The sequence below is a fragment of the Nitrospira sp. genome, assembly GCA_037045225.1.
GTDB lineage: Bacteria > Nitrospirota > Nitrospiria > Nitrospirales > Nitrospiraceae > Nitrospira_A.
This window is the reverse complement of sequence record JBAOHZ010000009.1, coordinates 1,954,684-2,010,595: the sequence shown is the minus strand read 5'-3', so window position 1 is coordinate 2,010,595 and position 55,912 is coordinate 1,954,684. Positions and strand designations below refer to the sequence as shown.

At 59.1% G+C, this 55,912-nt stretch carries 62 protein-coding genes (1 of these 62 cut by a window edge); 13 read left to right on the top strand and 49 right to left on the bottom strand.

Going from position 1 to position 55,912, the window contains the following annotated elements; genetic code table 11:
- Positions 1-674: the 5' portion of a glucose 1-dehydrogenase gene (locus tag V9G17_10170; protein MEI2752961.1), read on the bottom strand. Its footprint begins 58 nt before the window's first position; only the first 674 of its 732 coding nucleotides appear in the window; its start codon is at positions 672-674; its stop codon lies off the left edge, out of view.
- A gap of 108 nt (positions 675-782) precedes the next feature.
- Here V9G17_10170 and V9G17_10165 point away from each other — a divergent pair, with 108 nt between their 5' ends.
- Complete coding sequence (locus tag V9G17_10165) at positions 783-1,487, top strand: class I SAM-dependent methyltransferase (GenBank protein MEI2752960.1); 705 nt, start codon at positions 783-785, stop codon at positions 1,485-1,487.
- On the opposite strand, the gene V9G17_10160 is transcribed toward V9G17_10165, so the two are convergent.
- The 13 genes from V9G17_10160 to V9G17_10100 all read right to left on the bottom strand — a co-directional run bounded on the left by V9G17_10160 (position 1,477) and on the right by V9G17_10100 (position 10,567).
- Complete coding sequence (locus V9G17_10160) at positions 1,477-2,082, bottom strand: nitroreductase family protein (protein MEI2752959.1); 606 nt, start codon at positions 2,080-2,082, stop codon at positions 1,477-1,479. The genes V9G17_10165 and V9G17_10160 overlap by 11 nt on opposite strands.
- Before the next feature lie 35 nt (positions 2,083-2,117).
- Positions 2,118-2,681: a sugar O-acetyltransferase gene (locus V9G17_10155; protein ID MEI2752958.1), complete on the bottom strand. Its 564-nt coding sequence runs from the start codon at positions 2,679-2,681 to the stop codon at positions 2,118-2,120.
- A 19-nt stretch (positions 2,682-2,700) separates the two neighbouring features.
- The gene (locus V9G17_10150; protein MEI2752957.1) at positions 2,701-3,399 is read right to left on the bottom strand and encodes an HAD family hydrolase; all 699 of its coding nucleotides are present in this window, start codon (positions 3,397-3,399) and stop codon (positions 2,701-2,703) included.
- 5 nt (positions 3,400-3,404) lie between these two features.
- Positions 3,405-3,830, bottom strand: coding sequence for an OsmC family protein (locus V9G17_10145; protein MEI2752956.1), 426 nt, complete (start codon positions 3,828-3,830; stop codon positions 3,405-3,407).
- Positions 3,831-3,984: 154 nt separating this feature from the next.
- Positions 3,985-4,323 carry a hypothetical protein gene (locus tag V9G17_10140; protein ID MEI2752955.1) on the bottom strand — a complete coding sequence of 113 codons (339 nt, stop codon included), beginning with the start codon at positions 4,321-4,323 and terminating at the stop codon, positions 3,985-3,987.
- 106 nt (positions 4,324-4,429) lie between these two features.
- A complete protein-coding gene (locus V9G17_10135; GenBank protein MEI2752954.1) occupies positions 4,430-4,870 on the bottom strand; it encodes a periplasmic heavy metal sensor in 441 nt (146 codons plus the stop codon).
- Positions 4,871-4,933: 63 nt separating this feature from the next.
- On the bottom strand, positions 4,934-5,230 hold the full coding sequence (locus V9G17_10130; protein MEI2752953.1) for an antibiotic biosynthesis monooxygenase: 297 nt from the start codon (positions 5,228-5,230) through the stop codon (positions 4,934-4,936).
- Between the two features lie 127 nt (positions 5,231-5,357).
- Positions 5,358-6,278, bottom strand: a complete 921-nt coding sequence (locus tag V9G17_10125; protein MEI2752952.1) for a hypothetical protein — start codon at positions 6,276-6,278, stop codon at positions 5,358-5,360.
- 76 nt (positions 6,279-6,354) lie between these two features.
- Positions 6,355-6,654 (bottom strand): hypothetical protein, encoded by a 300-nt coding sequence (locus V9G17_10120; protein MEI2752951.1) that lies wholly within the window; start codon positions 6,652-6,654, stop codon positions 6,355-6,357.
- Positions 6,655-6,706: 52 nt separating this feature from the next.
- On the bottom strand, positions 6,707-7,213 hold the full coding sequence (locus tag V9G17_10115) for a DoxX family protein (GenBank protein MEI2752950.1): 507 nt from the start codon (positions 7,211-7,213) through the stop codon (positions 6,707-6,709).
- A 21-nt stretch (positions 7,214-7,234) separates the two neighbouring features.
- Complete coding sequence (locus V9G17_10110) at positions 7,235-7,366, bottom strand: hypothetical protein (protein ID MEI2752949.1); 132 nt, start codon at positions 7,364-7,366, stop codon at positions 7,235-7,237.
- Positions 7,367-7,567: 201 nt separating this feature from the next.
- On the bottom strand, positions 7,568-9,658 hold the full coding sequence (locus tag V9G17_10105; protein MEI2752948.1) for a sigma 54-interacting transcriptional regulator: 2,091 nt from the start codon (positions 9,656-9,658) through the stop codon (positions 7,568-7,570).
- Positions 9,659-9,814: 156 nt separating this feature from the next.
- A complete protein-coding gene (locus V9G17_10100; GenBank protein MEI2752947.1) occupies positions 9,815-10,567 on the bottom strand; it encodes a pirin family protein in 753 nt (250 codons plus the stop codon).
- 148 nt (positions 10,568-10,715) lie between these two features.
- Here V9G17_10100 and V9G17_10095 point away from each other — a divergent pair, with 148 nt between their 5' ends.
- Positions 10,716-11,033: a helix-turn-helix domain-containing protein gene (locus V9G17_10095; protein ID MEI2752946.1), complete on the top strand. Its 318-nt coding sequence runs from the start codon at positions 10,716-10,718 to the stop codon at positions 11,031-11,033.
- Between the two features lie 152 nt (positions 11,034-11,185).
- Here V9G17_10095 and V9G17_10090 read toward each other — a convergent pair whose 3' ends face one another.
- The 19 genes from V9G17_10090 to smpB all read right to left on the bottom strand — a co-directional run bounded on the left by V9G17_10090 (position 11,186) and on the right by smpB (position 24,372).
- Positions 11,186-12,508 carry an NAD(P)/FAD-dependent oxidoreductase gene (locus V9G17_10090; GenBank protein MEI2752945.1) on the bottom strand — a complete coding sequence of 441 codons (1,323 nt, stop codon included), beginning with the start codon at positions 12,506-12,508 and terminating at the stop codon, positions 11,186-11,188.
- Positions 12,509-12,683: 175 nt separating this feature from the next.
- The gene (locus V9G17_10085) at positions 12,684-13,325 is read right to left on the bottom strand and encodes an NAD(P)-dependent oxidoreductase (GenBank protein MEI2752944.1); all 642 of its coding nucleotides are present in this window, start codon (positions 13,323-13,325) and stop codon (positions 12,684-12,686) included.
- A 120-nt stretch (positions 13,326-13,445) separates the two neighbouring features.
- Positions 13,446-14,087 (bottom strand): hydrolase, encoded by a 642-nt coding sequence (locus V9G17_10080; GenBank protein MEI2752943.1) that lies wholly within the window; start codon positions 14,085-14,087, stop codon positions 13,446-13,448.
- Positions 14,088-14,149: 62 nt separating this feature from the next.
- Positions 14,150-14,296: a hypothetical protein gene (locus V9G17_10075; GenBank protein ID MEI2752942.1), complete on the bottom strand. Its 147-nt coding sequence runs from the start codon at positions 14,294-14,296 to the stop codon at positions 14,150-14,152.
- A 60-nt stretch (positions 14,297-14,356) separates the two neighbouring features.
- A complete protein-coding gene (locus tag V9G17_10070; GenBank protein MEI2752941.1) occupies positions 14,357-15,097 on the bottom strand; it encodes an FAD-dependent oxidoreductase in 741 nt (246 codons plus the stop codon).
- 46 nt (positions 15,098-15,143) lie between these two features.
- Positions 15,144-15,380, bottom strand: coding sequence for a CDGSH iron-sulfur domain-containing protein (locus V9G17_10065; GenBank protein ID MEI2752940.1), 237 nt, complete (start codon positions 15,378-15,380; stop codon positions 15,144-15,146).
- A 120-nt stretch (positions 15,381-15,500) separates the two neighbouring features.
- The gene (locus tag V9G17_10060; protein MEI2752939.1) at positions 15,501-16,190 is read right to left on the bottom strand and encodes a type 1 glutamine amidotransferase domain-containing protein; all 690 of its coding nucleotides are present in this window, start codon (positions 16,188-16,190) and stop codon (positions 15,501-15,503) included.
- Positions 16,191-16,210: 20 nt separating this feature from the next.
- Complete coding sequence (locus V9G17_10055) at positions 16,211-16,657, bottom strand: VOC family protein (GenBank protein MEI2752938.1); 447 nt, start codon at positions 16,655-16,657, stop codon at positions 16,211-16,213.
- A complete protein-coding gene (locus tag V9G17_10050; GenBank protein MEI2752937.1) occupies positions 16,654-17,076 on the bottom strand; it encodes a hypothetical protein in 423 nt (140 codons plus the stop codon). The genes V9G17_10055 and V9G17_10050 overlap by 4 nt, the downstream gene beginning before the upstream one ends.
- Before the next feature lie 29 nt (positions 17,077-17,105).
- A complete protein-coding gene (locus V9G17_10045) occupies positions 17,106-18,212 on the bottom strand; it encodes a Rieske 2Fe-2S domain-containing protein (protein ID MEI2752936.1) in 1,107 nt (368 codons plus the stop codon).
- A gap of 178 nt (positions 18,213-18,390) precedes the next feature.
- Positions 18,391-18,765 (bottom strand): SnoaL-like domain-containing protein, encoded by a 375-nt coding sequence (locus tag V9G17_10040; GenBank protein MEI2752935.1) that lies wholly within the window; start codon positions 18,763-18,765, stop codon positions 18,391-18,393.
- Positions 18,762-19,196, bottom strand: coding sequence for a VOC family protein (locus V9G17_10035; GenBank protein ID MEI2752934.1), 435 nt, complete (start codon positions 19,194-19,196; stop codon positions 18,762-18,764). Before V9G17_10035 ends, V9G17_10040 begins: the two co-directional genes overlap by 4 nt.
- Complete coding sequence (locus V9G17_10030) at positions 19,196-19,858, bottom strand: DsbA family oxidoreductase (protein MEI2752933.1); 663 nt, start codon at positions 19,856-19,858, stop codon at positions 19,196-19,198. The genes V9G17_10035 and V9G17_10030 overlap by 1 nt, the downstream gene beginning before the upstream one ends.
- Positions 19,855-20,751: a pirin family protein gene (locus V9G17_10025; protein ID MEI2752932.1), complete on the bottom strand. Its 897-nt coding sequence runs from the start codon at positions 20,749-20,751 to the stop codon at positions 19,855-19,857. Before V9G17_10025 ends, V9G17_10030 begins: the two co-directional genes overlap by 4 nt.
- Positions 20,752-20,797: 46 nt before the next feature.
- Positions 20,798-21,259, bottom strand: a complete 462-nt coding sequence (locus V9G17_10020) for a DUF5069 domain-containing protein (protein ID MEI2752931.1) — start codon at positions 21,257-21,259, stop codon at positions 20,798-20,800.
- Between the two features lie 118 nt (positions 21,260-21,377).
- The gene (locus V9G17_10015) at positions 21,378-22,262 is read right to left on the bottom strand and encodes a pirin family protein (GenBank protein ID MEI2752930.1); all 885 of its coding nucleotides are present in this window, start codon (positions 22,260-22,262) and stop codon (positions 21,378-21,380) included.
- Positions 22,263-22,276: 14 nt separating this feature from the next.
- Positions 22,277-23,134, bottom strand: a complete 858-nt coding sequence (locus V9G17_10010) for an NAD(P)H-binding protein (protein ID MEI2752929.1) — start codon at positions 23,132-23,134, stop codon at positions 22,277-22,279.
- Between the two features lie 20 nt (positions 23,135-23,154).
- Positions 23,155-23,601 carry a DoxX family protein gene (locus tag V9G17_10005; GenBank protein MEI2752928.1) on the bottom strand — a complete coding sequence of 149 codons (447 nt, stop codon included), beginning with the start codon at positions 23,599-23,601 and terminating at the stop codon, positions 23,155-23,157.
- A 291-nt stretch (positions 23,602-23,892) separates the two neighbouring features.
- Positions 23,893-24,372, bottom strand: coding sequence for an SsrA-binding protein SmpB (gene smpB / locus V9G17_10000; GenBank protein MEI2752927.1), 480 nt, complete (start codon positions 24,370-24,372; stop codon positions 23,893-23,895).
- Between the two features lie 52 nt (positions 24,373-24,424).
- On the opposite strand from smpB, the gene V9G17_09995 reads away from it, so the two are divergent.
- Complete coding sequence (locus V9G17_09995; GenBank protein MEI2752926.1) at positions 24,425-24,931, top strand: DUF721 domain-containing protein; 507 nt, start codon at positions 24,425-24,427, stop codon at positions 24,929-24,931.
- Here the strand turns inward: V9G17_09995 and V9G17_09990 are convergent.
- From V9G17_09990 to hisS, 9 genes are all read right to left on the bottom strand, one after another.
- The gene (locus V9G17_09990) at positions 24,870-25,406 is read right to left on the bottom strand and encodes a hypothetical protein (GenBank protein MEI2752925.1); all 537 of its coding nucleotides are present in this window, start codon (positions 25,404-25,406) and stop codon (positions 24,870-24,872) included. The two genes, V9G17_09995 and V9G17_09990, sit on opposite strands and share 62 nt — an antisense overlap.
- 124 nt (positions 25,407-25,530) lie before the next feature.
- The gene (gyrA, locus tag V9G17_09985; protein ID MEI2752924.1) at positions 25,531-27,993 is read right to left on the bottom strand and encodes a DNA gyrase subunit A; all 2,463 of its coding nucleotides are present in this window, start codon (positions 27,991-27,993) and stop codon (positions 25,531-25,533) included.
- Between the two features lie 113 nt (positions 27,994-28,106).
- On the bottom strand, positions 28,107-30,581 hold the full coding sequence (gyrB, locus tag V9G17_09980; protein ID MEI2752923.1) for a DNA topoisomerase (ATP-hydrolyzing) subunit B: 2,475 nt from the start codon (positions 30,579-30,581) through the stop codon (positions 28,107-28,109).
- A 73-nt stretch (positions 30,582-30,654) separates the two neighbouring features.
- Positions 30,655-31,785, bottom strand: coding sequence for a DNA polymerase III subunit beta (gene dnaN / locus V9G17_09975; protein ID MEI2752922.1), 1,131 nt, complete (start codon positions 31,783-31,785; stop codon positions 30,655-30,657).
- A gap of 22 nt (positions 31,786-31,807) precedes the next feature.
- Positions 31,808-33,148, bottom strand: a complete 1,341-nt coding sequence (gene dnaA / locus V9G17_09970) for a chromosomal replication initiator protein DnaA (protein ID MEI2752921.1) — start codon at positions 33,146-33,148, stop codon at positions 31,808-31,810.
- Positions 33,149-33,504: 356 nt separating this feature from the next.
- Positions 33,505-33,765, bottom strand: coding sequence for a hypothetical protein (locus tag V9G17_09965; protein ID MEI2752920.1), 261 nt, complete (start codon positions 33,763-33,765; stop codon positions 33,505-33,507).
- A 15-nt stretch (positions 33,766-33,780) separates the two neighbouring features.
- Complete coding sequence (locus tag V9G17_09960) at positions 33,781-34,131, bottom strand: hypothetical protein (protein MEI2752919.1); 351 nt, start codon at positions 34,129-34,131, stop codon at positions 33,781-33,783.
- Between the two features lie 23 nt (positions 34,132-34,154).
- Entirely contained in the window at positions 34,155-34,475 is a 321-nt protein-coding gene (locus tag V9G17_09955; GenBank protein MEI2752918.1) for a DsrE family protein, read from the bottom strand.
- Positions 34,476-34,596: 121 nt separating this feature from the next.
- Complete coding sequence (hisS, locus tag V9G17_09950) at positions 34,597-35,853, bottom strand: histidine--tRNA ligase (protein ID MEI2752917.1); 1,257 nt, start codon at positions 35,851-35,853, stop codon at positions 34,597-34,599.
- A gap of 252 nt (positions 35,854-36,105) precedes the next feature.
- Between hisS and V9G17_09945 the strand changes: the two genes are divergently transcribed.
- Complete coding sequence (locus V9G17_09945) at positions 36,106-37,587, top strand: FAD-dependent thymidylate synthase (GenBank protein MEI2752916.1); 1,482 nt, start codon at positions 36,106-36,108, stop codon at positions 37,585-37,587.
- A 19-nt stretch (positions 37,588-37,606) separates the two neighbouring features.
- Positions 37,607-38,644 carry a tetratricopeptide repeat protein gene (locus tag V9G17_09940; GenBank protein MEI2752915.1) on the top strand — a complete coding sequence of 346 codons (1,038 nt, stop codon included), beginning with the start codon at positions 37,607-37,609 and terminating at the stop codon, positions 38,642-38,644.
- 54 nt (positions 38,645-38,698) lie between these two features.
- Here V9G17_09940 and V9G17_09935 read toward each other — a convergent pair whose 3' ends face one another.
- The 6 genes from V9G17_09935 to V9G17_09910 all read right to left on the bottom strand — a co-directional run bounded on the left by V9G17_09935 (position 38,699) and on the right by V9G17_09910 (position 47,094).
- Positions 38,699-39,802: a DUF2252 family protein gene (locus V9G17_09935; GenBank protein ID MEI2752914.1), complete on the bottom strand. Its 1,104-nt coding sequence runs from the start codon at positions 39,800-39,802 to the stop codon at positions 38,699-38,701.
- 199 nt (positions 39,803-40,001) lie between these two features.
- Positions 40,002-40,271: a hypothetical protein gene (locus V9G17_09930; protein MEI2752913.1), complete on the bottom strand. Its 270-nt coding sequence runs from the start codon at positions 40,269-40,271 to the stop codon at positions 40,002-40,004.
- 116 nt (positions 40,272-40,387) lie between these two features.
- Entirely contained in the window at positions 40,388-40,729 is a 342-nt protein-coding gene (locus tag V9G17_09925; protein ID MEI2752912.1) for a P-II family nitrogen regulator, read from the bottom strand.
- A 50-nt stretch (positions 40,730-40,779) separates the two neighbouring features.
- A complete protein-coding gene (locus tag V9G17_09920) occupies positions 40,780-44,049 on the bottom strand; it encodes a DUF2309 domain-containing protein (GenBank protein ID MEI2752911.1) in 3,270 nt (1,089 codons plus the stop codon).
- Positions 44,037-45,344, bottom strand: a complete 1,308-nt coding sequence (locus V9G17_09915; protein ID MEI2752910.1) for a hypothetical protein — start codon at positions 45,342-45,344, stop codon at positions 44,037-44,039. Before V9G17_09915 ends, V9G17_09920 begins: the two co-directional genes overlap by 13 nt.
- Before the next feature lie 55 nt (positions 45,345-45,399).
- Entirely contained in the window at positions 45,400-47,094 is a 1,695-nt protein-coding gene (locus V9G17_09910; GenBank protein ID MEI2752909.1) for a proton-conducting transporter membrane subunit, read from the bottom strand.
- A gap of 406 nt (positions 47,095-47,500) precedes the next feature.
- On the opposite strand from V9G17_09910, the gene V9G17_09905 reads away from it, so the two are divergent.
- The 6 genes from V9G17_09905 (at position 47,501) to V9G17_09880 (ending at position 51,959) form a co-directional block, all read left to right on the top strand.
- Entirely contained in the window at positions 47,501-47,863 is a 363-nt protein-coding gene (locus V9G17_09905) for a DUF2294 domain-containing protein (GenBank protein MEI2752908.1), read from the top strand.
- A gap of 19 nt (positions 47,864-47,882) precedes the next feature.
- Positions 47,883-49,358, top strand: coding sequence for a YdiU family protein (locus tag V9G17_09900; GenBank protein ID MEI2752907.1), 1,476 nt, complete (start codon positions 47,883-47,885; stop codon positions 49,356-49,358).
- 51 nt (positions 49,359-49,409) lie between these two features.
- Positions 49,410-50,123: a hypothetical protein gene (locus V9G17_09895; GenBank protein ID MEI2752906.1), complete on the top strand. Its 714-nt coding sequence runs from the start codon at positions 49,410-49,412 to the stop codon at positions 50,121-50,123.
- 7 nt (positions 50,124-50,130) lie between these two features.
- Complete coding sequence (locus V9G17_09890; protein MEI2752905.1) at positions 50,131-50,877, top strand: alpha/beta fold hydrolase; 747 nt, start codon at positions 50,131-50,133, stop codon at positions 50,875-50,877.
- 10 nt (positions 50,878-50,887) lie between these two features.
- On the top strand, positions 50,888-51,055 hold the full coding sequence (locus tag V9G17_09885) for a hypothetical protein (protein ID MEI2752904.1): 168 nt from the start codon (positions 50,888-50,890) through the stop codon (positions 51,053-51,055).
- Positions 51,056-51,152: 97 nt separating this feature from the next.
- Positions 51,153-51,959 (top strand): DUF2470 domain-containing protein, encoded by an 807-nt coding sequence (locus V9G17_09880; protein MEI2752903.1) that lies wholly within the window; start codon positions 51,153-51,155, stop codon positions 51,957-51,959.
- Positions 51,960-52,014: 55 nt separating this feature from the next.
- On the opposite strand, the gene V9G17_09875 is transcribed toward V9G17_09880, so the two are convergent.
- On the bottom strand, positions 52,015-52,737 hold the full coding sequence (locus V9G17_09875) for a lipid-binding SYLF domain-containing protein (GenBank protein ID MEI2752902.1): 723 nt from the start codon (positions 52,735-52,737) through the stop codon (positions 52,015-52,017).
- Between the two features lie 104 nt (positions 52,738-52,841).
- On the opposite strand from V9G17_09875, the gene ettA reads away from it, so the two are divergent.
- Positions 52,842-54,524 carry an energy-dependent translational throttle protein EttA gene (gene ettA / locus V9G17_09870; GenBank protein MEI2752901.1) on the top strand — a complete coding sequence of 561 codons (1,683 nt, stop codon included), beginning with the start codon at positions 52,842-52,844 and terminating at the stop codon, positions 54,522-54,524.
- A 227-nt stretch (positions 54,525-54,751) separates the two neighbouring features.
- Positions 54,752-55,870, top strand: a complete 1,119-nt coding sequence (locus tag V9G17_09865) for a patatin-like phospholipase family protein (GenBank protein MEI2752900.1) — start codon at positions 54,752-54,754, stop codon at positions 55,868-55,870.
- Positions 55,871-55,912 lie beyond the last annotated feature (42 nt).

Here is a 55,912-nt window from a genome sequence, read left to right as displayed (position 1 = left end):
TCACTCACCAAAAACGCCACCACATCGGCCACGTCGGACGGCAGCCCGAGCCGCTTGAACGGCGACAGCTGTTCGCCCATGTTGCGATACGGCTCCGTCAACACACCGGTATCCGTAAAGCCCGGCAACACGGTATTGACGGTAATACCGCGTGGCGCCAGTTCCTGCGCGAGCCCCTTACCGTACTGCTCCAGCGCCGCCTTGCTTCCCAGGTGCGCCGTGGCGCCGGGAAACTTCAGGTGGGTGAGCGCCGACGAAATATTCACAATACGTCCACCGTCGCTGAGCACCTTCGCCGCCGCCTGCATCGCAAAATACGGCCCCTTCGCATTCAGCGCAACAATGGCATCGAACTCCGCTTCCGTCGTCTCCACTAACTTCTTCGGAATGAACCGGCCCGCATTGTTGACGAGAATATCGAGGCGATGGAACTGGTGGAACGTCTCCTGCACCAGGCGTTGCGCTTCCGTTACCCGACTCATGTCCGCCTGGATGACGGCAGCGGCCCCGCCACTGGCCTGAATCCCCGCGGCCACCTCCCGAGCCTTCTCCTCACGCGCATGGTAATTCACCACCACCGTCGCGCCATCCTGCGCCAGGCGTTCGGCGATGGCGCGACCGATGCCGCTGGACGATCCGGTCACAATGGCCACTTTGCCCTTCAACAACCTCATGCCCGCGCCTCCATTCCTGTCCTGCCACTCGCCAGCAGTCGCCTCACCCACAAATCACTCGCGGCAGGCTAATGGTCTCGTGAAGAGTGCCTCTGATACAGTGCGCCCATGAGCCTCCGTCTTGACCAAACCGTGCCGTTCGGACGGTCGCTGCGCGAATATGAGTTGATGTTTTCACTCAGCGAGGCCGATCGCAGGGGCCGCATTCTGGACTGTGCCGCCGGGCCGTCCAGCTTCAACGCCGAGCTCACGGCGGCCGGTGGCAACGTCTGTTCAATCGATCCACTGTATCAATTCAGCGGCGCGGAGATCCAACGGCAATTCTTCTCAACCCTGGATCACGTCATCGCGCAGGTGCGGGCGACGCCGCAGAATTGGATCTGGAGGTATCATCGCGATCCGGAGGACCTGCGACGGAACCGGATCGCGGTAATGGATACCTTTGTGGCCGATTTCAGCAGGGAACGGGAGGCAGGACGGTATGTTTGCGGCGCCTTACCGAACCTCCCGTTCGAATCAGATCGGTTCGACCTCGCACTGTCGTCGCACTTTCTCTTTCTCTACTCGGATCACTTCGATCAGGCGTTTCACCTCAATGCGATTCGGGCCCTGTTGCGAGTGGCGCGTGAAGTGAGGATCTTCCCCCTGCTCGCGCTCCGCGCGGAACGCTCACAGCACTTGGAGCCGGTCTGTGAACAGCTTCGTCGAGAGGGCCATCACCTCTCGATCGAACGGGTGGGGTATGAGCTTCAGCGCGGCGGCAACGAGATGCTACGCCTCCGGCACACATGCGCCGCGACGCCTAGCGGGTGAGCCAATCGGGCGGGCCATTCCACCTTCCGTTGGACACGAACTCGGTCGCGGGCTTCCGCTCGCGCGATGTGACTTCCCGCTCGCGCAGATACTCAGGAAGTGCGGCCGGATCGCCCGGGTATCCGACTGCGATCATGGCCACCGGCTCATAGCCGGACGGAATCTTGAGATCGGCCCGGGCTTTCTCGAGGTCGAAACCCGCCATGGGGTGTGCGGCGAGTCCGAGCGCGGTTGCTTGCAACAGAAGATTCTCCGTCGCTAATCCCACATCGTGGAAGGCATGGCGATTCGGCTTCCCTTCATCCTCAAAATTCATACAGGCGACCGACAGGATCAACACCGGCGCACGAAAGGCCCACTTCCTGTTGCCCTCCACGAGACAAGCCAGGAGTCGATCATAGGCGACCTGATCCTCTTTGGTGGCGACGACAAACCGCCAGGGCTGCTCATTACTGGAAGAGGGGGCCCAACGCACCGCCTCGAACAGGCTGCGAAGCTTGTCTGGTTCGACCGGCCGCTCATCGAATGCGCGCGGACTCCATCGCCGCTGTAACAGAGCATGAATGGGGCAGGCCACATCAGCAGGTTTTTCCATGAATCCATCCTTCCCTAGATTGTCATTTACACCAACTACACCAACGTTCGCACCATGCGAGCGGGATTGCCGACGACGAGACTATCCGGAGGCACGTTGTGCACGACCACACTTCCCGCACCAACAACGCTGCGCGCTCCAATCGTGACCCCGGGCAAGACAACAGACCCGCCGCCGATCCAGACATCATTGCCGATCCGAATGGGAAGGGCAGATTCCAGGCCGGAACGACGCACCTCTGCATCGAGCGGATGCTGCGCCGTATACAGCTGCACGGAGGGGCCGATTTGCACGTCATTCCCGATTTCGATAGAAGCACAGTCAAGAAAGATGCAGTGATAATTGATGAAGACGTTCCGGCCAAGTCGGATGTTGTAACCGTAGTCGCAGGTGAAGTCGGGCATGATGACGGTTCCTTCTCCGACCGAGCCCATGAACTCACGAAGCAGCAAGATCAGAAAAGCGGGCTCTCCATCCGAGATGGCATTGTAGCGAGCGAGCATCCCCTGCGCGCGACGACGCTCCATCATGAGTTCTGCCGCCGACGAACGATACAACTCTCCCGCCAGCATCTTGAGCTTGTCGCTTTGTTCAGTCATCTCTCCACGACGCGCCCCCTCATATCAACGAATCCGGTCGAACCCCACATTCGTCCAGGTGGTGCAAAAGGTCAGCCGGGTCATCATAGGTACGATACGCACCCGCCCGTTCCAACTCTTCTCGGCCGTAGCCTCCTGATAACAGGCCGACGCCGAGCGCGGAGGCGCGTCGGGCCGCTAGCAGGTCCCAGACGCTGTCTCCGACGACGATGCACTTGACAATCGGCACGTTGAGCTGTTCGGCCGCCGCCAGAAATAAATCAGGGTCCGGCTTCGCCCGCTTGACTTGATCGCGAGTCACCACGGGAGTTCCGGAGGGCAGCTGCAGCAGCTTCAGGGCATGCTGCGCACTCTGCAGTCGCCCACTCGTAGCAATGGCGTAGGGCACCCGAGCTGCCGTCAGAGTGTCCAAGAGTTCTTGCGCCCCCGGCAACACCCGGAGCGAAGGGGCTTGTTTGGCATAGACCTCGGCGTGCACCCGCTGAATACGTTCCGCCTCTTCTTTCGAAACCGGCCGTCCGGTTTCCCGCCAGAGCGCCTGCAGCATGAGCCCCCCGCTCATGCCGATTTGTCGATGGATTCTCCAGACCGGCAACTCAATCCCGGCGGCCTGGGTGGCCTCCCGCCAAGCCAGCACATGCTGGTAGACGCTATCCACCAGCGTGCCGTCCAGATCAAAGAGAAAGGCTATGGAATCAAGATCGTGCGAAGCGGTCATGCCTGCTAGTTCTCCAGCGTTGCGTCCATCGTAATCGTGGTATTGAGCAATCGTGAAATGGGGCAGCCGGCCTTGGCAGCCGTGGTTGCCTTCTCCCAGGCGGCTTGGTCCGCCTTGGGAACCTTCCCCTTCACGATCAAATGCACGCCCGTAACGGTCCAGCCTGCCTCTACTTTTTCCATCGTGACGGTAGCAGTGGTCGCCAGGTGCTCGGCGACCAGATTCGCCGCACCCAATTGGCCCGAGAGCGCCATGGTAAAGCAACCGGCGTGGGCCGCCGCGATCAGCTCTTCCGGGTTCGTCCCTTTTCCATTCTCGAATCGGGTACTGAACGAATATTGCGTCTCGCTCAGGACCCCACTCTCCGTCGACACCGTCCCTTTTCCGGTTTTGAGATCTCCCTGCCATTTGGCTGATGCATTCCGTTTCATGTGGCCTCCTTGGTTTCAGTGACAGATGCTGGCCGCAGCGCCATTTGCGTTGGCCCATGCACCACTCAACGAGTCTAGCGGCTGATCCTGCCTATCACAAGCGCTTCATGAAGCGGTTGGTGGAGAGGCCGGTCCCTCTCCACCCGATCTGCGGCTACTGCACGTCGACCGTAATGGCATCAATTGCAGCCAAATGGTCATGATCGTGAGTCGCGGCTTGAACCTTGATCTCATGTTTGCCCTTGCTCAGTCCCTTGAATGTGCCGGGAAATTTCTTCTGCGGTTCGCCGTCCAGGTACACATGCCCATGAGCCGCCTTGGAACCCTTCGTGAGTTCGTAGGTGAGCTCGAACGTCTCTCCCACCGTTGCCCCGTCCTTCGGTGAGGTAATTGTGACGTGAGATCCATCATCGACCTCGGCGAACAGGGAACCGGCCGAAAACATCAGCCCCGCCGCGAACAACATGGCGCAGAATCCTTTCACATATCGCATCGCACCCTCCTTGGTTAGGCTCTGACGGTCCTTCATCGACCGCTCACTGTTCATCACCAACACACGTCATCATTCAATGGCCATCGTGCGTCCGACTTCTCTGTTCTTAGTGGTCTCCGTACCGGTCCATCCACTTGCGCAAATGTTCCACCGCTTCAGCCTTCTGTTCCGGTCGCAGAGTCGCATGCCAGTCCGCCACCTTCGGCAACACGCGCTGCATCAGGCGTTTCTGTTCAGCCTGGTGACGATCCATCAGTTGCGCCAGCTTGGCCTGGTCCAGCCGATCGCTTTGCACCTGGGCAATCACTTCTTCCATGATCACCTTGTGCTCCTGCTGAGACTCGGCACGAGCCGCCACCATTTCATCCCTCACGACCATGAGCTTCGCCTTCTGCTGGTCGTCCAAATCCAAATGTTTGGCAATCTTGTTCGTCATCCAGTCGGCTCGTTCCGCCGGCGTGTGATGCCGATGACAACCGGCCCCGACAAGCGCCCCGGCCAGAACCAGCGTCCCGATCGCAACCCGAACCGTGTTCTGCATCTTCATACTGCCCTCCTTGGTGAACGTGGTGAATGCCATGATGCGCGAGTGCTACTCATGAATATTCACTCAGTATTCAAAGGCGACGTGATAGAGCGCCGGCGTCATTTCCACCCCCAGTTGCCCCAGCTTCGCCTTCATAGGTGTGACACTCTTCTCATAGGCCTTCCAATACACGGTTTCATTGTCCCAGATGGCCACGTTGATGTAGTTAAACTTGCTCTCGGCCTTGATGCTCTTGTGGAATTTGCCGCTGATGAACCCCTCTTGCTTCGTGATGTGCTCCTTGACGTCCTGCCACCACTGCACAAACTCTGCCTCTTTGGCAGCGGGGACCGAAAACACATTGATCAATGTCACCGACATAAGGCACCTCCTTAAATAGGTTCGATTTTGACGTCCACCTTCACCTGCCACTTGTTGAGACGCAGTATTTGATCGCGACCCACCTGCGGTATGACGGGAGCGGGGGCCCCCGCCACACCTGCTCACGTTACTGTGCCATTCTGAGATCGATGACCGAGCCCTGCTCATTCAGCTCCACTACAATATTGGATCCTTCAGCGATCGGCTTGGTCTTCACCTCCATCCGCTCCAGCGGAAACACCTTCTCACCTTCCGGAGTGTGAAGCTTGATCTGCTCCTTAGTCTTGCCGGTATAGACCAACTTTCCGAAAATCAACCGGTGGGTTCCGGCCATCTTCTTATCCTTGCCGTGGACGTCGATCACCATGCCCTCCTCATTGATCCAAAGGGACACCCGATCGCCGACCGCCGCATCGGGAGGGGCATACTTCGACATGAGCGTGTACTCTGCAGTCGGCGTCTTCACATGGGCGAGACCCGACTTAATACTGGTCACCGTGCCATCCACCTGAATGACATAGCCGGGCTTCGTGCGTGGGTGCTCGTCGAAGCTCATCTCGACTGTGAAACGATGGATGTCGATCATCTTTCCCGCTTCGTTCAACTCGATCGTCACCGGGGCTCCTTCCTCCAAAGCAGACAACTTGGACTTTCCGGTTTGCACATCAATGGCCTTCTCTCCCTCCGGCGTCCACACTTTGATTTCTTTCTTATCCGGCGAGGCATAAGCCAGATTGCCGGTCACGAAGCGATGGGCGTGCCCCTTCTCTCCCTTCCGATGGACATCGATCACGGCATTGTTTTCATTGACCTGCATCTCCACGTCCTGGCCTACCTCAAGGCCCTTAGGTGCGAGCGTGGACGCGATCTTCATCGTTCCCCAGGGAGTCTTCACGGTGGTGATGCCTGACGCCACATTCGATACCACTCCGCTGACCTTCATGTGCGTCGCGCTCTTGCCCCCGCTTTCGGCAGCTTGACCATAGGGCACCGCCATCGACAAGCTGAGAACCATGGAACCGAAAATAACCATTGTGCGTGTCATCATCTGACTCCTTTCATAGTGAAGTTGAGAACTGTGAGACCGACTTGGCACACCGAACGTACACATCGACACGCCTTACTCATCGCCTGATCCCTCCGTGATTGCCGCCTCCTTTCCGACCTAAATTCTGCACGATCGCCTTGGTCATACAGCCTGCCGCCTGAATCGTGGCGCCCTCGCGGCACATCTGAGACAGCAGCGTGCTGCCCGCTTCATCGATGAACGTCACTTCCCGGAGATCGAGATGGCACGGGGCCGACTCGTCGAACTCCCGCTTCAACCAACACTCCCGCAGCTCCCGGACCCAGGGACCGGCCAACCGACCGGAAAGAACGAAGATGGTGCCTGGATTCGTATTCGACACCGTAATCTTCAGCATGGTCGTGGCCCCCTTCGTCCCATACGTCCGATGCTCGACCTCACCATGAGGCTCAAAACATACGGAGTGCGAAGCTCGCTTCCTGTGCCTTCGGAGCCGGCGACGCCGCCCGCTCCCCAAGCCAGCGAGCGATCACACCGTCGAGCGCCCACTTCCCTCCGCCGACGACCAGCAACGCCAGACTCATGCCGATCACGAGCAGGTGAAATTCAAACCCTTCACCGGTCTGCTGTCCGAACCAGTTCATGAAGAACCCCTGCGGCAAGTGCACGGTCATGATCGCGCCCAGCATGATCACGATGAAGCTCGCTGCCGTGAAGCGTGTGAACAGACCGGCCAGCAAGCCCACACTGCCGATGGATTCCCCGATGATGACCAGAAACGCGATCAGCCAGGGGAGGCCCATCTTTTGCGTGAAGAATCCCATGGTGCCTTCAAAGCCGGACCCTCCGTACCAACCCAGAAGCTTCTGGGCGCCGTGCGCGAATATCACACCTCCCAGCACCACCCGCAGAATCAAACCCGCCCATGAATCGTCTGTCTTGAAAAAGCTGTACATGGGAAACCTCCTTGTTATGGATTACCGTCGGTGGCTCCGCACCCGTTGCGGAACCGCACTCGTTATTCGATCCTTCAGGAACAGCCCTGCCACGAAAAGCGGCAGGGTCACGAGCATTCCGTACCACCAGCCCCACAGCGTCATGTCTTTCATGGCCTCACCTCCGGTTCGCTTGTGCATTGCTATGCACCGGTAATGGCAAGGCCCGTTCCAGCCGGTGCCAAATCACACAACAGAGGCTAACCGCTTGGAATACTTGGATGATCTGAGATAGATGGAGAAAACAGACGTGATCGCGAACGGAGCGTGACGAAATGAAAACGACGAGAGGTCGTCAGGTGACGAAGAGAGTCGTCACTCCCGGGGACGGGAGATGCCGAGCTTTTTGATTTTCGAGGTGAGTGTCGTACGCTTCAGGCCCAGGCGAGCCGCTGCGCCGTCCGGGCCGCCGATGACCCATCGCGTGTCGCGCAAGGTTCGCAGAATCTGGTCGCGCTCGGCATCGTGAAGGGTGGCTGCGGGAACCGGAGGCTGCGGCGCGTGAATCTTGAGTTCCGGAAGCGGCACCTGCAAATGGGTCCCCTGCGTCAGAATCACGGCACGTTCAATCAGGTTCTCCAATTCGCGGATGTTGCCGGGCCAGTGATAACGGGAGAGGGCCTCCAACGTCGCCGCCGGAATCGATTCGATCGGCTTTTTCATGCGAGCAGCATAGTGCTGGGTGAAATAACGCACCAGCACCGGAATATCCTCTCTCCGCTCGCGCAACGGCGGCAGGGTGATCGGAAACACATTCAGCCGGTAATACAAATCGCTTCGGAACTCCTGCTGCTCCACCAGCTTGGCCAGATCTCGGTTCGTGGCAGCAATCAACCGGATATCCACATGCACCGTACGGGTGCTTCCGAGCCGTTCGAACTCCTGCTCCTGCAGGACTCGAAGGAGTTTGGACTGCAGCTCCAGCGGAATTTCCCCCACCTCGTCCAGAAAGATCGTGCCGCCATGGGCCAATTCGAACCGACCGACTTTCTGGGCGATGGCCCCGGTGAATGCCCCCCGTTCATGCCCGAACAGCTCGCTTTCGAGCAGGCCGGTGGGAATTGCAGCGCAGTTCAGTTTCACGAAGGTCCGCTGCTTCCGATCACTGAGCCGGTGAATCGCGCGGGCAATCAGCTCTTTCCCCGTTCCCGTTTCGCCCTGGATCAATACCGTCGCCTGGGTCGGCGCCACAATTTCGACTTGCGAAAGGACCTGCTTCAACGCCCGGCTGTCGCCGATGATGTCGTCGAACCCGTGTTCGAGGCGAATTTCCTCTTCGAGATATAACTTCTCTTCGGTCAACCGGTCCTTGAGTTCCGTGATCTCTTGATAGGCCAGAGCATTGTCCACCGCAAGCGCGATCTGTCCGGCCACCTGGCTCAGAAACTCGACGGCCTGTTCGCCGAATGCCTGCTCCTGCCGGCTGGCCAGATTGAGACAGCCGAGCACGCGGTCATGCGACAACAAGGGCAAGGAGCACATGGAGTGGAAGCCTTTCATGACCAGGAGCTGAGGCACGGGGTGCGAAAACGCCTTCAGGTCCGGCAGATTGTTGGCGACCGTGGGGCACCTCCGCTCAAACGCCAGGCCGGCCAGAGAACCGGCGGTATCCGACATCACCCCTTCAGTCAACGCGCCTTCGTTGTCGGGGAAATCCAGGGCATGGAGGCGGACGCGGCCGCTCTTGCCATCGCACAGAATCAGACTGGCGTATTCCTGCGGCATCATCTCGCGCAAACAGAGACTCACTGCCCTGAAGACATCCCGCAGATCGAGCTTGGATACCATCGTATTGGTCATGCGCAATAACAGAGCAAAGCGATCGCGCTGACGCTCCACGTCTCGCCTGGCCTGCACCGCCGCTTCGCGGTTGAGCACATTTTCCACCGCGACGGCGACCTGCCGCCCGATGTGTTGCATCAGCTCCAGATCTGAAATTCGGTATGCCTCCTCCTCGATACTTAAAAATTCCAACGCGCCTAACTGTCGCCCTGGAGAAGTCAGGGGAACTAGGCAGCAGGACTGCACCCCATCCTCACGCATGAACGCCAGAACCTTCGGCCAGCGATGTTCCTCGTCCAGATTATTGATCAGCAACGGTTGCTGGGTTTCCCACACCAGACCGGCTGGTGTATCGGCAGGGATGGGTTCATGGCCGCCGATGATGTCGGCCGGAACATTCGCTTGCAACACATGCAGGCGCATCACACCCCGTTGCGCATCGTAGAGGGAGAGACCCACGAAATTGACAGGAACGAGCAACGGCAGACGGCGGGCAAGATCCTGGATCAGGGTCGGCAGGTCGGCATGGCTCGCAATAGCCTCTGCCACCTGCAGCAGAGCGCTATAGCGTGTACTGTCTCCTTGCATCGTCTGTAGGGATGGTAGGGGAGGCTGGTCGTTCATGAGTCGTGACGTAGTATGACCGCGACCGGAACAGTACGCAACGGGATCGACACGTCCTCTCGCCGCCGGTCTTCCGACGTGACGATGCTATCCGACATGAAGAGGACGCTCAGCCAGCAACCCGCCCCTGACTGAGCGTCCCGTGATGGCTCTGCTTCAGAAAGAACCGTCCGCGTCGCTTTCCCATATCAACACTTCCGCGCCGCCGGCCTGATCCGCTGTCAATCGACGAGCACCGGCAGCGGTCAGCCTCACGGCATCGCCGGTTTGCAATTCACCGGCCCCTTCCAATTCCGCCGCCCCTTTTGCAATGAACACATGCACATAGGGCGCATCCGGAACGTGCACCGGTTCACCAGGCTTGAGCCGCCCGCCCCACAGGACTGCACCCTTTTGACGGATGGAAATAGCCGCATGATGTCCTCGTCCGGACGCGATGGGAATGAGCCCGCCCTTGTTCAACTCTCCGTTGATGTCAAGCTGCTCATAGCCGGGATTGATCCGTTCCCTATCGGGCGGCACCCACATCTGGATAAAATGCACCGGCTTCTCTCCCAGCGGGTTCATCTCGCTGTGCCAGATGCCTGTTCCAGCGCTCATGCGTTGGGCCAGTCCCGGAAAAAGAAGGCCCCTATTGCCTTCTGAATCTTTATGCTCCAGCTCCCCATCCAACACCCAGGTCACAATTTCCATGTCCCGATGGGGATGGGTCCGGAAGCCGCTCTGAGGCGCCACGATGTCGTCGTTGCTCACCAACAACAGCCCGTGGTGCGTATTCTCCTGATCATAGTGATTTGAAAAGCTGAAACTGTGCCGTGAATTGAGCCAGCCGATGTGCGAATGAAATCGATCCTCGGCACGACGGATATCGACGGCCTGATGCTCCCTGCTGATCTCTTGCCTGGTCATGGTTGCGCTCCTTCCCTGTTAGCGGCATGGTGAGTTTTCAACTTGGTTCGCCGCTGCAGTTTCGGTATAACGCCGGTGGAGCACAAGGCAAGAAGGCACCGTCAGGTGGGAGAGTCACCATCTGGTAACCGACCCAAGAGGAGCGCCGGTGAAACAGCCCCGCACATGCCCAGCCGAATTGACGAGCACGTTGATCGCAGGCCGATGGAAGATCGTGATCTTGTGGTATCTGTTTCAAGATGTGAAACGGTTCTCCGAGTTACGTCGAACCCTCGCCGGCGTGACGCAGAAGGTTCTCACTCAGCAGCTCCGTGAGATGGAGCGTGACGGGATCATCGCGCGTAAAGTCTTTGCCCAGGTGCCTCCCAAGGTCGAGTACTCCGTCACTCCATTGGGCACCAGCTTAAAACCGGTCGTCGAAGCGATGCATCAGTGGGGCGAGGCGCATGTGCCCGCTGCTGAGTGACTCAGTGCATCGCATAGCGCGTCCCAGCGAGCTGGGCACCGAAGGGTGGCGGGTCGTTTGGAAGCGAACATGCACCGGCCAGCCGCCCGCTCCTTTCGGCCACTAACGGTCTGGGCGTCGCCTGGCGTCAAGGCTGCGAGGACTCCGCCGCATCAATCCACACCTTTTCTTCCGACTGAAATCGGCGGGTGCTGCACTCCTGTTGAACCAGTTTCTGCCTGTTGGTAGTCGGTAATGAGCGGACTGCTTCCCTCGCGTGTCACATAGGTCCACACCCATCGCCCCATGACCGCGACACGGTTGCGAAAACCGATGAGCAGAAAGACATGGACTATCGACCACAGAAGCCACGCCACCACACCAGACAGCTTCATGGATCCAATTTCCGCCACCGCGCGATGGTGGCCAATGGTCGCCATACTGCCCAGGTCACGATATCTGAACGGAAGACGGGGCGCGCCGCGTATGTCGCGCAGGATATTCACCGCCGCGGCTTGCCCCTGCTGTATCGCCGCGGCAGCCAGGCCAGGCACCTGTCGTCCGTTGGCATCGATCAACGCCGACATATCGCCGATCACAAAAATGTTACGATGTCCGGGGACGCTCAAGTCCTGCTCGATGCACACTCGCCCTGCGCGGTCGGTTGCGGCGCCGAGTGCGGGGCCCAACGGTGAAGGGGCGACGCCTGTCGCCCAGAGCGTGACGTCGGTTGCGATCCATTCGTCTCGCACCTTGATGCGCCCCGGTTCAACCGCCGTCACCAGACTCTCGGTGCAGACTTCGACACCCAACTGCCGCAGTTGCTCTGTGGCGCTCCATGACGTGGCTTCCGAATACAGACCCAAGATACGCGGGGACCCTTCATACAGCCGCACACGCGTCTGTGTCGTGTCGATCGCTCTGAAATCTTTTGTCAGGGCTCGCCGCGCAAGGTCCGCAATCGCTCCCGCCAATTCGACACCCGTCGGCCCTCCGCCGATGACGGCGAAACTCAACGGAGTGTGTCTGCCGGTGAAATGCGCGTCGCGTTCTGCCGTTTCGAACGCCAACAATAACCGACTTCGGATTTCAACCGCATCCTCGATCGTCTTGAGCCCCGGCGCATCTCGCTCCCATTCGTCATGACCGAAATACGCGTGGCGCGCTCCAGCCGCCACAATCAGGTAATCGTAGTCGAGCGCCGTCCCATCGCTGAGTTGCACCCGCCGGGCGGTGATGTCGAATCCTACCACCTCGCCAAGAATGATCTGAACGTTGCGCGATGTGTGCAGGATATGACGGAGCGAGGAGGCAATCTCAGCAGGGGAGAGCACGGCCAACGCCACTTGGTACAACAACGGCTGGAACGTGTGATGATTCTTGCGGTCGATCAGTGTGACGTCCACCGCTTGGTTAGACAAGGCCTTGGCAGCATGAAGGCCGCCGAACCCGCCGCCGACGATGACGACCTTCGGAGGTTGAGGTGTTTTGCTCATGGAAACACCCTCAGAGCGCGAGTCGGTGATACAGCGTTGTCCACTATTCCGTCCAAAGCGACCGCAGAATATGCATGGCCGTGCTGATCACCAATCGTGGGGGAGGGGAACGCCTCCACTCCACTCCTTTGAGATCGCACACCTGGAGTCGCGTTGGCCTGCCCAAAGAGCCCCCTCAGTAACCAACGGTAAACCGCTGCCGTGTATGGCGTGGTTTTTCAACCTCGTCGATCATGGCTATCGCATAATCCTGCGTCGAGATGCGGCTCTTCCCCTGTGCATCCGTCAACATCTGATCCGTACCCAGACGGAATGTTCCGGTGCGCTGGCCGGGAGCGAGATCCGCTGAAGGAGAGAGAAACGTCCAATCAAGACCGGATTCGTTCCGCAGCATGTTCAGCGTCTCGCGTGTTGCGAGGGCGCCTTGTTTATACTCTGCCGGGAATCCAGGCAGATCCAAGGCCTGAACTCCCGGCTTTACCTCCAAGCTGCCCGCACCTCCCACGAATAACAACCGCTTGAGACCGGCCTTTTTGACTCCGTCGATGATTGATCTCGCGCCTGTGACTTGAAGATTGTAGATGTCAGGATTACCCCACCCAGGGTTGAAGGCGCTGATGACGACATCGTGACCTGCGACCAGGCGGGCCACGTCGTCAGCATTGTAGACATCCCCCTTCTCGGAGTGAAGCTTCGCGTGCGGCGGGACCTTCTCCGGATGCCGGACAATGGCCGTCACCTCATGGCCACGATCCAAGGCTTCTTTCAGAATGGCCGATCCCACAAACCCGCTGGCTCCGATCAAGGCAATCTTCATGGTCAACCTCCGCTCTCCGATGGGTTCAGTTGCGATACCGGCGGCTCTTTCAGCCGCCGGCTCGCTCTCCTCAGTGACTTGGTTGGTCGTGTCGAACGGGAAACGTTCCTGACGGAACGATTACTCCGTTTTGTCGGCAGAAAACTGCAGGCCGGCAGTGCCCCCGGTTTCGATGAACAGATTCATGAATGCCGGGACGGTGTCCTTGCGTTGCCAATCCCGCTGCAGCTCACAGAACAACTGCGGCACACTGATCATCTTCCCGCCCGCCTGCTCGATCCGGCGCAACGCCATGTCATGGGCGGCCACCGATGTGCCGCCGACGGCGTCAGCCACAACATAAACCTCGAAGCCTGCCGCGAGCGCGTCCAAAGCCGGAAAGGTCAAGCAGGCTTCGGTCCAGAGCGCGGTCATAATGAGCTTCTTCCGGCCCGTGGCTTCCACGGCTTTGCGGAACTCGATATCTTCCCAGGAATTGATCGACGTGCGGTCGTAGGTCGGAAACTTGTCGAGCACCCTACGCAACTGCACGATGGGTGGTTTGTTGAGGCCGGTCTTGACGTTGACGGTGGAATGGACAATCGGCAAGCCATAGGCAACAGCCGCCTTCGCCGCGCCGACAATATTATTGACCATCAGCTGCCGATCCATTGAGGCAATGGAGTTCACCTGCACCGGCTGATAATCGATGATGATGAACGCGGAGTTCTGCGGGGTCAACAACTGATCCTTCTTGGGGTCTCGAATTGGTTCACTGGCCATGGTGTCGTCCTCCTATTGGTTGATGGCAGACCACGGCTCTCGCCGCACCCTGCGGTAGGGAGTTATCCTCGCTGGAAATCCAACACTTCGGTGATGGTGCCGGCGATGATCAACGTCTTCCGGCCTGTGGCCTTGACGGTGGCGACAAAGTCCGCGTTATCCCAGGCATTGATCTCGCCTTTGCGCGCCACATAGTGCGCATAACGCAAACCTCCCTCCTGGCTTCATCCACGCTCCAGATGCCGGAACGGTGAGGGGCGTCTCTTACGTTAGTAGCCTGCAAATTTTTCCGTACGAATGGCGCTGTCGTCGATGCCGGCTGCTTTAAGCATCGTCCGTAGTGCGCCGACCATACCCGGCGGGCCGACCACGTAATACATCGGCTTGTCGATGTTCACGAGATGTTTGGAGAGCAAGGCTGCGTTGATGTATCCCGTCTCACCCTGCCAGGGACGGGAAGACTTGGCGGGCTCGGTCATGGTGCCCACGAAGCGATAGTGAGGATTGTTGTCCTGCAAGGCCTGCAGCTCATCCAAAAACGGCGCATCCTCCGGTCGCCGGTTGGAGTAGAACAGCACCATGGGGTGCGGCGACCGTTGCAACGCCGCCTGCACCACCATGCTACGGAAGGGCGTGATCCCGATCCCGCCTGCCAGAAAGACGGCAGGGCGGGTCTGGTCCGGATGTAACACGAATTGGCCGAATGGTCCCTCCATCCGGACGATTGAGCCGAGCGGCATCCGCTGCAGTTCGCGCTTGAAAGCGGTATCACGCAGCCGGGTGGCCACCATCAGCGTCGATTCTTGCGGCGCACTCGCGATGGACAAGGCCCTGGTGTTGCCCTCCGCATCCGTCTCAGAGGGCTGGGGCAACGTCAGGTCGACAAACTGACCCGGCGTGAACACAAACTGCGGCGGCTTGTCGAAGTAGAACGCCATCGTCCCCTCCGCCACCAGCCGCCGCTCGATCAGCGTGATCGAATACCCGTTCTCGCTCTCCGCATCACCCATGATTCACCTGTTGCGTCGCACGTTGCATGCACGTGACGCGAACCGCTCAGAGCGATTTGTGTGTTCCGTCGCAAAACGGAGGATTCTTGGTCTGTTTGCACTGACAGAGCGCCACGGTCTTCTTTTCGGTGGTCGTAAACTCCATCGGCGTAAACCCAGTTCCTTTGTGCGACCCGTCACAGAACGGTTGCTTCTTCGAACGCCCGCACCGGCACCAATGATAGGTGCCCGCTTCCAACTCCAACACGGCCGGCTGTTTCGCTGCAATGACTGGCTTCTCCATGTGTTGTTCCTCCTTGTGAGATGATAAATAACGCGGTTCCTGACTCTTGCACAGACACTCGAACTGACGGCAACCCCGTCGATGACAACGCAAAACGGTTCCAGGGACGGGGACACACAGCTAGCCGCGTGTCCGTAACGCCTCGATCAGTCGGTCGGCGACGGCGCCTCCTGATGCCGGATTCTGTCCCGTGATGAGCCGGTCATCTTCGACCGCGAAGGGGGCCCACGCCTTATCGGCCTTCGTATAGACCGCACCTCGCGACACCAGTTCGGTCTCCGTTAAAAACGGAACAAACTTATCCAGTTCGGCCAATCGTTCTTCTTCATTTGAAAACCCGGTGACCGTCTTGCCCTTCACCAGTAACGATCCATTCGACAAGGTAATGTTCAGCAGGCCCACGGCTCCATGGCATACCGACGAGACGATGCCGCCTCGTTCATAAATCGTGCGGCTGATGCGTTGCAAGGCTTCGTTCTCGGGAAAGTCCCAGATCACGCCGTGGCCGCCGGCATAGTAGATCGCCGCGTAATCATCAGGCTTGACCTCGCCGGGTGCCAGCGTCGCCCCGAGACGATTCATGAATTCTTTCTTCTGGTACCACTCCCAATCGATAGGCTCCGCCATCGCCAGACTGTGGGGATCGATCGGCGTATATCCCCCCTTGGGGCTGACATAATCCACGGCATAACCCGCGGCCTCGACCTTCTTGACGAAATGCACCGCCTCACCGAGCCATAAACCGGTGGCCCGATTCAGGTTCGGATATTTTTCAACGCTCGTGAGTACAACCAATATTTTCCGGTTCATTCTCTTCTCCCTGGCTACGGCTATAAATACAGCGGCTTGATCGGCGAGAGGACAGCCAATGGATTGTTTTTCCAAGTCGCTTCGTCGGCGTCCACGTACACCTCGACCTCATTGCCGTCGGGATCATGGAGGTACAGACTTTGACTCACCGTATGGTCGCTCATGCCGTCGATCACAACGCCGGCCTGCTCCAATTCTTGCTTCGCCGCCCGGAGCTCGTCCAGGCTGTCGCCGACTTTGATGCCAATGTGATAGAGCCCTCGACGCCGCCCGGAGGGAGAGGCCGGAGCATCGCCGACTTGGATGAGCAAGAGCTCGTGATGGGTGCGGCCAGATGTAAGCGCCGCGGCCGCACCATTAAAAGCCTTTCCGACCTCCTTAAATCCCAACAGGTCCCGATAGAACTCCAGTGCGCGCAGCAGATCCTTCACATAGAACACGACATGGCCGAGATAGTGCGCCTTCATGCGCTCGACTCCTTCCCGGACGACGATGTCCGAAGCAGTGCCCTAACCTCGGCATGCGCCAGTACGACATCAGGCTCGCGCTGCAACGCGTCGTAATAATGCCGGCCGAATCCATTGCCTTCTTCAGACGGCGTTAACATGGTCCGCACCGAATCGATGGTCCGGGCAATCTCCGCCCGATCCTCGATCTCTTTATCCTCGGACAGTTCATCGATCTTCACCATCAATTGAGACAGGGGGCGCAGCCAGGCGAACCACGCATCACCCAATACCAGCTGAAAGAATGCGCCATTCGTCTCGATCCGCCCATGCACCCGCTCATAGGAGACCCGTTCGGCGTCCAACAACGCCTTGTGCAAACGCAGCAATGACCGCGACAGATTACCCAAATGCGCGCGCATATGATCCTGACCTGACATGATCCCGCCTCCTTGCGAATCGCTCCCGCTTATCCCGTGGGTTCACTATCCAATTGATGCGCCTTGCGACCCCCTCGAGTAAGCGGATGCAGTGCCAGCTGCCCCTCGACCATGACCCGCGCCATCTCCGCCGCGCGTGTGACGAGCGCTTGCGCGCCTTCTCGTAACTCTCGGCTGTGCTGTACCTCGCTGTTGTTCCGCTCCATGTCCTCTGCGCTCCACCCACGCGAATGGGCGATAAACGGAAACTGCGGAAACTGGCAGCCGATTTCGGCAAAAAAGGTCATCAGTTGACCGGCAACACCCTGCACATTGTCTTGGCCACCCATAATGATGAATGCGGCGACTTTATTCTTGAGGAGATGCCGGTTCGCGATCGTCTCCTGGTTCTGAATGCAGTTCATGCGCTCGACCATTTTGTAATAGAGGCTGCTCGCTCCACCCCATCTGATCGGAGTCGAGACGAGGATCACATCCGCCCAATGCACGATGGCCTCATACACCCGATCCATTTGATCGGTCGGATCCATCTGCGTGATCGAACAGGGCCAGGTGCAGGCTTCCGCGGCCTTGGAATAAAACCCTTCACAGGGCCTGAACGAAAGCTCACGCAATTTGATGAGTTGCGTGTCGAGCTGGAGATGCTCGCGCGCATGGGCTAAGGCTTCCTCCAGCAGGGCATCGGAGGCGCTAAACCGCGGCTGGTCCTTCGTCATCGCGGTCGTGGCAATACCCAGCACACGCACGGGACCGTCGGCTCGCACGATCGGGCGCGCCAGCGGGTGTGATTGTTTCGGGAGCGTCTGTCGCTTCGTCACCGGTGTCAGATCGACAAAGACGCGCCCATCCTCCACTTTGACGGCATAGGTCGCCACCTGATTCCCTTCGTATCCAGGCCCGCTTTGGCCGGTCCGATGATGAAACTTCCAGTAATGCCAGGGACAGACAACATAGTCGCCATCGAGCCGCCCCTCACCCAGCGGCCCGCCGATGTGATTGCACACCCCGGAGATCGCCGCGAACCGGCCGTCCTTATAACTCAACGCCAGCTGTGTCTGACCGCAGACGATCTGCTGAAGCGGGCGCTGTTTCAACTCATCGATCAAACCGATCTCAGTCCATGTCGCATCCGGCATATCGAGTTCCTTCAGGTGTCAGCCACACATCCATTTGTCACAAGCGCTGCTCTTCCAGATCGTACACATCGAACTACACGTAAACAGGGCGGTAGTTTCCTCTTCTCAAAACGTGGCGCAATGACGGCGCAGAAACCGTACACTTCTGCAGCGGCACCTTCAAGCCACGATTCGGTCATCAGGATGCCTGCTTCCCTGTGTCGTAATAATACCGTTCGTGAACGATCTTGCCGTTCTTCCACTTCGCCAGCACCACCTGTTCCATATGAACCGGCTGCCCGCTGACGGCGATGAAATCGAGCGCACACTCATAGAACGTGACGCCGTCGCCGACTCCGCTGGCCGTGACATTGAACCCTTTCCACTCTTTCACGTTGCTCATAAACTGTTTCTCCCGCTCGATATTGGCCGCGAGACCCTCTGTCGGAGGATGGGCATTCTCCTGCATCTTGACGTCCTTGTCGTAGAACTCGTTTATTGCCTCGATGATCTTGCCTTGACCGATATAGCCGAACAGATCGTTCAACCGCTGTTGCAGATTCGTCGTGCTCATGACCGTTTCTCCTTTTGTGATTTATTGACGAATGTTATCCCGGCCTTCTGCACTTCCTGGTAGGGGAGCAGCCAGACGAGCGACTCGTCGCTCAGATCACCGACTTGAATGCGATTGCCCCAAGGATCGCGAAAGTCGCAGCGGAAACCTGGCTGCATCTTCAACTTGTACTTCTTCGTCAGCTTCTGTCTCACTTCTTTGATCTGCTTGGCATCACGGACCATCAGACCAAAGTGCTTCACCCGGTCCGGTTGCAGTTGCTCGACCTCAAAGATCGCCATGAATTGATGCTCCCCCAGCTTGCACCAGGCGGCACCTTCACCGCCTCGGAGCATCTTCAAGCCGAACACGTCCGAATAAAACTTCACCGCCTTCTTGGCGTCGGTGACTTCAATGACGATGTGGTTGCAGCCATAGACTTGCACCGCCATCACACATCTGCCTTTCGTCCGGCGCCCTCCGCCGCCACCCGCTTGAGCGCCGACACAAAGACGTCCACCGGCTGTGCACCCGAGATCGCAGACGTCCCGTTCACGATGAAATAGGGGACGCCACGAATGCCCAGCCGGTGACCAGCCGCGGCTTCCGCCTTGACCTCTGCAGTTCCTTCGTCGCTCTGGAGCATGCGTTCCACGGACTCCCGATTCAATCCTGCACGGCCGGCAAGATCGACGAGGGTCGGGACCGACCCGATATCGGCCCCCTCCTCGAAATAGCCTCGGAAGAGCGAGGCGACCACCGCGTTCTGGCAGTCTTCTCGTGCACCAAGCCAAATCAACCGATGCGCGTCAAACGTATTCGGCGCCCGTGCAATCTTCTCGAATGCGAAGGCAATCCGCTCCGACGCTCCGGCAGCCAGCACAGATTCCTCCATCTGCCGGAACGTCTCCAGGCTCCCGAACTTCGCTTCGAGATAGGCCGTGCGATCCATCCCATCCTTCGGCATCGTCGGATTCAACTGAAACGGCCGCCAGGTCACTCGTACGTCTCCGCCGAACTCTGTCAGCGCTCGTTCCAGTCGCCGTTTCCCGACATAACACCAGGGACAGACGACATCGGAATAGATGTCGATATGGAGCGCCGAATTCGTCACGACAAATGTCCCATCTTGCCTGCTTGATAATCCTGTGCCGCCTGCATCAACTCCTCGCGGGTATTCATGACAAAGGGACCATAGCGTGCGATCGGTTCATTGATCGGTTCTCCGCTGAGAACGAGCAGCGTCGCATCTTCTTTGGCCTCAAGTGCCACCCGTTCGCCGGCCTGCCCGAAGACGGCCAATTGAGCCTCCCGGGCCTCCTTCGACCCGTTGATCGCCACCCGGCCCCGGAGCACGAGCACCGACGTGTTAAACCCCGCCGGCAACGTCAACTCAACCCGGTGCCCAGCCGTCACACGAAGATCGTACAAATGGACTGGGCTGAACGTCTTTGCAGGGCCGGCGACGCCCTGAAATTCGCCCGCGATGACGCGAACCTGGCCCGCCCCACCCGGAAGATCCACCGTTGGAATATCCTGATTCACCAGCGTCTGGTACCGAGGCGGCGACATCTTGACCGCCTTCGGGAGATTCACCCAAAGCTGCACACCCTCCAGCGTGCCCCCCTGCTCGGCAAACCCTTCCTCGTGCAGTTCCTCGTGCACGATGCCGGAGGCCGCCGTCATCCACTGCACATCGCCGGGACCGATGACGCCGCCGCTGCCGGTCGAGTCACGATGCGACACCTTGCCTTGATACATAATCGTCACCGTTTCAAACCCCCGATGCGGATGCTCACCCACGCCGAGCCGCCGGTAGGTCGGAGGAAAATACTTCGGCCCCATATAGTCCAGAAGCAGGAAGGGAGAAAATTGCTGATCGTCTCCCTCAGGGCCCGGAATCATGTTGCGCACCGGAAAGCCATCACCGACCATATGCGGAGAATCAGCAGCATACACTCCGGCCAGTTCCTTCGTGACCGCACTCGCTGTCTGCTGTGTCATCATCGTGTTCCTTTCCTTGTCCATACCGATCACTCTCCGCGGAGTATCCTCACAGCCGCTTCTCCTCCAAATCGTACACATCGAACCATACGTATACCGGACGATGCGCCGGCACGAACTTGGGAATATAGTCTTCGAGGTATTGCTGCGCCTCAAGGCTCATGTCGCTCAGCCGCGTATCGCGCAATGTGTTATTCCACTTCAGCACGTCATTCGCATCCGTGATCTTCGACGTCTCTTTGATCCATTCGGCGATCTGCTCATCCGTGGCTCCTGTCGCCACCACCGCTTTCAATTGCTCCGGCGTAATCCCCGTAAAGGCAAACCATTGGCTGGCCAGCGAACAGGGCCAATAGCTGTATTCCCCGTTGATCCCGAGCAACAAGGCCCGGCATTTATCCACACAGCGGGCGGCAATCACATAGCCGCCCAGTTTTTCACGAGGACTCCGAGGATAGTCCTTCCGAAGATCCAGGGCCAATGTGCCGACTCTATCCAAATCCGTTTTCATGACGGTCTCCGTTGCTTCCCTACAAGGTCTTTGTTGCAGCCTCCATCATCAGCGCCTGTACCGGCTGCGGCTGTACCAGCGATATCTGGCACAACCGCCCGGCAGAGCCTGTTGACGCTTAGCCCAGATGTCCCATCCGGCCCGCTTGATAGTCTTGGACCGCCTGAATAATTTCGTCGCGCGTGTTCATCACGAACGGACCGTACCGGGCGATCGGCTCGGCAATCGGTTCTCCGCTCATCACGAGAATGGTCGCATCCTGCTTCGCCTCCAGCGCCACGCGCTCACCTCGCTGTCCGAGCAACGCGATTTCCACTTCCTGAACAGCCTGCGACCCGTTCACCACAATCTGCCCGTGCAGCACAAACAGGGACGAATTGAATCCCTCGGGTAAGTCGAGTTCCATCTGATGTCCCGCCTGCAACCGCAGGTCGTACAGATGGACCGGACTGAAGGTCTTCGCCGGACCTTTTGCACCGCGAAACTCCCCGGCGATCACGCGCACCCGACCAGCTCCTCCATCAAGCTCGACCGCAGGAATCTCGGCATCGACCAGCGTCTGATAACGAGGCGCGGTCATCTTGGACGCCCTCGGCAGATTGACCCACAGCTGGATCCCCTCCAACAGGCCACCCTGTTTGGCAAATTCCTCTTCATGCAATTCTTCGTGCACGATACCCGAAGCCGCCGTCATCCACTGCACATCGCCGGGACCGATGACGCCGCCGCTGCCGGTTGAATCACGATGCGCCACCTTTCCGTGGTACATAATCGTGACCGTCTCGAAGCCCCGATGAGGATGCTCACCGACCCCGAGCCGCCGGTTGGTCGGCGGGAACTGCTGCGGCCCCAGATAATCGAGCATCAAAAACGGCGACAGCTGTTCCTCGATTCCGGCGCCGGGAATCATGTTGCGGACCGGAAACCCGTCGCCGACCATATGATGAGACCCTGCCTGATACACACCGACAAGGTCTTTCGTGATGGATGTGCCTGTTCGCATAGCGGTCTCCTTCCTTACACCATTCCGCGCAATGCTTCCGCGAGGGAAATGGTCCCTCGCACCAGCGAGGCGGGGTGTTCATACGTGATCGCACCGGTTGAAAACGCCGTGTACATTTCCTCGAACAAACCGGCTGCTTCTCTGGAAAAACCGAACAAGGTCAATGTCGGCACCACGGCACTGAGCGGCGCCGGTTGCGCGACGACCGCCCGCCCAAGAATCCGGCCGAGCGCTTCGGCCACCTGTTCCGGACTGTACTCCTCCGGACCTGCGAGCTCCACCACCGTCTGGCCCCTTCCACCGGCCATCAATCGCTCTGCTGCGACACGGCCGATATCCTTCGTCGATATCATCGGCACCTTGGCCTGCGGCGCAATGAATGTGGGCAACAGCCCCTCACTCTTTGCCAGACCGATACCCGGCGCCCAGTTTTCCATGAAATAACAGGGGCGCAAAATCGTCAGATTACGAGCCACCGCACTCAGTTTGTGTTCACCGTATCGGACGGCGCGTATAGGGCCGGTGCCTTCCGGGAGCTGGCCGCCGACGGACGAGAGCAGCACGACGTGCGAAATCCCGCTCGCTTTGACGGCTTCGGCCGCGCGATCCATCCGTTGCCGTTGCTCCGCAAGCCATGCCGCAGCCCCATAGTTCGGCGGAACCAGCAGATAGACACCCAACGCCCCTTGCAAGGCTTTCGTCAAGGCTGGCACATCATCCAGCGAGGCAACGGCCACCTCAACCCCTTTTGCTCTCCAGGCTGCTCTCTTGTCGGCCGACCGAACCACCACCCGCACGGGCTGTTTGCGAGCAAGCAGCGTCTCTACGACTGCGGCCCCTGTATGTCCTGTAGCACCTAATACAACAAACATCTTCGGTTTCCTTTCCGGCCTCAGGCAACTCGTTCCGCCACAACCCGATCAATCGACCATCGGCCGGCTCCCGTTACCAGTAACGCGGCGGCCAACCCGATCACCAGGAGGTGATACTCATACCCCTCTCCCTGCTGTTGCCCAAACCAGTTCATGAAAAACCCAAACGGCAGATGCACCGTCAGAATGGCTCCCAGCATGATCACAACGAAGCTGGCGGCCGTGAATCGCGTTAACAAGCCGGCGAGCAACCCCACGGCGCCGAAAAATTCCCCCATGATAACCAGAAATGCGACGATCCAGGGTAGCCCCATTTTCTGAGTGAAGAACCCCATGGTCCCGTCGAACCCGAACCCACCGAACCAACCCAGTAACTTTTGAGCCCCGTGCGGCAGCATCACCAACCCCAAGGTCAGCCGCAAAATCAGGCCGGACCACCCATCATCTGTCTTGAATAACGCCTTCATTTAATTTCCCTCCAGAAATTGACCATAGACCGCCTGACTCTGCCCACCGCACAGATCCCCAGGCGAAGCGCCATATGGGCCGAAGTCACTATAATAGTTCTAATTAGAACCAAGTCAAGGGCAAATATGCTCCCTTGACGGAAAGGACATATCGTCCTCGAGATCAGTCAGTTGTGGGTTTAGGGGTGCGACGGGTCACAGGCCGATCAACCTGCCGGGCGGGGAAAGGGACACAACACGCTGAGAAATAACCGAGGCCTCAATGGCTCTCGCGGGCAGGGACAAACCCGCTTACTTCCTGCTCTTGATCGCGCGTTCGACTTCACGGCCTGCTTCGCGGGCCTTAATCGATTCACGGCGGTCGTATTGCTTCTTGCCCTTCGCCAGGGCCAACTCCACCTTGGCATGGCCGCGCTTCGAAAAATAGATGCGCAGGGGGACGAGCGTGAGACCCTTCAGCTGAGTCTTTCCGATCAGCTTGTTGATCTCCTTGCGGTGCAGCAGCAGTTTCCGCTTGCGGAGCGGGTCGTGATTCATCAGATTGCCGTGCGAGTAGGGACTGATGTGACAATGCTGCAAGTAGACCTCGCCGTCATCCACCGAGGCATAACTGTCCTGCAGATTGACGCGCCCTTCCCGCAACGACTTCACCTCCGTCCCCCGCAGGATGACGCCGGCTTCGAACTTCTCTTCGATAAAGTAGTCGTGGTACGCCTTGCGATTGGTGGCGACGACTTTGTACTGGTCTTCTTTATCGTGCGTTTTTGTCATCTCATGCCGGGGTCAGCTATTTCCATCGAACGGATTTTGCTATCATACCACCATGCGTGGACAGAGCAGACTCGATTCCTTGGGCTCGATCCTGGCCGGTGTTGCTCACAGGTTGGGCCTGGAGAGCAAACTGTTCGAAGCGCGCTTGCGACGCCAGTGGTCGGACATCGTGGGCGAGCCGATCGCGGCCCACACGCGTCCCGACCAGATCCGGTTCAAAAAACTATACGTCCTGGTCCATAATTCAGTGTGGTTGCAGCAACTCACGTTCCTCAAACCGGTCCTCTTGGAGAAGGTGAATGGAATGGCGGGGCAACCGCTGGTCACGGAGATCGTCTTGCGTGTCGGGGAGTTTCCGGCAGACCATTCGTCGACCGTAGCCGGTGCGGCTTTTCCAGATCCGCCTGCCGTTCAGCCATCCCTTCAGCTCCTCCAGGAAGCCACGCTCCACACGCAAGGCATTCAAGACCAGGCTCTGCGAGAACACCTGATTACGCTCATGGCGCAGGCGTTGAGTCAGCCGGCCCCTCCGCCGCGTTCCTCACGACAGTCCCCTTGAACAAGGGTCGCGAATAGGCCGCGGTGGCCACACTGTCTTTTCCCCTGGGAACCGGCCCGATGCGGCCTTCTTCTTCCTGTTCATCCAGCCGGTAGAATCCACGCACGGATCCCTCGAACCCGTCCCGCACCGTGGCATCGTCGCCCGTCACATACTTATGCAGCACCTCCGGCTCCGTCCAGCCCTCATCGGTGAAGATATAAATCGCAATATGCTGATAGCGTCCCTTCGGATCATCCAGGGTCGTCGGCTGGATTTTCATACTGCCGAAGTTCCGGCCTTCCGCGCCGACTTTCCGGAATCGTTCGATCAGGGTTTCGATTTCGGTGTCGCTGGTCCAGGACGGCACATGCACCGCCACCACGGTCCGCTCCTGGGAGCCGATACTGTAGGGAGGAATCGACCGATCCGGTCGGCTGAGAAACATCCCGCCCCAGATCAAGGCAAAGGAGCCGAACAGGACGCCCAGCGCCATTTTGACAACGGTGTCAAGCGGACGTTTGGCCGGAGGGCGGACTGATGCCTCGGCCGGTGGCGGAGTCGGGTGGTTCATAACCGTGGTGAGGAGAGCCGCGTGAAGCCGGTGCGGCTCCAAGGAGTCATGACTCGCCCTCTTCGGGCACTACTTCTTCGCGTTCGACCAGTCTCACGACGGCGACCACACGATCCTCATCTCCATCCATATCGAGCAGGCGGACGCCTTGGGTGTTGCGTCCGATTTCACGGATATCGTCGACCTTGCAGCGCAGCACTTTCCCCTGCGCCGCCATCAACATGATCTCATCCTCGTCCCGGACCTGGAGGAAGCCGACGGCCGGCCCGTTCCGCTCCGTGGTCTTGACGCTGATGATGCCTTTGCCGCCGCGGCCCTGCACGCGATATTCGTTCACCGGGGTCCGTTTACCATAGCCGCCTTCGGTCACGGTGAGGATCGCCGTGGTCGAATCCGGCGTAATCGTCTCCATTCCGATGACTTCATCGCCGGGCTCAAGGGTGATGCCGCGTACCCCGTGGGCCGTACGTCCCATGGCGCGCACATCTTCTTCCTTAAACCGGATGGTGATCCCCTGCTTCGTGCCCAATAAAATCTCGCGTTGGCCGTCGGTCAGATCCACACCGATCAGCTTGTCGCCCGCATCGAGCGAGAGCGCAATGATGCCACCTTGGCGCGGATTGCTGTAGGCCGACAGTTCCGTCTTCTTGATGACGCCCAACTTGGTCCCCATGATGATGAAGCGATCGGCCCGGAACTCCTTCACCGGCAGCGACGCCGTGACCTTCTCATCCTTCGAGAGTGCCAACAGGTTCACCAGCGCTTTGCCCTTTGCCGCGCGGCTGGCTTCTGGAATTTCATGCACCTTGAGCCAATAGACCTTGCCGGCATCGGTAAAGAACAGCAGTGCGTCGTGCGTGGACGCCGTAAAGAGGGTCTCGACGAAATCCTCTTCCTTGATCCCCATCGCAATCTTGCCCTTGCCGCCCCGCCGCTGTGCCCGGTACAGCGTGACTGCGTTCCGCTTGATGTACCCGGCATGGGAAATCGTCACGACGACTTCTTCTTCGGCAATCAGGTCTTCGAGGGTCAGCTCGGCTTCTTCCTTGACGATCTTGGTGCGCCGGTCGTCCTGATACTTCTCTTTGATCTCGATCAGTTCGTCACGGATGATCTTCCGCACCAAGGCCTCGCTGCCGAGGATGGAGCGCAGATACTCGATGGTCTTCAGCACTTCGCGATACTCTTCCACGAGTTTGTCGCGCTCCAGTTGCGTGAGCCGCTGGAGGCGCATTTCGAGAATGGCATTGGCCTGGATTTCCGACAGCCGGAACTGCTGCATCAAGCCTGTGCGGGCCACATCCGGAGATTGCGAACGACGGATGAGCGCGATCACGGCATCCAAGTTATCCAGCGCGATCTTGAGGCCTTCCAGGATATGGGCGCGCTCCTCTGCCTTGCGCAAGTCATAGGCCGTGCGCCGCACCACCACTTCGCGCCGGTGCTCGACAAAGGCCGCCAGGATACGCTTGAGGTTCAGCACCTCGGGCCGGTTGTTGACGAGCGCCAGCATGTTGACGCCGAAGGTGGTCTGCAGCTGGCTGTGCTTGTAGAGGTTGTTCAGCACCACGAGCGGGATCTCGTTCCGCTTCAGCTCGATCACGACACGGACGCCCTCGCGGTCCGACTCGTCTCGGATATCGGAAATGCCCGTGACGCGATCCTCCTGCGCCAGGTCGGCAATCTTCTCGATCAACTTGGACTTGTTCACCTGATAGGGAATCTCGGTGATGATCAGTCGTTCCCGGTCCGTTCGTTCATCCGTTTCAATCGCCACCTTCGCGCGAACCGTCAACAATCCGCGTCCGGTCTCATAGGCATCCTTAATCCCCGCCGTGCCATAAATAAATCCGGCGGTCGGGAAGTCGGGCCCCGGGATTTTCTTCATCAACTGCGCGATGGTGACATCGGGGTTCTCCAGCAACAGGAGCAGTCCTTCAATCACTTCGCCCAAATTGTGCGTGGGAATGTTGGTGGCATACCCGACGGCGATTCCCCCGGCGCCGTTCACCAGTAGGTTCGGCACCCGGGACGGCAAGACCAGCGGCTCGACACGGGACTCATCGTAGTTTGGGCCGAAATCGACGGTCTCTTTTTCGATATCCGCCAGCAATTCTTCGGCCAGTTTGGTCAAACGGGCTTCGGTATATCGCATGGCGGCGGCGGCGTCACCATCCATGGAGCCGTAATTGCCCTGTCCGTCGACGAGCATGTAGCGCATATTGAAATTCTGCGCCATGCGCACGAGGGTATCGTAAATCGCCGAATCGCCATGGGGGTGGTAATTACCCATGATCTCACCGACGATCTTGGCCGACTTTCTGTACGGCCGGTTCGCCGCCAGCCCCATTTCGTTCATGCCGTGCAGAATGCGCCGGTGCACCGGCTTCAATCCGTCCCGCACGTCGGGGAGCGCGCGACCGACGATCACGCTCATGGCGTAATCGAGATACGACGAGCGCATCTCGTCTTCGATCGCAATCTGTCCTAAGCGTTCATCTGGCGGCATTCCGACTCCTTAGAAGAGCTAATGGCATATGGCGTATAGCGGGTGGCGAAGAATTGCGTGAACGCTTCCAGACTATTCGCCATTCGCTACCAGCCATACGCTCCGAGGTATTCCTATACGTCCAAGTTCCGGACTTCCAACGCATGTTGCTGAATGAAATTGCGGCGGGGTTCCACTTCGTCGCCCATCAGGATCGTGAAAATCTCGTCCACGCCGGTCACGTCTTCCAGTTTGACCCGCAGCAACGTCCGCTTCTCCGGATCCATCGTGGTCTCCCACAGCTGGCTCGGATTCATCTCGCCGAGACCTTTGTAGCGTTGAATATTCAGCCCCTGTTTGCCTTCTTCCAAGATTGCCTGCACCAGTTCGGCCGAACCGTTTTTGTGAACGTCGGCTCCCTTGATCTTGATCTTGTACGGCGGCTTGCCTAACCCCATCGCTGAAGGTGCCTGCTTTTGGAGCTCGCGGAAGTCAGCGGACCCGACCAGTTCATGCGTCACGTCCAGTTGATAGGCGATCCCGCCCGTGGCAACCTTACACACCAACTTGCTGGATTGATGTTCTTCGTCTTCCAGGATGTCGATGGTCGGCTCGGCCTTCGGGTACACCAGAGCCAGCGTGGCCCTCACATCGGCAACGATCGTCGCCAGCGCGGCCTGATCCTTCAACGCCTCACGGGTCAATCCCGGCTCGTCGACAAACACCCGCAACATATTGGCTTCGTGATGTTTCTTATTGACCTTGTGCAACAGGCTTTCGAAGGCGATCAACTTCTTAAGCGTCGGTAGCAGGCGGCGGCCCGACAGGAATTCCCGCCCGTTCTCGAGCGCCACTTCGACTTCTTCGACCGCCAGGTCCGCGAGATATTCATTCATCGCGGCTTCGTCCTTAAGGTACCGCTCCGTCTTGCCCTTCTTAACCTTAAAGAGAGGAGGCTGGGCGATGTAGATGTAGCCTCGTTCCAGCAGCTCCGGCATCTGACGGAAGAAAAAGGTCAGCAGCAGGGTGCGAATGTGGCTGCCGTCCACGTCGGCGTCGGTCATGAGCACGATCTTGTGATACCGCGTCCGCGCAATGTCGAAGGCTTCTTTGTCCGGCTTGTCGGAATCCTCTTTCTTGCGGCCGATGCCGGTCCCGAGCGCCAGAATCAACGTCCGGATTTCGTCACTGGTGAGCATCTTGTCGAAGCGCGCCTTCTCAACGTTCAAGATCTTTCCCTTGAGGGGGAGAATCGCCTGGAACTTCCGGTCGCGGCCCTGCTTGGCCGACCCACCGGCGGAATCACCCTCGACGATGAAGAGCTCGCTCAACGCCGGATCCTTCTCCGAACAGTCGGCCAGCTTGCCGGGTAGCGATCCGCCATCCAGGGCACTCTTCCGACGGATGAGGTCCTTCGCTTTACGGGCCGCTTCACGCGCGCGCGCGGCATCGATCGCCTTGCCGATAATCTTGCGGGCAACCGGCGGATTCTCTTCGAAGTAGGTACCGAGGGCGTCGTTCACGGCGGCCTCGACGATTCCCTTCACCTCACTGTTGCCGAGCTTCGCCTTGGTCTGTCCTTCGAACTGCGGATTCCGTACCTTCACGCTGACGACCGCGGTCAACCCTTCCCGCACGTCGTCGCCGCTCAACGATTCGGTATCCTTTTTCAGCAGATCGTTGGCGTTGGCGTAACTGTTGATGGTGCGGGTCAGCGCAGCCTTGAAGCCAACCAGGTGAGTGCCGCCCTCTTTGGTGTTGATGTTGTTCGCGAACGAAAAGAGGTTCTCCGCATACCCGTCGTTGTATTGCAGCGCCACCTCAAGGATGAGGTCCGCGCGCTCCGTCTGCACATAGATCGGTTTGTGCAGCGGGGTTTTGGCTTCGTTGAGATGATCGACGAACGAGACGATCCCGCCCTTGTAGTGAAAGACCTGTTCCTTTTCCTTGCGATCGTCCTTGAGCGTAATCGACAGGCCCTTGTTCAGAAAGGCCAGCTCGCGGAGACGTTGCGCCAACACGTCGAAACTGAACTCGAGCGTTTCAAAAATCTGGCCGTCCGGCATGAACCGCACCTTTGTGCCGCGACGTTTGGTTTTCCCGGTGACGGCTAACGGCGCCTGGGATTTTCCACGTTCGTATCGCTGCTCGAACACCTGGCCATCCTGCCAGATTTCCAGCTCCAGCCACTCGGACAACGCGTTGACGACCGAGATACCGACGCCGTGCAACCCGCCGGAGACCGTATAGGCGCCCTGCTCGAACTTACCGCCCGCGTGCAGGACGGTGAGAGCCACTTCGGCAGCGGACTTCTTCTGGGTGGAATGCATACCGGTGGGAATGCCGCGACCGTTATCCACGACCGTCACGCTGCCGTCGATGTGGATCGTGACCTCGATCGCTTCACCGAATCCGGCCATGTGCTCATCGACACTGTTGTCGACGACTTCATAGACCAGATGGTGCAACCCGTCGACACCGGTGCTACCGATGTACATCGCCGGTCGTTTTCGTACGGCGTCGAGTCCTTCGAGAACTTTGATTTGGTCCGCGCTATAACTGTCGGATTTCGGCTTGGCAGAATTGTCTTGCTGGTCGTCTTTGGCCATTCAACTCCTTGGTCGATTGCTCTCAGCTTTCAGGCATCAGCTCACAGTTTGGACGATCTGCTGATCGCTCATGTCAGATCTTGATCGGCATCACAACGCATTTGAATCCTGGGCTCTCGGCTTCCTGAATCAGGCAGGGGCTCAAGGCCGTGTCCATTTGCAATGAGACCGATTCTCCATCCATGACGCTCAATGCATCTAAGAGATAACGGGCGTTGAATCCTGTATTGAGCGCTTCACCCTCATAGCGCGCCACCAATTCTTCCGTGGCTTCTCCATAATCCGGATTGCTGGAGAACAGGGTCATGCCACCGGGAGCAAACGAGACCTTCACGGCATTGGCCTTGTCTTTCGACAATACCGAGACCCGTCGCAGCGCGCTCTCCAGCAGCCCGCGGTTCACGATAATGCGCTTACCGCTCTCTTTCGGCACCACCTGCTGGTAATTGGGATAGTTTCCCTCCATGAGGCGAGAGGTGAGGAGGAGGCCGCTCTTGCGGAAAATCATCAGGTTTTTCGTAAACCCGATCAAAGGCTCTTCGTCGCCGCCTTCTTCCAGCAGACGCCGCATTTCCTGCGCGGCCTTCTTGGGAATGATCGCTTTGATGTCCTGAGCCGGCAGCTTGGCGTTCGGCGTGCCGACCTCGCGCTCCGCCACGGCCAGGCGATGACCATCGGTACCGACGAGGCGCAAGAGCGTGGTTTTCTTTTCGGTCGTCGTCAAACTCACAAGCAGGCCGTTCAGAATATATCGCGCGTCGTTATCGCCGGCGGCGAACAATGTCTTGCGAATCAATTCCAACAGGCCCGCCCCAGCCAGGGGCGTCAGACCTTCGCGCTCGATGGAGGGCAGCGCCGGATAGTCGCCGCTCGGGAGGCCGACCACTTTGAACTGGCTCTTCCCGGACTGGATCGTCGTCCAGTTATTGTCGCCGGACGTCAGCTCGATCTCACCGCTCGGCAGCTCTTTGATGATCTCGTACAACTTGCGGGCGGAAATCGTCACCCCGCCGGCTTCGAGCACCGTCGCCTTATAAAGACCCCGCATGCCGATCTCAAGATCGGTGGCGACAATTTCGGCGCCGTCGTGTTTGACTTCCAACAGAATGTTCGAGAGGATGGGCATGGTGTTTCGCTTCTCAACGACACCCTGCACCCGCTGCAACCCCGTCAACAATTCCTCTCGTCCGATGCGTACCTTCATGATCGGTCTCCCTCAACAGGCCTTACGCCCTCAAGATCTGTTCTTTCAGGCCTTCCAGCGTCGTGTGCAAGGTGCTGTCGGCTTCCTTGGCCTTCGTGATCTGCCGGCAAGCATGAATAATTGTCGTATGGTCCTTGCCTCCGAACTGGCGCCCGATTTCAGGAAATGAGGCGTCGGTGAGCTCCCGGCAGAGATACATGGCGATCTGGCGCGGATGCACCAGCGTTTTGCTCCGACGCCGCGATTTCAAATCGGCGATCTTCAAATGATACTTCGACCCCACCGCTTCTTGAATATCTTCGATGGAGACAATCTTCTTCTTATCCCCGATGAGATCGCGCAAGACGTTCTTGGCCATCTCGAGCGTGATCGTTTGTCCGGTCAGCGAGGAATAGGCCCCGACCCGCACCAGCGAACCTTCCAGCTCCCGAATGTTGTTCTTCATCGTGGTGGCTAGGAAGTGAATCACATCCTCGGGGAGCGCAATCCGTTCGTCCTCGGATTTCTTGCGCAGAATGGCGATACGAGTCTCCACGTCCGGCGGCTGCAGGTCGGCAATGAGCCCCCATTCGAATCGGGAACGGAGGCGCTCTTCGATATCCGGCATGTCCTTCGGAAAGCGGTCACTCGATAGGACGATCTGTTTGTGGGCTTCGTAGAGGGTATTAAACGTATGAAAGAATTCTTCCTGTGTCCGCTCCTTACCCGCCAGAAATTGGATGTCGTCGATCATCAACATGTCGACATTGCGATACCGTTTACGCAGGTCGATCATCTTGTCATAACGAATCGAGTTGATGACCTCGTTCGTGAACTGCTCGGTCGTCAGGTAGGCGATGCGGAGGTCGCTCCGCTCGGCCAGATAATTTCCAATCGCATTCAGTAAATGGGTTTTGCCTAATCCGACGCCGCCATAGAGAAAAAGCGGGTTGTAGGCTTTGGCCGGTTGTTCGGCCACGGCCATGCAGGCCGCGTGGGCGAACTGGTTTCCCGCTCCGACGACAAAACTCTTGAAGGTATATTTCGGATTCAGTTGCACGCCGCGTTTTGATCGAGACGCGACGAATCCACGCCCGGCTGTATCCGCCGGCACATGCTCCTGCTGACTAGGCGAAGGGGAAGAAGTCGGTTTGTTGTTGATGACAAACGAGACGTCCAAATGGCCGCCCCCTTGCGCAGCAGAGACCGCTTCCGCCAAGAGATCGCGGTAATGCTCTCCTAACCACTCGCCAAAAAACTTGTTCGGGACTGCAAGATACGCCGTCGTTTCTTCAATCCGGTCGAGTACAACAGGAGTGAACCAGGTTTCAAAAACCTGTTTCGGCACCTTATCCTGAATGTACACCAGTGCGTCTTCCCACATTAAATTAATCCTATAAACTCAATATCTTATGAATGTTCACAGCTTTATACACAGGTGTGGATAAATACATAAGAAGCCCTGGTTTTATTGATTCCTCAAAGTGAGAATGCGCGCGCTTCCTGTGGACATCCGTCCAGCCCGACGACCGTTCATCTTTTCCGTGCACAGGTACCCTCACCTTATCCCTGAACGCCCCCTGCCTTATACACCATCTCATCAACATGGGCTAGGCTCTTCGATCGTCAACACCCACGGACCTATTCGCATTCATCCACAGAACCCACATAGCCTACTCCTACTCCGACGACTCCGGTTCTTCTCTTTATTACAAAGATAACTAAGAGAAGAGAGCCGGACTACAGCACAATGATCGACTCATGCTCCGCAATCAGTTCAATAAGATCTCGATACGAGATGATCTTCCCTGAAGCGGGAGTTGCCGGAATGCCCGCTGCAGATGGCAGCACGTACATCGGTCCGGGAAACGCCGGTGACGCCCCCACTGCTTCTTCCAGGAGAACAAGTGAACAGGCAGTAGACGAAGCGGAGGGCAACAGGGATTGAACCGGATCCGAAATCGGTCGTCGGAGCAGATATAAGGTCTTACGATCGGACATACAATCTCATGGAAGTTAAAAGACCAATACGCGATCGGCTGCGGCCATGGCCAGCCGGGCCGATTCGGATGAACCGGCGGTAACGGCAAATCCTTCTTGAAGCTCAGGAGCCGGGCCGGACGGCAATACGAGGATAAATGGAATTTGAAGATGCTCGAAGGAGGGAAGATACTTTTCGAGAATCTCGTTATCGACGATCTCATCCGTGTCTTCCGCCAGCAGCTGAACGGCCTGTCCCATGAGAATAACTGTAATTGGATTCTCGCCGGCAGCCAATCCCAAGGCGATGCGCAAGGCCTCGACCGGACGAGCGGACGTCCGCGGGTCTTCGCGAATGATCAGCACGATGGATGCAGTGGGCGCCACAGTCGTTCCTTCAGACGTTCGTGTTATGTAAATGCCAGAAACCGGTCGCACCCGTTCACGATATTTGAGAGCACGACCAAGCCGCAGAGAGAAATGCGGGAATCGAGAGAATCGGTCGAGACACCATGTTGCTGACACCCATAGGCGCAGACAAACAGCTTCATGCCACGTCCTACCAGTTCGGCATAACGAGGGTCTCGAAGATTCTTTACCCCCTCATCAATGAAATACAGATAGAGATCAACACCTTCAGCCAGCGCCTCAGATGAAAGCCTGGCAACCGTCTCAACACTGGGGTGTGAGGGAGGTGTGGATAACAGGATGCCGAACTTCTTGGCGCTCATAGGAATTTCTTCTGTGGACAATCTTTAAGAGTGCTTAAGAATCAATAGTTTATAGAGATTAAATTGAATGCGGAGCGTACGAATTTTAGGCAGGAAAGTCAACTAGAAAAAGGGATCTGGATTACCTGTTGACGAGCCGGGTCTGAAGGGCGGACGCGAGGCCTGGAATGGGGATATCTTCCTGTGCTTTTGTCTGCATATTCCGGACGGTGGCGAGGCCTTTCATGACTTCGTCGTCACCTAAGAGAATCGTATATAGAGCCCCGAGACGATCCGCCTGGCGGAGGTGGGCCTTGAGGGATGCTGCACGGAAATCCATATCGGCCGGCACTCCGGTTCGACGCAGTTCATCCAGCAGCGTAAATCCGACGTTCACTGCCTGAGTGCCAAACGCCGCGACGTAGACCCGAGGAATGGCCGGTACAACGACCGTTTCCGGCAACATTAACGCAATCCGTTCCAGGCCGACGGCAAATCCAACCGCCGGCACGGCGGCACCCCCGAGCTGTTCGACCAGCCCGTCATATCGGCCACCGGCCCCGACAGCATTCTGCGCACCCAAATGGGAACAGGTGACCTCGAACGCCGTCAAGCAGTAATAGTCCAGGCCACGGACGAGCCGAGGATTCAGGTGGAACGGGATACCCACTGATTGCAGGCCGGCCGTCACATGCTCGAAATGCTCACGCGCCGCGGGTGATAGGGAATCGGCCAGGCGGGGGGCATCCTCGGTCGCCGATCGGCATTCCGGGACTTTGCAGTCGAGGACGCGTAACGGGTTCGTTTCGATCCGGCGCTGGCAATTCCCGCAGAGGCGGCTTTCGACCCCCTTGAGGAACGCCACGAGGAGCGGCTTGTACTGCGCCCGGTCATCTGCGTACCCGAGATTATTAATTTCCAGGGTCAGTCCCGGCAGTGTGAGGCTGGACAAGAGACGCCAGAGGAGCGACATGACCTCAACATCGGCGCGCGGGTCCGAGACGCCGAACGATTCCACGCCGAACTGATGAAACTGCCGCAACCGCCCGGCTTGGGGACGCTCGTGGCGGAACATCGGCCCGGCATAACAATATTTTTGCGGCCGCGGATCGGCGGCCCGGTTGTGTTCAATGAAGGCTCGAACTGTCCCGGCTGTCCCCTCGGGGCGAAGGGTCAGGGAAGACCCGTCGCGATCCGCGAAGGTATACATTTCTTTTTCGACGATATCGGTCGAGGCGCCGATACTGCGCGCGAACAACGTCGTGGTCTCGAAAATCGGGACACGGATCTCTTGAAAGCCATAACAGAGGGCCCACTTCCGGGCGGTATCTTCGATGAATCGCCAACGGGGGGACTCCTCGGGTAGGAGATCTTTGACGCCTTTAATCGCTTTAATCATGGCTCTGTTCGTGAGTATCCCGGGAGTTCGAGCGGGACTATAGCGGCGGGCCGGAGGGCAAGTCAACGCGGCACGCTCCGTCTCTCGTGACGCGTGATTTGTCGCTCACTCCGGGCATCACCAGCGACGAGACGCGAGAGACGACCGTGTTGCACCGACCTTTCTGCGAGAGTATAGTGCCCACCTTGCAAGAATGGGCGCCCACAAGTACCCTGCTCAATCACAAACCGCTGGGCTTGCTTCTCTAACACTATGACTACTCAAGGCCGCCGTGTTATCGCCCTTGCTCCGATGCCGCCGGAAAAATCCGCCTATGCGCTCGCGCGCTACAGCCGGTCTCCGGACTCCATCGAAGAGAGCATCAAATGGGTTCACGGCCACTCCTCTGAAAAATTCTGGGAACAGTTTTATTTCGACTACGGGCATGGTTCGATCGCAGACCTCGGCCATGTGATCATTTGTTTTGAACAGATTTCCGAGTTGGCCGCCATCCGCCTGGAGGATGAACCACTGTGGGACGGGCAGGCCAAGTCGAGCCGCTATCAGAACTTTGCATCGACCAGCTGGTTTGTGCCGGATACCATTCGGGGGCAAGAGACCGAGGCGACGTACCTCGGCATTCTCCGCAGTCTCGCGACGGTCTATCGTGCCCTCCATGACCCCTTGAGCCAGTTCCTCACCGAACAAGAGCCTCGACCCGATCACATGACCCCCGCTGCCTATCAACGTGCGATCACCGCGCGGGCCTTCGATGTGACCCGGTATCTCTTGCCCCTGGCCGCACAGACGAACGTCGGCCAGGTCGTCAGTATTCGCACCCTCGAAAAACAAATTACCCGCCTCTTGTCGTCCCAGATGCCGGAACTTCGACTACTGGGAGAAGAGCTGCAGGAAGCCTGTCGGAAAGCACCGGTCAATCTCTGGGGTGAACTGTCCGGCCAGGCGGCTGGCTTGGGCGAGCCCATGGCGCCGACCCTCGCGCGGTATGCCAAACCGAATGAGTATCAGGCCGAAGTCTATAGCGATCTGGCCCGCTATGCGAAAGACGCGTTGAAGGGTACCGGGTTGGATCAACCGACCGCCTGGGGCGCCGCGGAACCGGTGGAGTTGATCGAGCCGCACCATCCGCTCGACGAAGTCGTGACCACGCTGCTCTATCGTGCCTCGCAAGCCCCGTATCGAAAGATCCTTGCAGTGGTGCGGGACTGGACGGAAAAACAGAAACAGGAGACCATCGAGGTCGCCTTTCACAAACGTGGACCGCATGACGAATTGATCAAGGAATTCCGCAGCGGGTATGCCTTTGTGTTCGATGTGATGATGGATATCGGCGGGTGGCGCGACATGCACCGGCACCGGCGTTGTCAGCAGGTGCAGCAGAATTTCACCACCGTGCACGGATTCGAGACACCGCCTATGCTGGCGGAAGCCGGGCTCGACCACGAATATCGGGAAGCCATGGGGCATGTGAAATCGGATATCGAACAGCTCCGGAAATCGAGTCAGGAAGCGGCGCTGTACGCCATTCCCTTTGGCTTCTCGGTACGCTGCCTCTTTAAGATGGACTATGCGGAAGCGGAGTACATCGCGAAGTTGCGCTCCGGAGTGAAAGGGCACTGGTCCTATCGCACCATCGCCTGGCTCATGAAACAGAAACTGACCGAACAGTATCCCATCCTCGGCGCGCGCATGCAGGCGACTCCACCGGATGTGCAGGACGCCCTGACGCGCTGAACGGCGTACCGCTTTCATCATGAGTACACACCAAGACAGAATCGAAACGGCCCTCCTGGCAGGGGACTGGGACCGGGTCGGGTATGAGGCCTCAGAATGGGCCCGCGCGGTGGAGACCGCCGGTGAAAAAGATCCTCACCCGTACTTCGCCTTGAATATCACCCACCTGATTCGTGGAGAATTCGCCGACGCCTGGCGGGTGTACGCTCGCGCGTTGCAAGAGACCGACGATATCGAGCGCGTGCGTGAATGGGTGCAGTCCATCGCAGAGCGGCATTCCGACAATGCCCAGGCGCATCTGGTGCAGGGATTGTTCTTGGCCCAGTCCGGTCAGTCGGAACAATCGATGGCGTCCTACAAAGAAGCCGCGAGGCTGGCTCCGCACTCGCCCTATCCTCACTATTTCCTAGCTCAGATTCACGAGCGAGCCGATCATCTTGAAATGGCCATCAAGGAATATCGCGAGGCGGTGAAGCTGGCTCCTGAATTTGCGCCCGCGCGCACGAATCTCGGCGTGGCTTACCAGGAGCAGGGCCGACTTGAAATGGCCATTCCCCAATATCGCGAAGTGATCAAGCTGAATCCCAACGACGGGTTGGCCCATGCCAATCTTGGCTGTGCCCTGGCGGAGCAGGGCAAATTTGAACCGGCGCTGCAAGCCTACAAAGAAGCCTTGCGGCTCAACCCGCGCGACGCGGAAATCCATTTCGCGCTCGGCGGAGTCTATGAAACCAAGGGGCGGATGGATCTCGCCTTGAAGGAATATCGTGAAGCGACGCAGCTCAATCCGGAGCTTGCCTCGGCCCACACTGCACTCGGCTGGTTGTTGATGGAGCAATCGAGAGCCTCGGAGGCCATGGAGGCCTTCAGCAAAGCCTTGAAAGCCAACCCGGAAGAAGCCCAGGCGCTCTACGGCATCGGGAGGATTTACGCCGCCAAGGGCAAGCGGGAAAGCGCCGCCGAAAACTTCTCCAAAGCCATCCGTTTTGAAAAAGATCCCACCAAAAAAAACGCCATCATGAACGCACTCTTCACCAGCGGCCAGACTGGGGATTGAGGATTCGAGGGATGTGCTTCCTTGTTTTCGGATCGCCCGCCCTGCTACGAGCGTCTATGTTCGAGCGTCTTTCGTAAGCGGCCTATCCACCCACTTCTTCCACTCTGTGAACATGACACGGGCCATGGCTTTGGATCCTGCTCGAAGCCAGTCGCCTTTTCTTTTGGACAGGTCTCGTCGTACGGGTCCGATAGCATCTCGACTTCCCAGATGCACGTTGGCGGTTTCCTGGCCCATGGTATAGAGCAGTTGCCCTTCATCCCGCTTCTTCGGCAGGGCGGTCAGGTCGATTCGGGAACAGTAGGGAGAAAGCCGGCGCACGATCCAGATTTCATGGAGTTGCACAAAGGGGTCGGCGGACCGGACAGCCTGGTCCACGATCGATTGATACAGGATGGTCGTATCCCGTCCACCTCTGGCCCACACCACGGCAGAGGGCGCCAAGGCCTTGGCTTCACGTGCGATCATGCCTCCCTGCCAGTCTGCCAGAGCGACATAACGCGGACGTCCCAGGCTTCCCACTCCAGACACGCGGTGGTGCAGACTCCAGGACAGTCCCGGCTCCGGCATCAGGCGGTTGAACAGCAGGCGTAGGGACTGAGGCACGGGTCCTTGAGCCGGCGGCAGAGCCTGCATCTTCTTCCAGAACTTCACCGGGTGACGGAGCTTGCTGGTGGCGAGGTCGCGCAGCCAGCTGTGCTGTTCTGCCAGCACGAACGGTTGTCCGCTGGACTGCAGTCCTTCGAGGTACCCGGTCAGCAGCGCCTCTGAAGCGGCTTTGGGGCTCAGGCTCAACTGGTCCGTCTTGATGGCGAGTCTGGCGCTGACGGCCAGACGCATCAGGTCATTGGTGTAGGGCAGGAGGGCCGTTTCATCGAAGTCGTTGACGCCCCAGGTCAGACGGCCTTCCCGGTCCCGCCAAGTTCCAAAGTTTTCGAGGTGGAGATCGCCGACGGCCAACAACGCGGGTGCCGCGGCGACATCCGCGCAGATACTTGGCCACAGTTGCATCCACCGGTAAAAGGTGGCCCGCAAAAACGAAAACGCGTCCCGTCGCATGGCGGCATGTTTGAGTGCGAGGTCTGCCGGGATGAGGGGCATATATGTGGAGAGCCAGTGCTCGTAGGAGCGAGTGGCCTCGTCGATCTGCATCGCCATGCTGGAAGTGCCTCAGTGAGAAACGAGAGTGTGAACGGGGTAGAACGCTGGTCACATGTCGCAGGTGGTTCTTTAGAGTTCCGTACCCGTCCGGACTGTAGAGTAACCAGAATATGCTGTTTTATCCAGGGGAAGACCGAGGCACAATAGAGAGTGCGGGAGTGATGCGGGATGTGTGAGGGGCAACAGGCGTCGCGCCTTACAGTTCCCGGATGGCGCCTTGGAGGACGGTCATCTGGGTCATGGGATCTCCAGAGGCTTGAAGCTCGGCGCGGATCTGGTCCTTGAGGTAACTGGTGTAGCCGATTTTGTCGAGGAGGAGGTCGAGAAAGCGCTCGGAGGACAGGAGGGTCTGGGCTTTCAGCTCGTCGATGGCCTCGTCGCTCACCGGCACATAGCTGCTGCCGATGTGGAAGATAATGTTGTAGTGGCGGTTTCGCCCGAGCCGTTCAAACCGTAATCCCTTCACGTGCCGTCCTTCCTCTTACAGGCCAACGGGAGCACATTGTAGACAATCACCGGTGAGAAGACAAGGTCGGTCCCACGCCCTGCGGGCTCACCAGCCGCTGGTTTCCGGTCTGCCGGTCAGGACTTGGCGTTCTTCTTGCCGAAGTATTCGCGTCGGCTGACGGCGACATCGGAGACGAACATGACGCCCGAGTGTCGTTCGAACAGCGGTCGTAACCCGGCCAGCACCGGTTCCACCTTTTCTTCCGGCACCACCGCCATGATCATGACCAGGCTCTCCTGCTCACTGAACATAAAATGGGCTTCACGGACGCCATGATGGCCTTTCCCCGAGATATTGCCGATGATGGTGTAGCCGGTCGCCTCCACCTTGTCCAACAACTCGGTCACAAAGGGCCGATGCTCACCCGACACGATGACGCGAATTTCTTTCATGGGATGCAACGTGAGTGCGGCCATGTCTCCACTCCTTTGAAAAAGATCTTCTCTCGGCAATGATGGCTGTTCATCTATGTGTCACTAGGATTTCTGACACGGCGCCAGACACCCGACGGCATGTAGCGGTACCAGACTCCGTCCTCCGGGTCCAGCGTAGCCAGGTGTACCCACTCGTTGTGATAGAAATGTTGTAGCACCTCGTGTCGCGCGATGAGTTTTTCGATCCGCGCACGCGACGCCTCCACCAGTGTCAGGAGCCGCATGGGTTCATGGTAGGGCATCTCGTCGTTCATGACGGTCTGCCAGGCCAGACCGAGCCGGAGATCGCTCCAGGGGCCGGACATGATTCCGATGCGGCCGACCACGTTGTGGTAAATCTTGCTCCCGCTTCCATACACATCGTTGTCCACGGCTGAGAAATAATGCTCCATGTTGATCCACTGCGCCACCACCTGCGGCGCGGTCAGGAGCACTTCCAGCCAGCGGCCGGTCGGATCTTCCCGATAGTCGTACGAGTGCAGGAAGACGCGTCCGGCCAGGTTCAATCCTTTGGTCAGCTCCCGGCGGCCGATGATGAAGGTCGTGTTGCTGGACAAGCCCCATTCCGGCCGCACCTGGCTCCAGTCCGCGCTCCGTCCGGCCACATGTGCCGACGCCTCGTCAAGGGGCAGGACAGCCCCCACATCGGGGAACCGGCTGCAACGTTCCTGACTGGTCAGTTGCGCGGCTTCGCGTAAATCGTCGTACAGTCGGGTCACGTCTTTGCGGTGGGTAGGGGGCGCATCTTCGAGATCGAACAGGTGCACCTCATCCGTGGTGGTATCGACCTGCCCGGCCAGGAAATGGGTGTCGGGCGGTATTTCGATGCCGCGTTTCGCCAGGCGTTCCCGCACGGGCGGGCGGTTGGCCATCGCGGCCAGCACACGCGCGTTCGGTTTGCCTTCGTTTCCCCCGCAAGCGCCGCAGTCCAGCGCCGATTCGAACGGGTTGTTCTCGGTGGTGCTGCCATGGGCGCAGAAGAGCACGAGCCGGGCAAAGTTTCTGACCAGGCCCATCATGCGCAGGGCGGTTTCTATGGTCATGACCTGTTCGTCGAGCGTAAAGCCGGTCCGCGTGATCCGTTCTTTCTGGCGGGAGGCCGCGCGGCGATTGATCCGGTAGTGCCGCCGGAGTTCTTCGAGGAAGGTCGTGAGTTGTTCGGTCGACAGATCGACCGATTTGGCCGCCTCGCTCAGGAACGGTTCCACTGGTGCATCGTCGTCCAGTGCCCGCCGCCGTAAGGCCTCGACGAATTCGGCCTCGACCCGCGATCCGTGCAGCCCCAGTCGGTCGCGCAGAGCCTTCCAGATTAAGGCTCGCTGCTCGGAGACCACCATCTCCTCGGTTTCCGCCGGCGCCAGTTTGTCCACCGTGAGAATCGTCGCGATGGGCGGGACAAACAACCGCCGCACCCAACCGGTCAGACGTTTGTAGAAGGCCGGCAACATCGTTTTGCCCATCATGGGCAGCGCGTAGAACCAGCCCAGCGACTCCACCATGACATAGGGGGTGACGACGTTTTCTTTCAGATCATGCAGGAGCGTATGTCCGGCGTGAACCAGTTTAGCGCGCGACTGGTGTTTGGATACGTAGTGATCCAGATAGCTGCGGGGGATCTCGCGCACCTCGTTTTTCGCACGCATGATGACGGGGAACTGCTCCGTCTCGTGTTCCTTGCCCCAAGCCCGGTAGCGGATGAAGACCGCAAAGAACCCGGCAAACCCATAGGTGTCGTTGGCCCCGGTCGATTCCAGGTGGCGACGGAACGGCTCGGACCGCACATCGATGCAAAAGACCGATTGGGAATGGGGTCGTACCGGCGCTTGTGGCTCGGCGGCAGCGGGTTGGGGTTTGACCGGCGCACGCAACAGCATGCCGAAGAGGTGATCTTGGTACCCGGCCTCGAAGGCCTTGAGCCACACCGGGCCATGCGCGGATTCCGGAAAGGCCTCAATCCAGTCCAGTAGGGTGCGAAGGGCCGTCAGCGGACCGTCCATGAGGAGCGCCGGAACGATCTCGAGCGCCTGCGCCAGCGTGAGCAAGCGGCGAGCCATGAGCCGTTGCGCGGCTCGCTCGCGACGAGGTCCGAACTCGATCTGGTAGTGCTGGGTCAGCGACTCCCATTTGTGGGAGAGCACCGGCGCTTCCTGTTGCCGCTGGCGCATTGTGTGATGGAGGTGAGCGACTCGGTCGGCAAAGGCGGCGGGGAGCCGTCCGGCAGTCCATTCCTTATGCATGACATACGCATGAGACTGGCGCGTCATGTAGTCCATCACCGCGGGATAGTTTCCGTCGATGCCTAATTCGTCCCGGCAAACTTTTTGGACCAGTTCGCGTACATACCACAGGCGGACGGCGAGGAACTTCACCAGCCCGACAGGGTAGGCCTGCTGCCAGGCATAGTCGGTTTCTTCCGCGCGCCATTTAATGAAGCCGGCCCAACCCGGGAGAGCCGCCAGTTGGAGCGAGAGGTAGTCCTGCCGGAATTTCACGGGGATCGCCAGCGCCTCGAGACAGTCCAAGACGGCGTCTTCGGGGTGTTCCGGCAGCGCCGAAATTTTCCGCCGGCTGTCCACAATGCCGCACGTCGCCCACTCTTTCCCTGCCACCTGCTTCCAGGCTGCGTAGAGGCCCTGGTCTCGTCCCGGCATCGACCAGGTCGCGTGGCCTTCGTCTAGAAACGCTTCACACCATTTGACCAGTTCGCTGTTGATCTGTTCAACGATCTGAGTCCCGAGCGTCTGGTCGCACCAGCTGGAGAGGGTGAGATGGTGTCCGAGGGCGCCCACATCCTCCCTCACCGTGGCAGTGATCCGTTCCTGTACGGTGGCGGTGGAGAATGAGGCCAGTCGTTCTGCCAGGGCATCGACCTGTTCTTCATTCGGTTCGTGTTCCATCAGCCGATCAAACGGCTCGTCGGTGGCGCTGGACAAGCCATGGGTCAGGCAGGACCGCAACACGTCGCGATGCGAAATGCGGCAGGGGCCAAGATCGATTTCCTGGTCGAGCGCGAGCGATGCCAGCGCCTCGTCGATGTGGCGGACGAGAATTCTGCCCGACTTCAGATAACGCCGATACACGTCACCGGGGAGATACCCGTTGCCGCCTAAGAATTGGCGTCCACGACGGACCGTTTCGGCAAACGGGAGATACTCCAGGCTGTGAAGCGGGTTGTGGTGGACGAAGGTCCGCATGGGCCAATACTGCGCAATGACTTCGCTGGCGAGACGGATCATGCCTCGCAGCTCCATGCGGCGGGCTTCGAGGTCTGCCGGGTCGTCGGTGCGGATCACCGGATCCATGTGTGCTCCTGCATGGCGACAGTGGGCGCGGGTGTCGGCGCATACGAATCGAAGAAGCGCGAGGGGGCGGTGCCGAGGGCCAGTAGTAACAGCAACAGCAGCACCAACGAGGTGAACTCCGTCTGACGCAAGTCCTCGTAGCGGATGTCCAGGCGTTGCCGGCCGAAGACGAGCTGTTGCACGAGATCGATGTAGTACCAGGAGGCCGTGAGCCAGACGATCATGATGACGGTAAAGGGCCCGGAGGGCGAAAACGTGGGCATGAGCAGCATGCCCAGGAAGCCGGAAAACACGCCGAAGGGCGGCATGCCCAAGGCCGCGAGCGCCAGTAACGCCAACAACGTGCTGAAGCGAGGCATGGGATAGGCGAGACCGCCGAGTGCGCGCAGATCGATATCGCCATAACGGGCCCGGATCGCGTACCAGGCCAGCAGCAGTCCGCTCGCCGCGAGCCCCACGGCACTAAGGTAGACCGTGGCTTGCATGGGGGCGGTGCCGGTGTCGGCGATATACCACCAGAGCAGACTGAAAAATGCGAGAGCGCCATACGCGAGCCGAGGGAGCGGACGTGTTTGAATCAATGCTCGGAGCGAACCGTAAACGGCACCCGCGAGTGCCAGAATCGCCACGGTGCGCAGTGTCGTGACCGTCAGGTTCGGGAGCACCGACAGCAGGGTATGGAATCCGATGGTCGGAAGCAGGAAGGCGAGAAACGCGGGGAGATTGCCCGGCAATCCGGTCAAGGTCGCCATGAACCCGCTGTGAGCGGGCAGGAGCGGCAGCAGTGTGGCACAGGCGACCAACAGGGCCACCGTCGAGGCCGGTGCCGGGAACAGCCACGCCAGCAGGGCCGATGCCATTCCCAGGCCATAGACCGACAACCCTCGCCACGTGTCCGAAGTGGCGCCGGATTGATACCGATAGAGCAGGCTGCACAGAATGCCGGGCAGGATTATCAGCAAGATGTCGTGGACAGGCGCCTGACCGGTGAGGATGCCGAGCCCCAGCCCCAGCAACACCAGCGTCATCGTCCAGGCCGGGCCATTGTCGCGGTGCAACGGTTGACCGAGGAGCGAAAGAAACGCCGTCAGCGGCAGCAGGCAGAGAAAGGGCACACCGACCAGCGTCTCGCCCAACGCCAAGGGTGTCCCGATCACGATAAGCAGACTCGCTGCGGCGGTCAGCAGGGCCGAGGTTTTCATTCGTTGGAGCGAGGACCGCTGGAGTAGTCCGAGTCCCGCGCCCAGGAACGGAACGGCCATGAGCAGCCACGGTGTCATCCAGGGCTTGATCATGACTGGCCTCCGATAGCCGGTGCGGCTGAGTTGTTGGCGCGGCTGGGTTGAGCGGTCACGACAGGCGCTTTTCCAGGTGATGGGCGACGCGCGCCACAATCTGGCCGAGCTTGAGATACAGCTGATCCAAGTAGAGTCGGTTCATGAACAGGACATACAGGCGGACGAGCAGCACGTCGATCCATCCGGGAATTTTGACGGTGCGTCCATGCGCATGCGCATAGAGATACACCCAGCTGAGGATGGTCAGCAACGTTGTGCCGACCACCAGACTGTCGAACAGGCGGCCCGGCAATGCCGCGGCCTTGAAATAGGAGGCCACCACCTCCGGATTCGGATAGAGAAAGTGCGTAAAGCTCTCTACCGCGAACAGATACGTGAAGACCACGATAATGAGCGTCACCAGCATGGCGGCGGAGACCTTCCAGGAGGCCACGGCGCGAATACGCGTCAGCGAGAGAATCGCCTGCGAGGAAGTCACCCAGATGAAAAACAGGAAAATTACCGTGCCCTGTGAATCGATCAGCGGAATGCGCAAGACCCCATGCGTGACGAGCAGGATCACGAGCGGCAGCAGCAGCGTCGTCAGGAACCCGGTGGACCAGGTGAGGTTGGAGAAGCTGCGTTCCTCCGCCTCGCGGTCGGTTTGCGGAAAAGAAGGTTCCTGGCGGGCCTTGTGGATGACGTTGCCGCAGTTCAAGAACACCGTACCTTTGAACAGACCATGCGCGATGAGATGGAAGACGGCGAGGGAGAAGGCGCCCAGGCCGCATTCCATAATCATGTACCCCATCTGGCCGATCGTCGAAAAGCCGAGCGTCTTCTTGATGTCGTTCTGCGTCAACATCATGGTCGCGCCCAGAATGGCCGTGAGCATCCCAATGACGAACACCACATGGAGGGTGGTCGGGCTCAGGCCGTAGAGCGGGGCGAGGCGGTTCAGGAGAAATCCACCGGCGTTGATGATGCCGGCGTGCAGGAGCGCGTGGACCGGGGTCGGTGCATAGAGCGATCGCGGCAGCCAGGTGTGGATCGGGAACTGCGCCGATTTGCCCATGGCCCCGACGAAAATAAGCAGGGTCACCGCCGTGACACCGTTGATCTCCCAGCCGAGGTCAGGCCAGAGGGACAGGGTGACGGGCGTGTCTGCAGCGCGGGCAAACAAGGTCTGGAACTCAAATGTGCCGTACAGCGAATAGGCCAGGACGATACCGGCCAGGAACGCCGCATCGCTCAGCCGCAACATCGTAAACGTGTTCGCTGCGCCGGACAGGGTGGCGGCATGGCTGTGATTGTGCGCAAGCAGAAACAGCAGCCACGAGAGGATCTGCCAGAACACAAACAACATCACCAGGTTGGCGCTGGACACCATGCAGAGCAAGACCGAGGTTGTGATGCCGAGCATCCCGAGATACCGGCGATACCCGCGATCCTGATACATGTAGCCCATGGAGTAGCGATAGATGAGCGTGGTGACGCCGGTGATCAGGACCATCATGACCGCGCTGAGCCGGTCGATGTAGAAGCCGATGGGGAAGGCGAGGTTGGCGACGGAAGCCGGATCGTAGAGCTGAAGGGTGACCGGCTCTCCGGAGGTCACCAGCACCAGGGTGATGAGGGACCCCAGAAACGCCGCCACGACCGGGAACAACCCCGCCCTGGCATTCTGGTCCTGCTCCGCACGATCGCCGGTCATCACGATGAAGGCCGTCAACAACGGCAACAGCGGGACGAGCGCTAGAAACGACATGCCGATTCCATGTTTCCCCTGCAAAGAAAAAGGCCAGCCGACGGCCCTTGAAGCAAGGAACCAACGACTGGCCTGCACTGTCCCCGGCCTTTCCCTGGGGGGAAACACCGGCAAGACCCTACTGCCTGTCTCATCATATCTTGGGGGTGGGTCCGGGCCACGCGCAATTCACAGCCTCTCGGCGGCACCACCGGAAAACTACGGTAGATGTAGCCGCGCCGCCCTCGTAATTGCAAGCAAAAAGTCTGTGCGACAGGACTCAGTGGGAAGGCCGATGGATTCAATCCATGGCCTCGCGATGGACCATTGGCCGAACGTTCAACGGGGGGGTAGAGTCTGCCCATGGCAGTGACTATAATCGGCCTCGCCTCCTTTCCATCACCCATTGAGAAGGGCCAGACTGCCAGTGGCGAGTAAGGGAGAAAAAGAAGCCGCCGTCCGGACGGCGATCATCAAGTTCGAGCAGGAATTTCTGGGCCGCGGTCCGGACGAGGTCCGGGTCTTCATTGTGCGGGATATGCTCGTCGTGCGGTTGAAGGGTGTGCTCACACCCGCAGAGCGACAGCTGGCCAAGACGGCTGAAGGCATCGATATGGTGAAACGGCTTCGGCAGAACCTGATCGCGCAAGGCCGGGAACGGCTTTGCGAACAGGTCACGGATTTGATCGGAGCGAAAGTCACGGCATTGTTTACCGACATCGACACCGTCGTCGGGGAGCGCATTTTTGTGTTTACCTTGGACGGCGACATCGACGCCAACTTCCGGTAGCCCAAAGTCACGAAGCACGATGACAACCCACAGCCTCGAAACCCTCACGTTTGAAAACAGTTACGCGCGTCTGCCCGAGGTGTTCTACGCCAAGGTGAACCCGACGCCGTTCTCCACCGCACCGTTTCTCATCAGCGCGAACCGGGCCGCCATGGAGTTGCTCGATCTCGATCCAGCGGAGGCACAGCGACCGGAGTTCGCCGGAGTATTCGGGGGTAGTCTGCTGGTTCCCGGCATGGAGCCGCTGGCCATGCTCTATTCCGGCCATCAGTTCGGCGTGTATGTGCCGCAGCTCGGCGATGGCCGGGCGATTCTCCTCGGAGAAGTGAAGAACGGGCGCGGTGAACGCTGGGATCTGCACCTCAAAGGCGCGGGGATGACGCCCTTTTCACGCGATGGGGACGGGCGCTCGGTGCTCCGTTCGGCCATCCGGGAATATCTCTGTTGCGAAGCCATGCATGGCCTTGGCATCCCGACGACGCGTGCGCTGTGCCTGGTCGGCAGCGACGACAAGGTGTATCGGGAGCAGGTGGAAAGCGGAGCGACCATCGTCCGGATGGCGCCGTCGCATGTGCGTTTCGGCACGTTCGAAATTTTCTACTACCGGAAGCAGCATGAGCATCTGCAGCGGTTGGCCGATTACACCATCGAGATGCATTTCCCCGACCTCGCGCAGGCCGCCGACAAGTATGCCCGCTTCTTTACCGAGGTGGTCGAGCGCACCGCGAAACTGATTGCACACTGGCAGGCGGTGGGCTGGTCGCACGGCGTGTTGAATACCGACAATATGTCGATCCTCGGCCTCACGCTGGACTACGGCCCCTATGGCTTCATGGACGACTACGACCCCGGCTTCATTTGCAATCACTCGGACTATAACGGGCGCTACGCCTTCAACCAGCAGCCTTACATCGGGCTCTGGAACCTGAGTTGTCTGGCGCAAACCCTGTTACCGTTTGCGCCTAAGGAAGAGTTGAAAGCCGCGCTCGATGGCTACCAATCCAGCGTGGACGGGCACTATCACACCCACATGCGCGCCAAATTGGGGTTGGTGGAAGACCGTGCGGAGGATGAAGCCCTCCTGCAAGAATTGAAATCACTCATGGTGGGGAGCCGGGTCGATTACACAATCTTCTGGCGCGAACTGAGCCGGTTCTCATCCGACGCGGGCTCAAGGAACGAACAGTTGCGCGAGCATTTTCTGAATCCGGAACGATTCGACGCCTGGGCCGTTCAGTATCGCGACCGGCTCCAGAGTGAGCAGAGCCGCGACGAAGAGCGCCGGATTCGGATGAATCGGGTGAATCCCAAATACGTGCTGCGTAACTATCTCGCTCAAGGAGCCATCGAGAAGGCGCAGCAGAAAGATTATTCCGAGGTTGAGCGGTTGTTGACGTTGCTCCAGGATCCCTATACCGAACAAGCTGGTATGGAGACGTACGCCGCCGTCCCGCCGAATTGGGGCAAACACCTCAGCGTCAGCTGCTCGTCTTAGCCCGGACCGTTCCGGGTTGTCACTCACAAATCGGACAGGAGAGTCGAGTTCATGCGTGTAGAGAAACTTGGCGGCCTCACGGTTCGCCTGACGGGCGGCATCGACGGAAAAGGCGGCGGGACTGGCCCGCTGGTGGTGCTGCTCCATGGTTTCGGTGCGCCGGGCGACGACCTCGTGCCGCTCAGCGAATATCTCGATGCGCCCACCGGGACACGCTTTCTCTTTCCTGAAGCGCCGATTTCCATTCCAATGGGGTTCGGCGATTCCCGCGCCTGGTGGATGGTCGACATGGCCCGAATCCAAGCCGATCGAGCCGCAGGCAAAGTCCGGGATATGTCAGGCGAAATTCCGCGCGGGCTGACCGAAGCGCGCGAGCGCATGACCTTGCTGCTGGATGAGATACACAGGAAACTCGGCGCCGATCCCAAGCGCATGGTGTTAGGCGGCTTTTCACAGGGAGCCATGTTGTCGTGTGACGCACTGCTCCACAGCACGCAGCCCTATGCCGGACTCATCCAGCTCTCCGGGACCCTGGTGGCAAAACAGGAGTGGGCGCCGTTGCTGACGAAACGCAACGGCCTGCCGCTGTTTCAGAGCCACGGTACGCAAGACCCCATCCTGCCCTACGCGATGGCAGAACGGTTGCGGGATGAATTTCTACAGGCCGGTCTGTCGGTCGACTGGCAGCCGTTTCGGGGCGGCCATGAAATCCCGGAGCCGGTGTTGCGCAAGCTGGGCAGTTTTCTCTTGAAGGCCGTGAGATAGGCGCGGGATGGATGCCTTCACACTCACCGGCGCAGACGGCACAACCCTCCGTGGCGATCGTATCGTCGGTAAGGACCGCCAGCTTCTCTTCATCACCGGGTTTCTCTCCAAACGGTGGGGCAACAAGAGCAAGGCGTTGGCGCAATGGTGTCAGGAGCGGGGCTGGGGCTTCTGCTGCTTCGACTTTCGTGGATGGGGTGACTCGGGCGGCGCGTGGGGTGAGTATCGTTTGCTGCAATGGTTGGAGGACGCGGAAGCCGTCACGAATCTGTTGGCTGATGGGCCGCCGGTGACGATCGTCGGTAACTCTCTCGGCGGATGGCTGGCCTGGCTGGTCGCGCAGAAGCAACCGGCGGTGGAAGAATTGATTCTCATCGCCCCGGCGTTCAATATGATGGATCTGCGCGCGGCTCAGATGTCCGACGAGCGGCGTGAACAGTGGCAGGCGACCGGCTCCATGCCATGGGACGACGAGCCCATGCATCGAGCGGCGCCGATTCCTTGGCATTGGGTCGAGGACAGCCAGGCCCTCTGGCGCCGCCGCCTCACCATGCCGCGTCGCGTCAAGACGACCATCCTGCATGGACTACAGGATGCGGTGATCACACCCGACGGCAGTTGGGCCTTCGTGCAGCAGGTGTTATCACAAGATCCTGAATTTCCCATTGAAGCCATGTTCAAAACCGGCGATCACCGACTGAGCGGCCCGGACCATTTGGAGATATTCAGACAGTTGGTGACTCGGTCACGATAGAAGGGTACCCATGCTTGTCTTGATTCATAAAGAGTGTGGCGGGCCGGCGCTGGACGAATCGCCGGTCGGCGAAGTCTGCGCGATTCCGGTCAGTCAGTTTCCATTCACCTGTTTTACCTGCCTGGAAGACATCCTCGATGAATCCGAAGTGCGGCTGACCGAAGATCTCGGCATCTAGCAGGCTGCGGAAAAAGTCCGCCCGCGGCGTTCAGTGGATATTCACGTCGCATCCAGGTAAGGTGCCACGCAGCTTATTACACAGAAAAGAGGCATCGGTGTCATCGACACAACAACATAATAGTGGGCCGGATTCCGACGGTCCTGAGGTTCCTGAACCCTCCCATGCCGAACGGGCGAAGACGCTGGTCTATCTGCAACAGACAGGCGGGCTCTCGACCATTTCGCGGAAGCAGCCCGGTTGGCCGTTCGGCTCGGTGATGCCCTACGGGTTGGACGAACAGGGGCAGCCGCTGTTTCTCATCAGCACCATGGCGATGCACACGCAGAACCTCCTGGGCGATCCGCGCGCCAGTCTGCTGGTGACGCCGCCGGAAAGCAGAACCGATCCTCTGGGTGCCGCCCGGGTCACGTTGATGGGATCGGTGACACGCGTGCCGAAGGAGGAGAGTGCACCGGTCCGCGAACGCTACCTGGCCCGGCATGCCAACGCAGCCTATTGGGTGGACTTCAACGACTTCGGTTTTTTTCGCATGGCGATTGCGGATATTTATTTCGTCGGCGGCTTCGGTTCCATGGGATGGGTTGCGCCGGCCGACTACATGACCGCTGCGGTCGATCCATTGGCAGGGACCGCGTCGGACCTCATCCGCGAGATCAATACGGCACAGCAGGAGACGCTCTTGCTGCTCGCCCGCGCATTCGGCAAGCTGGATGCGCAACAGGCGAGTATCACGACGATGGACCGATTGGGATTTCACCTGCGCGTCAAAACGCCCGACCGGATGCAGGGTGGGCGATTTGCCTTCACCGATCCTGTGCACAATGCGGAGGAAGCCCGCGCCGGTCTCGTCGATCTGGCCGCGAAGGCAAGGGCGGGGACTGAGGTACTGCACTCCCTGTAATTGCCGCGTGAGTCACAGCATCCAACGGGTGTGATTTCTGGCTGAGGGATAAGGGCTATTTCCCCTCGATCGCGTTCCGGATCTCCGTGCGCAGCACGTCCGAGTGGGGATTCTTCACCTCGCGGCGAATCACGATGTCGGTCGACGTGACCGGCTTGCCGTAGTACGCGCGGCTCCATTCATCGCGTGAAATCAGCACGGCCCCTTCCAACGACACGCCCGCGAACAGGCCCTTGGCCCGCACGAACGACAGCAGGTCCGCGCTCAGATTCGGCGTGGTTGCGCCGGAGACGCCGGCTCCGACCGGTCCGACGGCGACCGATCCATCTGCCCCTAGTTTGAAATTGCCGAGCAGCAGTGAATCGACCCCACGTTGTGTCAGGACGAGCAACACGACCTCCGACATCTGCGCGCCGAATTGAAAGCCGAAACTGGCGGCTCCCATGGTAAAAAATGCCGGCTCGCTCCATTCGCCGGTTTTTTCGTCCCTGGCCATGAACACGCCGCTGCCGCCCGATGCGCCATAGAGCAACGCGCCCTTCATATATTGCGGGACGATGAATAATCCTTTGGCGTCTTTGAGGTGGTCGCGAAACCAGGACATGTTGGAGTCGTTCAGAAAGTTGGTGAAGGTCATGCGGCACTGATCGACCAGGTCCCGCTGTTCACGGTCGTCGGCAAGGGCAGAAGCGGGAGCCATCCATGCGAGCAGAGACAGGAGCAGCGGCGTGAGGATGGCGCGGCAGAATCGGTGCCGGATCAGGCGGTATCGAATCATGGGACGTGGTCTCCCTCGCGCGGTTGTGAATCGAGCCGCGCTTTGTTATGGTGACCGATTGCACGACCGAATAGACGGCTCACACTCTATGATTGAGGATGGCTATGGCGACGAACGATAAGCAAGTAATTTTTTCACTGGTCGGTGTCGGCAAGGTCTATCCGCCGAAAAAGCAAGTCTTGCGCGATATCTACCTGGGTTTTTACTACGGCGCCAAGATCGGCGTGCTGGGTTTGAACGGATCCGGGAAAAGCTCGTTACTCAAGATCATAGCCGGGACCGATCCCAACTATGTGGGCGAGATCACCCGCTCGAAGGGCTACAGCGTCGGATTGCTCGAACAGGAGCCGCAGCTCGATCTCAACAAGACGGTCAAGGAAGTCGTCGAGGAAGGGAAGAAGGAACTAGTGGCGCTGCTGCATGAGTATGAAGCGGTGAGCAACAGCATGGGCGACGCCGGTCCGGATGAAATGGAAAAACTCATCGACAAGCAGGCGCAGCTGCAGGAGAAGATCGAAGCGGCCAACGGCTGGGAACTGGAAAGTGAACTCGAAATCGCCATGGATGCGCTCCGTTGCCCGCCCGCCGATCAGAAGATCAGCGTGCTCTCCGGGGGTGAGAAACGTCGAGTCGCCCTCTGCCGACTCATGATCCAGGAGCCGGATATCCTGTTACTCGACGAGCCGACCAATCACCTGGATGCGGAATCCGTGCAATGGCTGGAGCAGCACCTGCAACAGTACAAGGGCACGGTCATCGCCGTGACGCACGACCGCTATTTCCTCGACAACGTGGCGGGCTGGATTCTGGAACTCGATCGCGGCTCCGGCATTCCTTTCCAGGGCAATTACACCGCCTGGCTCGAACAGAAGCAGGACCGGTTGGAGAAAGAAGAGAAGGCCGAATCCAAGCGCAAGAAAACACTCGAGCACGAGTTGGAATGGATTCGCATGTCGCCGAAAGCCCGGCAGTCGAAAGGCAAGGCGCGTCTCAATCGGTATGAGGAATTAGTCAACCAAAAGCAGGACCAGCTGGCCGCCGATCTGGAAATCTATATTCCGCCGGGACCGCGGCTCGGGGATCTGGTGGTCGAGGCCAAGGGCATCAGCAAGGCGTTCGGCGACAACGTGCTCTACGAAAATGTCGAGTTCAGCTTGCCGAAGGGCGGCATCGTCGGCGTCGTTGGTCCCAATGGCGCGGGCAAAACGACCATGTTCCGCATGATCATCGGCAAGGAGAAGCCGGATACGGGCACCATCCGCATCGGCGAAACGGTCAAGCTCGGCTATGTGGATCAGGATCGCTCGCTCGATCCCAATAAGACGGTGTACGAAATCATTTCCGAGGGACAAGACACGATCATGCTGGGCAAGGCCGAAGTGAACGCCCGCGGCTACTGTGCCCGTTTCAATTTCGCCGGCACCGATCAGCAGAAGAAGGTCAAGGATCTGTCAGGCGGCGAGCGGAACCGCGTGCACCTCGCGCGCATGTTGAAGGAGGGGGCCAACCTCATCATCCTCGACGAACCCACGAACGATCTGGATGTGAATACGTTGCGCGCGTTGGAAGAGGGATTGGAAGGATTCGCCGGCTGCGCCGTCATCAGCAGTCACGACCGCTGGTTCCTGGATCGCGTCGCCACGCATATCATGGCCTTCGAAGGCGACAGCAAAGTGGTGTGGTACGAAGGCAACTACAGCGAATACGAAGCCGATCGCAAGAAGCGGCTCGGCAAAGAAGCCGACCAGCCGCATCGCATACGCTACCGCAAACTGACCAGGAATTAGCAGGTTGCTGAAGGGGGGCGGGCGGACTCTCAGTCGCACGCCTCCCTACAAGACACATCCGTTTTTTCGATTCAGCCGTAGATCCACACATGAACACGTTGCAGGGCTGGCTTCTACGCTATTGGTTCTTCCCCCTTGCCCTGGTCTCTGTCTCTTGCACATCGCTCGCTCCTCCCTCGTCTCAATCACCTGAGCCTCGTGCCTCCCACACCAGAGCCACTCTGTCTTTGGGGGAAAAGGAATTGGCGGACGGCCGGTTCGTCGGACTGGCCTTCTCCGGCGGGGGAAGCCGTGCGGCGGTGTTCGGGGCCGCGGTGATGAAGGAATTGGATGGTCTGGGGCTGCTCCAGCAGGTCGATGTGTTGTCTGCCGTATCCGGCGGTGCCTTGCCTGCGGCGTCCTATGCGCTGGAGGGGTACCGCGACTTTAATTTTCAAAACGGTTTCGTGGAACTGGTCGGTCGCGATTTTCAGGGAGCCATCCTAGGGCCCTGGTACGCCATGCCTCAGAACGCAATCCGGTATGCGTTGACCGATCGTATCCCAGCCGAACAGATCATTCAGGTTTTGGACGATCGGCTCTTTCGCGGCGCGACCTTTGCCGATCTCAATCCATCACGACCGATTCTCCTGCTGAATGCGACCGATGCCCTCACCGGCGATCCGTTGGTCATTTCCAACGAACGGTTTGCTGCGCTGGGCCAGCCCCTCGCTCCCTTCAGCCTCGCCCGCGCGGTGTATATGTCCGCCGCCTATCCGGGCGTGCTGGAGCCGTTGGCAATTCCTCATGGGCAGCCAGCGGGCACGCCAACAAGCGAACCTCCGCTGCTGGCCTACGACGGCGGGGCTGCCGACAACCTTGGTATCCGGACGCTGATGCAGGTGGTGAACGATGCGCTGTCGGAGCAATCGATGGCGGACCGGTTTCCCCGCGGCTGTCTAATTGTGTCGATCGATGCCACAGGCCGTCAGCTCAATGACCAGCGTAAACCACTCTCCGCTGCTGCGGCGTTGCTCAGAGGCCATCGACGCAATGTGCTGGAGTTGGCCGGGATTCCTGTTTCGCGGCAGGATACGTCGATGTTCGGCACCTTTCGGGTGGGGCTGAATGGAAACGGCGGGACGTGCCGCTTCTGGCACATTGCGTTACGCCAGTTGCCGGGCAGTGACCCATTAGGCGATCGTGTGACCTACATCAAGACCAATCTCGGGTTGTCGACAGAAGATCAGGCGGCGCTCGTGACCGCGGCGGCCAGACTCGTGGCGAAGGGCCGCGAGGAGATGCCTCAAGCAGACGGTTGGGCCGGCTTCGTGAGTGCCCGGCCTGCGCTTCTCACACATCCGTGACAGCGCCTCTCAAATCCCGGCGAGTGTTTGTGACCGGCGCAA

Excerpts from the sequence above, each read along its gene's own strand:
- V9G17_10040 (MEI2752935.1), bottom strand. The coding sequence starts at position 18,765 with ATGAGCACGACGAATCTGCAACAGCGGTTGAACGATCTGTTCGGCTAT.
- V9G17_10045 (MEI2752936.1), bottom strand. The coding sequence starts at position 18,212 with ATGCCGGATGCGACATGGACTGAGATCGGTTTGATCGATGAGTTGAAA.
- V9G17_10055 (MEI2752938.1), bottom strand. The coding sequence starts at position 16,657 with ATGAAGGCGCACTATCTCGGCCATGTCGTGTTCTATGTGAAGGATCTG.
- smpB (MEI2752927.1), bottom strand. The coding sequence starts at position 24,372 with ATGACAAAAACGCACGATAAAGAAGACCAGTACAAAGTCGTCGCCACC.
- V9G17_10050 (MEI2752937.1), bottom strand. The coding sequence starts at position 17,076 with ATGTCAGGTCAGGATCATATGCGCGCGCATTTGGGTAATCTGTCGCGG.
- V9G17_09890 (MEI2752905.1), top strand. The coding sequence starts at position 50,131 with ATGGATGCCTTCACACTCACCGGCGCAGACGGCACAACCCTCCGTGGC.
- V9G17_10130 (MEI2752953.1), bottom strand. The coding sequence starts at position 5,230 with ATGTCGGTGACATTGATCAATGTGTTTTCGGTCCCCGCTGCCAAAGAG.
- dnaN (MEI2752922.1), bottom strand. The coding sequence starts at position 31,785 with ATGAAGGTACGCATCGGACGAGAGGAATTGTTGACGGGGTTGCAGCGG.
- V9G17_10065 (MEI2752940.1), bottom strand. The coding sequence starts at position 15,380 with ATGGAGAAGCCAGTCATTGCAGCGAAACAGCCGGCCGTGTTGGAGTTG.
- V9G17_09875 (MEI2752902.1), bottom strand. The coding sequence starts at position 52,737 with ATGATTCGATACCGCCTGATCCGGCACCGATTCTGCCGCGCCATCCTC.
- V9G17_09885 (MEI2752904.1), top strand. The coding sequence starts at position 50,888 with ATGCTTGTCTTGATTCATAAAGAGTGTGGCGGGCCGGCGCTGGACGAA.
- V9G17_09915 (MEI2752910.1), bottom strand. The coding sequence starts at position 45,344 with ATGATCAAGCCCTGGATGACACCGTGGCTGCTCATGGCCGTTCCGTTC.
- V9G17_10155 (MEI2752958.1), bottom strand. The coding sequence starts at position 2,681 with ATGACTGAACAAAGCGACAAGCTCAAGATGCTGGCGGGAGAGTTGTAT.
- V9G17_10105 (MEI2752948.1), bottom strand. The coding sequence starts at position 9,658 with ATGAACGACCAGCCTCCCCTACCATCCCTACAGACGATGCAAGGAGAC.
- dnaA (MEI2752921.1), bottom strand. The coding sequence starts at position 33,148 with ATGTGGGAAGACGCACTGGTGTACATTCAGGATAAGGTGCCGAAACAG.
- V9G17_10135 (MEI2752954.1), bottom strand. The coding sequence starts at position 4,870 with ATGAAGATGCAGAACACGGTTCGGGTTGCGATCGGGACGCTGGTTCTG.
- V9G17_10015 (MEI2752930.1), bottom strand. The coding sequence starts at position 22,262 with ATGCGAACAGGCACATCCATCACGAAAGACCTTGTCGGTGTGTATCAG.
- ettA (MEI2752901.1), top strand. The coding sequence starts at position 52,842 with ATGGCGACGAACGATAAGCAAGTAATTTTTTCACTGGTCGGTGTCGGC.
- V9G17_10165 (MEI2752960.1), top strand. The coding sequence starts at position 783 with ATGAGCCTCCGTCTTGACCAAACCGTGCCGTTCGGACGGTCGCTGCGC.
- V9G17_10085 (MEI2752944.1), bottom strand. The coding sequence starts at position 13,325 with ATGAAGATTGCCTTGATCGGAGCCAGCGGGTTTGTGGGATCGGCCATT.
- V9G17_10100 (MEI2752947.1), bottom strand. The coding sequence starts at position 10,567 with ATGACCAGGCAAGAGATCAGCAGGGAGCATCAGGCCGTCGATATCCGT.
- V9G17_09990 (MEI2752925.1), bottom strand. The coding sequence starts at position 25,406 with ATGGCGCTGGGCGTCCTGTTCGGCTCCTTTGCCTTGATCTGGGGCGGG.
- V9G17_10010 (MEI2752929.1), bottom strand. The coding sequence starts at position 23,134 with ATGTTTGTTGTATTAGGTGCTACAGGACATACAGGGGCCGCAGTCGTA.
- V9G17_09935 (MEI2752914.1), bottom strand. The coding sequence starts at position 39,802 with ATGGCGATGCAGATCGACGAGGCCACTCGCTCCTACGAGCACTGGCTC.
- V9G17_09920 (MEI2752911.1), bottom strand. The coding sequence starts at position 44,049 with ATGGATCCGGTGATCCGCACCGACGACCCGGCAGACCTCGAAGCCCGC.
- V9G17_10035 (MEI2752934.1), bottom strand. The coding sequence starts at position 19,196 with ATGGCGGTGCAAGTCTATGGCTGCAACCACATCGTCATTGAAGTCACC.
- V9G17_09955 (MEI2752918.1), bottom strand. The coding sequence starts at position 34,475 with ATGAGCGCCAAGAAGTTCGGCATCCTGTTATCCACACCTCCCTCACAC.
- V9G17_10150 (MEI2752957.1), bottom strand. The coding sequence starts at position 3,399 with ATGACCGCTTCGCACGATCTTGATTCCATAGCCTTTCTCTTTGATCTG.
- V9G17_09945 (MEI2752916.1), top strand. The coding sequence starts at position 36,106 with ATGACTACTCAAGGCCGCCGTGTTATCGCCCTTGCTCCGATGCCGCCG.
- V9G17_10005 (MEI2752928.1), bottom strand. The coding sequence starts at position 23,601 with ATGAAGGCGTTATTCAAGACAGATGATGGGTGGTCCGGCCTGATTTTG.
- V9G17_10070 (MEI2752941.1), bottom strand. The coding sequence starts at position 15,097 with ATGGGTGATGCGGAGAGCGAGAACGGGTATTCGATCACGCTGATCGAG.
- V9G17_10145 (MEI2752956.1), bottom strand. The coding sequence starts at position 3,830 with ATGAAACGGAATGCATCAGCCAAATGGCAGGGAGATCTCAAAACCGGA.
- V9G17_10060 (MEI2752939.1), bottom strand. The coding sequence starts at position 16,190 with ATGAACCGGAAAATATTGGTTGTACTCACGAGCGTTGAAAAATATCCG.
- V9G17_09995 (MEI2752926.1), top strand. The coding sequence starts at position 24,425 with ATGCGTGGACAGAGCAGACTCGATTCCTTGGGCTCGATCCTGGCCGGT.
- V9G17_10025 (MEI2752932.1), bottom strand. The coding sequence starts at position 20,751 with ATGATGACACAGCAGACAGCGAGTGCGGTCACGAAGGAACTGGCCGGA.
- V9G17_09925 (MEI2752912.1), bottom strand. The coding sequence starts at position 40,729 with ATGGCCGCACTCACGTTGCATCCCATGAAAGAAATTCGCGTCATCGTG.
- V9G17_10120 (MEI2752951.1), bottom strand. The coding sequence starts at position 6,654 with ATGCTGAAGATTACGGTGTCGAATACGAATCCAGGCACCATCTTCGTT.
- V9G17_10090 (MEI2752945.1), bottom strand. The coding sequence starts at position 12,508 with ATGAGCAAAACACCTCAACCTCCGAAGGTCGTCATCGTCGGCGGCGGG.
- V9G17_09900 (MEI2752907.1), top strand. The coding sequence starts at position 47,883 with ATGACAACCCACAGCCTCGAAACCCTCACGTTTGAAAACAGTTACGCG.
- V9G17_10020 (MEI2752931.1), bottom strand. The coding sequence starts at position 21,259 with ATGAAAACGGATTTGGATAGAGTCGGCACATTGGCCCTGGATCTTCGG.
- V9G17_10125 (MEI2752952.1), bottom strand. The coding sequence starts at position 6,278 with ATGATGACACGCACAATGGTTATTTTCGGTTCCATGGTTCTCAGCTTG.
- V9G17_10160 (MEI2752959.1), bottom strand. The coding sequence starts at position 2,082 with ATGGAAAAACCTGCTGATGTGGCCTGCCCCATTCATGCTCTGTTACAG.
- V9G17_09965 (MEI2752920.1), bottom strand. The coding sequence starts at position 33,765 with ATGTCCGATCGTAAGACCTTATATCTGCTCCGACGACCGATTTCGGAT.
- V9G17_10140 (MEI2752955.1), bottom strand. The coding sequence starts at position 4,323 with ATGCGATATGTGAAAGGATTCTGCGCCATGTTGTTCGCGGCGGGGCTG.
- hisS (MEI2752917.1), bottom strand. The coding sequence starts at position 35,853 with ATGATTAAAGCGATTAAAGGCGTCAAAGATCTCCTACCCGAGGAGTCC.
- V9G17_09940 (MEI2752915.1), top strand. The coding sequence starts at position 37,607 with ATGAGTACACACCAAGACAGAATCGAAACGGCCCTCCTGGCAGGGGAC.
- V9G17_10080 (MEI2752943.1), bottom strand. The coding sequence starts at position 14,087 with ATGGCCAGTGAACCAATTCGAGACCCCAAGAAGGATCAGTTGTTGACC.
- gyrB (MEI2752923.1), bottom strand. The coding sequence starts at position 30,581 with ATGGCCAAAGACGACCAGCAAGACAATTCTGCCAAGCCGAAATCCGAC.
- V9G17_10115 (MEI2752950.1), bottom strand. The coding sequence starts at position 7,213 with ATGTACAGCTTTTTCAAGACAGACGATTCATGGGCGGGTTTGATTCTG.
- V9G17_09895 (MEI2752906.1), top strand. The coding sequence starts at position 49,410 with ATGCGTGTAGAGAAACTTGGCGGCCTCACGGTTCGCCTGACGGGCGGC.
- V9G17_10110 (MEI2752949.1), bottom strand. The coding sequence starts at position 7,366 with ATGAAAGACATGACGCTGTGGGGCTGGTGGTACGGAATGCTCGTGACC.
- V9G17_09910 (MEI2752909.1), bottom strand. The coding sequence starts at position 47,094 with ATGTCGTTTCTAGCGCTCGTCCCGCTGTTGCCGTTGTTGACGGCCTTC.
- gyrA (MEI2752924.1), bottom strand. The coding sequence starts at position 27,993 with ATGCCGCCAGATGAACGCTTAGGACAGATTGCGATCGAAGACGAGATG.